The sequence below is a fragment of the Pseudomonas sp. NPDC087639 genome, assembly GCF_044743385.1.
Lineage (GTDB): Bacteria > Pseudomonadota > Gammaproteobacteria > Pseudomonadales > Pseudomonadaceae > Aquipseudomonas.
The window spans coordinates 29702-76722 of the sequence record NZ_JBIUWI010000023.1 but is presented as its reverse complement, the minus strand read 5'-3'; the positions used below and the strand labels follow the sequence as shown (position 1 = coordinate 76722).

At 56.2% G+C, this 47021-nt stretch carries 50 protein-coding genes and 2 pseudogenes; 31 read left to right on the top strand and 21 right to left on the bottom strand.

Annotated features, from left to right (window positions below; all coding sequences use genetic code 11):
* Positions 1-454, top strand: a 454-nt coding sequence (locus tag ACIOVB_RS12595) for a ribonucleotide-diphosphate reductase subunit beta (RefSeq protein WP_401268091.1), incomplete at its 5' end; no start/stop codon positions are given.
* Positions 455-506: 52 nt separating this feature from the next.
* On the opposite strand, the gene ACIOVB_RS12590 is transcribed toward ACIOVB_RS12595, so the two are convergent.
* The 3 genes from ACIOVB_RS12590 to ACIOVB_RS12580 all read right to left on the bottom strand — a co-directional run bounded on the left by ACIOVB_RS12590 (position 507) and on the right by ACIOVB_RS12580 (position 4847).
* Positions 507-1610, bottom strand: a complete 1104-nt coding sequence (locus ACIOVB_RS12590; protein WP_401268090.1) for a response regulator — start codon at positions 1608-1610, stop codon at positions 507-509.
* Positions 1611-1612: 2 nt separating this feature from the next.
* Positions 1613-3802, bottom strand: a complete 2190-nt coding sequence (locus ACIOVB_RS12585) for an ATP-binding protein (protein WP_401268087.1) — start codon at positions 3800-3802, stop codon at positions 1613-1615.
* A 61-nt stretch (positions 3803-3863) separates the two neighbouring features.
* Entirely contained in the window at positions 3864-4847 is a 984-nt protein-coding gene (locus ACIOVB_RS12580; RefSeq protein WP_401268084.1) for a DNA cytosine methyltransferase, read from the bottom strand.
* An 81-nt stretch (positions 4848-4928) separates the two neighbouring features.
* On the opposite strand from ACIOVB_RS12580, the gene ACIOVB_RS12575 reads away from it, so the two are divergent.
* The 6 genes from ACIOVB_RS12575 (at position 4929) to ACIOVB_RS12550 (ending at position 10409) form a co-directional block, all read left to right on the top strand.
* Positions 4929-6116 (top strand): restriction endonuclease, encoded by a 1188-nt coding sequence (locus tag ACIOVB_RS12575; protein ID WP_401268082.1) that lies wholly within the window; start codon positions 4929-4931, stop codon positions 6114-6116.
* On the top strand, positions 6117-6536 hold the full coding sequence (locus ACIOVB_RS12570; RefSeq protein WP_401268080.1) for a very short patch repair endonuclease: 420 nt from the start codon (positions 6117-6119) through the stop codon (positions 6534-6536).
* Positions 6537-6925: 389 nt separating this feature from the next.
* Entirely contained in the window at positions 6926-7432 is a 507-nt protein-coding gene (locus ACIOVB_RS12565) for a Bro-N domain-containing protein (protein WP_401268078.1), read from the top strand.
* 242 nt (positions 7433-7674) lie between these two features.
* Positions 7675-8868 carry an S-type pyocin domain-containing protein gene (locus tag ACIOVB_RS12560; protein WP_401268075.1) on the top strand — a complete coding sequence of 398 codons (1194 nt, stop codon included), beginning with the start codon at positions 7675-7677 and terminating at the stop codon, positions 8866-8868.
* The gene (locus ACIOVB_RS12555; protein WP_401268073.1) at positions 8865-9098 is read left to right on the top strand and encodes a hypothetical protein; all 234 of its coding nucleotides are present in this window, start codon (positions 8865-8867) and stop codon (positions 9096-9098) included. Before ACIOVB_RS12560 ends, ACIOVB_RS12555 begins: the two co-directional genes overlap by 4 nt.
* A 321-nt stretch (positions 9099-9419) precedes the next feature.
* Entirely contained in the window at positions 9420-10409 is a 990-nt protein-coding gene (locus tag ACIOVB_RS12550) for a hypothetical protein (RefSeq protein ID WP_401268070.1), read from the top strand.
* 3 nt (positions 10410-10412) lie between these two features.
* On the opposite strand, the gene ACIOVB_RS12545 is transcribed toward ACIOVB_RS12550, so the two are convergent.
* Entirely contained in the window at positions 10413-11603 is a 1191-nt protein-coding gene (locus tag ACIOVB_RS12545; RefSeq protein WP_401268068.1) for a hypothetical protein, read from the bottom strand.
* Positions 11604-11703: 100 nt separating this feature from the next.
* Entirely contained in the window at positions 11704-12519 is an 816-nt protein-coding gene (locus tag ACIOVB_RS12540) for a sulfite exporter TauE/SafE family protein (protein WP_401268065.1), read from the bottom strand.
* Positions 12520-12631: 112 nt separating this feature from the next.
* Here ACIOVB_RS12540 and ACIOVB_RS12535 point away from each other — a divergent pair, with 112 nt between their 5' ends.
* From ACIOVB_RS12535 to ACIOVB_RS12520, 4 genes are all read left to right on the top strand, one after another.
* Positions 12632-13399, top strand: coding sequence for an AraC family transcriptional regulator (locus tag ACIOVB_RS12535; protein ID WP_401268062.1), 768 nt, complete (start codon positions 12632-12634; stop codon positions 13397-13399).
* Between the two features lie 93 nt (positions 13400-13492).
* Positions 13493-13810, top strand: coding sequence for an XRE family transcriptional regulator (locus tag ACIOVB_RS12530; RefSeq protein ID WP_187679302.1), 318 nt, complete (start codon positions 13493-13495; stop codon positions 13808-13810).
* Positions 13811-13852: 42 nt separating this feature from the next.
* The gene (locus tag ACIOVB_RS12525) at positions 13853-14221 is read left to right on the top strand and encodes a type II toxin-antitoxin system RelE/ParE family toxin (protein WP_187679303.1); all 369 of its coding nucleotides are present in this window, start codon (positions 13853-13855) and stop codon (positions 14219-14221) included.
* Positions 14208-14528, top strand: a complete 321-nt coding sequence (locus ACIOVB_RS12520; protein ID WP_401268059.1) for a helix-turn-helix domain-containing protein — start codon at positions 14208-14210, stop codon at positions 14526-14528. The genes ACIOVB_RS12525 and ACIOVB_RS12520 overlap by 14 nt, the downstream gene beginning before the upstream one ends.
* An 11-nt stretch (positions 14529-14539) precedes the next feature.
* Here ACIOVB_RS12520 and ACIOVB_RS12515 read toward each other — a convergent pair whose 3' ends face one another.
* Positions 14540-15595, bottom strand: a complete 1056-nt coding sequence (locus tag ACIOVB_RS12515) for an MBL fold metallo-hydrolase (protein WP_401268057.1) — start codon at positions 15593-15595, stop codon at positions 14540-14542.
* 215 nt (positions 15596-15810) lie between these two features.
* Between ACIOVB_RS12515 and ACIOVB_RS12510 the strand changes: the two genes are divergently transcribed.
* From ACIOVB_RS12510 to ACIOVB_RS12495, 4 genes and pseudogenes are all read left to right on the top strand, one after another.
* On the top strand, positions 15811-16419 hold the full coding sequence (locus ACIOVB_RS12510; RefSeq protein ID WP_401268055.1) for a TetR/AcrR family transcriptional regulator: 609 nt from the start codon (positions 15811-15813) through the stop codon (positions 16417-16419).
* Positions 16420-16637: 218 nt separating this feature from the next.
* Positions 16638-17507 (top strand): annotated as a pseudogene (locus ACIOVB_RS12505) (PAS domain-containing protein); the annotation flags it as partial.
* The gene (locus ACIOVB_RS12500; protein WP_401268094.1) at positions 17481-18059 is read left to right on the top strand and encodes a methyl-accepting chemotaxis protein; all 579 of its coding nucleotides are present in this window, start codon (positions 17481-17483) and stop codon (positions 18057-18059) included. The pseudogene ACIOVB_RS12505 and the gene ACIOVB_RS12500, both read left to right, overlap by 27 nt.
* 149 nt (positions 18060-18208) lie before the next feature.
* Positions 18209-18739: a DUF1003 domain-containing protein gene (locus tag ACIOVB_RS12495; RefSeq protein WP_401268053.1), complete on the top strand. Its 531-nt coding sequence runs from the start codon at positions 18209-18211 to the stop codon at positions 18737-18739.
* Here ACIOVB_RS12495 and ACIOVB_RS12490 read toward each other — a convergent pair whose 3' ends face one another.
* Positions 18740-19681: a LysR family transcriptional regulator gene (locus ACIOVB_RS12490; protein ID WP_401268051.1), complete on the bottom strand. Its 942-nt coding sequence runs from the start codon at positions 19679-19681 to the stop codon at positions 18740-18742.
* A 140-nt stretch (positions 19682-19821) separates the two neighbouring features.
* Between ACIOVB_RS12490 and ACIOVB_RS12485 the strand changes: the two genes are divergently transcribed.
* Both ACIOVB_RS12485 and ACIOVB_RS12480 read left to right on the top strand, forming a co-directional pair.
* Entirely contained in the window at positions 19822-20523 is a 702-nt protein-coding gene (locus ACIOVB_RS12485) for a CTP synthase (protein WP_401268049.1), read from the top strand.
* Positions 20520-20828 (top strand): antibiotic biosynthesis monooxygenase family protein, encoded by a 309-nt coding sequence (locus ACIOVB_RS12480; RefSeq protein ID WP_401268046.1) that lies wholly within the window; start codon positions 20520-20522, stop codon positions 20826-20828. The genes ACIOVB_RS12485 and ACIOVB_RS12480 overlap by 4 nt, the downstream gene beginning before the upstream one ends.
* 125 nt (positions 20829-20953) lie before the next feature.
* Here the strand turns inward: ACIOVB_RS12480 and ACIOVB_RS12475 are convergent, their stop codons facing one another.
* Positions 20954-21280: a DUF2025 family protein gene (locus ACIOVB_RS12475; protein WP_401268043.1), complete on the bottom strand. Its 327-nt coding sequence runs from the start codon at positions 21278-21280 to the stop codon at positions 20954-20956.
* 223 nt (positions 21281-21503) lie between these two features.
* On the opposite strand from ACIOVB_RS12475, the gene ACIOVB_RS12470 reads away from it, so the two are divergent.
* Together ACIOVB_RS12470 and ACIOVB_RS12465 are read left to right on the top strand one after the other, a co-directional pair.
* A complete protein-coding gene (locus tag ACIOVB_RS12470) occupies positions 21504-22631 on the top strand; it encodes a glycerophosphodiester phosphodiesterase (protein ID WP_401268041.1) in 1128 nt (375 codons plus the stop codon).
* Positions 22632-22782: 151 nt separating this feature from the next.
* Positions 22783-23088, top strand: a complete 306-nt coding sequence (locus ACIOVB_RS12465) for a PepSY domain-containing protein (RefSeq protein ID WP_007917758.1) — start codon at positions 22783-22785, stop codon at positions 23086-23088.
* A 207-nt stretch (positions 23089-23295) separates the two neighbouring features.
* On the opposite strand, the gene ACIOVB_RS12460 is transcribed toward ACIOVB_RS12465, so the two are convergent.
* Positions 23296-23742, bottom strand: a complete 447-nt coding sequence (locus tag ACIOVB_RS12460; protein ID WP_401268039.1) for a hypothetical protein — start codon at positions 23740-23742, stop codon at positions 23296-23298.
* A 109-nt stretch (positions 23743-23851) separates the two neighbouring features.
* Entirely contained in the window at positions 23852-25474 is a 1623-nt protein-coding gene (locus ACIOVB_RS12455; RefSeq protein ID WP_401268036.1) for a methyl-accepting chemotaxis protein, read from the bottom strand.
* 275 nt (positions 25475-25749) lie between these two features.
* On the opposite strand from ACIOVB_RS12455, the gene ACIOVB_RS12450 reads away from it, so the two are divergent.
* The 4 genes from ACIOVB_RS12450 (at position 25750) to ACIOVB_RS12435 (ending at position 30447) form a co-directional block, all read left to right on the top strand.
* Positions 25750-26772 (top strand): transporter, encoded by a 1023-nt coding sequence (locus tag ACIOVB_RS12450; protein WP_401268033.1) that lies wholly within the window; start codon positions 25750-25752, stop codon positions 26770-26772.
* Between the two features lie 308 nt (positions 26773-27080).
* Positions 27081-28694, top strand: coding sequence for an inorganic phosphate transporter (locus ACIOVB_RS12445; RefSeq protein WP_187679317.1), 1614 nt, complete (start codon positions 27081-27083; stop codon positions 28692-28694).
* 167 nt (positions 28695-28861) lie between these two features.
* Positions 28862-29728 carry a hypothetical protein gene (locus ACIOVB_RS12440; protein WP_401268031.1) on the top strand — a complete coding sequence of 289 codons (867 nt, stop codon included), beginning with the start codon at positions 28862-28864 and terminating at the stop codon, positions 29726-29728.
* Positions 29725-30447: a TylF/MycF/NovP-related O-methyltransferase gene (locus tag ACIOVB_RS12435; protein ID WP_187679319.1), complete on the top strand. Its 723-nt coding sequence runs from the start codon at positions 29725-29727 to the stop codon at positions 30445-30447. The genes ACIOVB_RS12440 and ACIOVB_RS12435 overlap by 4 nt, the downstream gene beginning before the upstream one ends.
* Before the next feature lie 127 nt (positions 30448-30574).
* Here ACIOVB_RS12435 and ACIOVB_RS12430 read toward each other — a convergent pair whose 3' ends face one another.
* Positions 30575-31471 carry a LysR family transcriptional regulator gene (locus tag ACIOVB_RS12430; protein ID WP_401268029.1) on the bottom strand — a complete coding sequence of 299 codons (897 nt, stop codon included), beginning with the start codon at positions 31469-31471 and terminating at the stop codon, positions 30575-30577.
* A 121-nt stretch (positions 31472-31592) separates the two neighbouring features.
* Between ACIOVB_RS12430 and ACIOVB_RS12425 the strand changes: the two genes are divergently transcribed.
* Complete coding sequence (locus tag ACIOVB_RS12425) at positions 31593-32348, top strand: SDR family NAD(P)-dependent oxidoreductase (protein WP_401268027.1); 756 nt, start codon at positions 31593-31595, stop codon at positions 32346-32348.
* Between the two features lie 151 nt (positions 32349-32499).
* Here ACIOVB_RS12425 and ACIOVB_RS12420 read toward each other — a convergent pair whose 3' ends face one another.
* Positions 32500-32937, bottom strand: a complete 438-nt coding sequence (locus tag ACIOVB_RS12420; RefSeq protein ID WP_401268024.1) for a multidrug/biocide efflux PACE transporter — start codon at positions 32935-32937, stop codon at positions 32500-32502.
* Positions 32938-33026: 89 nt separating this feature from the next.
* On the opposite strand from ACIOVB_RS12420, the gene ACIOVB_RS12415 reads away from it, so the two are divergent.
* Positions 33027-33881 carry a LysR family transcriptional regulator gene (locus tag ACIOVB_RS12415; RefSeq protein ID WP_187679323.1) on the top strand — a complete coding sequence of 285 codons (855 nt, stop codon included), beginning with the start codon at positions 33027-33029 and terminating at the stop codon, positions 33879-33881.
* Positions 33882-33888: 7 nt separating this feature from the next.
* Here ACIOVB_RS12415 and ACIOVB_RS12410 read toward each other — a convergent pair whose 3' ends face one another.
* Positions 33889-34725 carry a LysR family transcriptional regulator gene (locus tag ACIOVB_RS12410; RefSeq protein ID WP_401268021.1) on the bottom strand — a complete coding sequence of 279 codons (837 nt, stop codon included), beginning with the start codon at positions 34723-34725 and terminating at the stop codon, positions 33889-33891.
* A 111-nt stretch (positions 34726-34836) separates the two neighbouring features.
* Between ACIOVB_RS12410 and ACIOVB_RS12405 the strand changes: the two genes are divergently transcribed.
* Positions 34837-35562 (top strand): SDR family oxidoreductase, encoded by a 726-nt coding sequence (locus ACIOVB_RS12405; protein ID WP_401268018.1) that lies wholly within the window; start codon positions 34837-34839, stop codon positions 35560-35562.
* A gap of 149 nt (positions 35563-35711) precedes the next feature.
* Here ACIOVB_RS12405 and ACIOVB_RS12400 read toward each other — a convergent pair whose 3' ends face one another.
* Genes ACIOVB_RS12400 through ACIOVB_RS12390 form a run of 3 tightly spaced genes read right to left on the bottom strand, consistent with a single transcriptional unit; the run spans position 35712 to position 37744 of the window.
* The gene (locus ACIOVB_RS12400; RefSeq protein WP_401268015.1) at positions 35712-36941 is read right to left on the bottom strand and encodes an RNA polymerase sigma factor; all 1230 of its coding nucleotides are present in this window, start codon (positions 36939-36941) and stop codon (positions 35712-35714) included.
* Positions 36934-37278, bottom strand: a complete 345-nt coding sequence (locus ACIOVB_RS12395; RefSeq protein ID WP_008081988.1) for a YciI family protein — start codon at positions 37276-37278, stop codon at positions 36934-36936. Before ACIOVB_RS12395 ends, ACIOVB_RS12400 begins: the two co-directional genes overlap by 8 nt.
* A gap of 40 nt (positions 37279-37318) precedes the next feature.
* A complete protein-coding gene (locus tag ACIOVB_RS12390) occupies positions 37319-37744 on the bottom strand; it encodes a YybH family protein (protein ID WP_401268012.1) in 426 nt (141 codons plus the stop codon).
* Positions 37745-37884: 140 nt separating this feature from the next.
* On the opposite strand from ACIOVB_RS12390, the gene ACIOVB_RS12385 reads away from it, so the two are divergent.
* From ACIOVB_RS12385 to ACIOVB_RS12370, 4 genes are all read left to right on the top strand, one after another.
* Positions 37885-38370 carry a GNAT family N-acetyltransferase gene (locus ACIOVB_RS12385; protein ID WP_401268009.1) on the top strand — a complete coding sequence of 162 codons (486 nt, stop codon included), beginning with the start codon at positions 37885-37887 and terminating at the stop codon, positions 38368-38370.
* An 18-nt stretch (positions 38371-38388) separates the two neighbouring features.
* Complete coding sequence (locus ACIOVB_RS12380) at positions 38389-38994, top strand: pyridoxamine 5'-phosphate oxidase family protein (RefSeq protein ID WP_401268007.1); 606 nt, start codon at positions 38389-38391, stop codon at positions 38992-38994.
* 274 nt (positions 38995-39268) lie between these two features.
* Entirely contained in the window at positions 39269-40330 is a 1062-nt protein-coding gene (locus ACIOVB_RS12375; RefSeq protein WP_401268004.1) for a hypothetical protein, read from the top strand.
* A 442-nt stretch (positions 40331-40772) separates the two neighbouring features.
* On the top strand, positions 40773-41459 hold the full coding sequence (locus ACIOVB_RS12370; protein WP_401268001.1) for a dTMP kinase: 687 nt from the start codon (positions 40773-40775) through the stop codon (positions 41457-41459).
* Between the two features lie 198 nt (positions 41460-41657).
* Here ACIOVB_RS12370 and ACIOVB_RS12365 read toward each other — a convergent pair whose 3' ends face one another.
* The 3 genes from ACIOVB_RS12365 to ACIOVB_RS12355 all read right to left on the bottom strand — a co-directional run bounded on the left by ACIOVB_RS12365 (position 41658) and on the right by ACIOVB_RS12355 (position 43683).
* Positions 41658-42146 (bottom strand): GNAT family N-acetyltransferase, encoded by a 489-nt coding sequence (locus ACIOVB_RS12365; RefSeq protein WP_401267998.1) that lies wholly within the window; start codon positions 42144-42146, stop codon positions 41658-41660.
* 311 nt (positions 42147-42457) lie between these two features.
* The gene (locus ACIOVB_RS12360; RefSeq protein WP_401267995.1) at positions 42458-42952 is read right to left on the bottom strand and encodes a GyrI-like domain-containing protein; all 495 of its coding nucleotides are present in this window, start codon (positions 42950-42952) and stop codon (positions 42458-42460) included.
* A gap of 68 nt (positions 42953-43020) precedes the next feature.
* Positions 43021-43683, bottom strand: a complete 663-nt coding sequence (locus ACIOVB_RS12355; RefSeq protein ID WP_311882642.1) for a LysE family translocator — start codon at positions 43681-43683, stop codon at positions 43021-43023.
* Between the two features lie 139 nt (positions 43684-43822).
* Here ACIOVB_RS12355 and alaC point away from each other — a divergent pair, with 139 nt between their 5' ends.
* Complete coding sequence (alaC, locus tag ACIOVB_RS12350; RefSeq protein WP_401267992.1) at positions 43823-45040, top strand: alanine transaminase; 1218 nt, start codon at positions 43823-43825, stop codon at positions 45038-45040.
* Positions 45041-45102: 62 nt separating this feature from the next.
* Here alaC and ACIOVB_RS12345 read toward each other — a convergent pair whose 3' ends face one another.
* Both ACIOVB_RS12345 and ACIOVB_RS12340 read right to left on the bottom strand, forming a co-directional pair.
* The gene (locus ACIOVB_RS12345) at positions 45103-46455 is read right to left on the bottom strand and encodes a GntP family permease (protein WP_187679335.1); all 1353 of its coding nucleotides are present in this window, start codon (positions 46453-46455) and stop codon (positions 45103-45105) included.
* 82 nt (positions 46456-46537) lie between these two features.
* Positions 46538-47011, bottom strand: a pseudogene (locus ACIOVB_RS12340) (gluconokinase); the annotation flags it as partial.
* Positions 47012-47021: the final 10 nt, after the last annotated feature.

Below are 47021 nucleotides of genomic sequence, written 5' to 3'. Positions count from 1 at the left end.
CTGCGGCCTCACCCAACTCCTCTCCCTGGGCCGCCGCAACCAAATGACCGGCGTCGCCGAGCAGTTCCAATACATCCTGCGCGACGAATCCATGCACCTGAACTTCGGCATCGACGTGATCAACCAGATCAAAATCGAAAACCCACACCTGTGGGATGCCGAAATGAAGGAAGAAGCGACCCAGATGATTCTGCAGGGTACGCAGCTGGAGATCGAATACGCCCGCGACACCATGCCTCGCGGCGTACTGGGCATGAACGCAGCGATGATGGAGGACTACCTGAAGTTCATCGCTAACCGTCGTCTGAGCCAGATCGGTTTGAAAGAAGAGTATCCAGGGACGACTAACCCGTTCCCTTGGATGAGCGAGATTATGGACTTGAAGAAAGAGAAGAATTTCTTTGAGACGCGGGTTATTGAGTATCAGACTGGTGGGGCGTTGAGCTGGGATTGATTAAGGTTAATAAAAGGTCGCCAATCGGCGACCTTTTTTTTATTTTCAAAACTTAAGGAACGCTAGAAATAATCGAACCAACCAACTCATCAACATTTAAATCTGGCGTGCCAATTCGACCATAGTATCTCGAAAACTTACTAAGTAACGACTCCACAAACGGAGTATCTAAGGTCGCAATCCTTTTAATTGCAGCCAATTGCTCATCTGAATTAGCAACAGACCTCAGAGCTTGAAAATCCACAACCGACGACCTCATAAAAACAGTCGCAGGCAAATACTTGTACCTTTCTTTCTGTACTTTTTTACCTTGTCGATTATCGCCAACAATGGCCTTTAAGGCAGCGAGCTGATTACCCGTATAGGGAGTTCCTGCCTGCTTCTGCTTAATCAAATCGAGAAATTCAGGACATTGCTCCAGCGCTATACATTCAGCCAGTACGATATGATTCACCTTACCCTGAGCAAAATCACAGGCAGGATTAAGAACCACGAACTGCCTACCTTCGAACTCAACTACATCACCTGTTTGCAAGCCATCCCCGATAGAAGGCCAAACATACATTTCTATAGGGTGAGCTATATCTTTATCCTCACCATCCAAGCCACGTCGAACAGAAACCCCTTTCAACGCACTACTCAATCGCTTGGAGAGTAAGTATGCTAGATCTTTCACATCGCAAATAGGCCCCGTACTCTTCCAAAACTCATCTACATGAGCCCACAGATACGCACGCTGCTGCTCTTGAATGAAGTGTATTAGCTTAGGAAGACCACTGGAGAAAACTTCTCGAACCGCGCCTCGTAACAATTCAACATCGTCGTCACCTTTCGCAACAACGCGTACAAATGGGGATTCTAGCGGAGTTACCTTGTGCGCATGTCCAGTATAGAATACAACAGGCACAAAGTGATTCTCCCGCAGAAGATCCAGAACTTCTTGACCTTTCATTTCTACTCGAGCGACATCATCCTGAAGATCTAAAACAATTAAATCATAGCGCGAACTCAAAACTTTGTTTTTTGCTAGCTCAAAGTTAGAACACACCTCACAAACAATCTCATCTCCAGGCAAAGTTCGCTTACTCTGCAGTATCTCAGAGGTTTGCGCCGCCATGCTCGGATCATCATCGACAATTAGAAAACTCCATTTCATAATCACACCCTCTTACGCAATCTAATCCGAAATGTCGCCCCAGGCAGAACACCACTATCAAGCAACTCAAAAGTACCGGCATAATAATTAGAAACCATCTCACCAACTATGGAGAGCCCTAATCCTGCACCATCTTTTCGATTTGAGTAATAAGCTTCAAAAATAGATTCTCTATTCTCCTCCGGTACTCCTGGCCCACTATCTGAGAAAGTAATATCTACGAACCCTTCGTCAGTACGCTCCACTTCCACCGCAATTCTTCGCTCACGCCCATCTACTAACTGTAGCCAATATATGCTGTTATCAATAAGATTTACAAAAACCTGCTGCATTTCGCTTGGATCGAGACGAACTAGCGTTTTAGTAGGCGAGATTGAATATAAAATTGAAGAGTCCTTTAACTGACCTTCAAAAATATCAAACGAGTCTTGAATAACCTTTTCAATGTACAGTTGAGGTGGCCGACCGACCTTACGACCTCCAAATGGCTCAATTCGTTTAAAAATCAAGCTCAACACCTTCGACTGATCTTTTATTTTTTGAAATCTTTGATAGGCGCTACTTATCCCAGGCTCATCTAGACCTCCAAAATCTTCAAGATCCTCACGCCCCAACGCTGCTTGACCAGATATATTAGCCAGAGGCTGACGCCCCTCATGTAAAACAGCATCGACCAACTTACCCAACGTAGCCAAACCGCTATATCTTGCTACAACCTGCTTGATATTCTCGATACGTGATGAATAATCCAGCTCAATATCATCAACGAGATTTTTCGCAACCGAATCCTGCGGGTGCTGTGCCGACAGATGTCCCCGTATCTTGCTGAAATCCAGTTTTTCGAAGAGGCCTTTCTTTTTGGAAACGCCATCTGAGCTCTGTTTTGAGGAGGGTACATTTCTGACTTTAAATCGAATATCTTCCATCGCAGCTAAAACGCAAATCATCAATTCTTTGAGATCAGTGTAAGCTTGACTTTCTCGAATACCCTCTCGATTTGACTGATCTTTTAGTTCGGGGTTGCCGTCCGCGGAGATTGATATATAACCGACAATTTGATTATTGGAAATCCTATAAGTCGGCTTTTGAACTCGCCTTATATCCAAGCGAAGCCAATCATTATTTGGCTCACCATAAGGCATTACCCGAAAATTATCCCTATAAATGTTGACACCAGCAAAGACATCCAGATCTTTACGCACACTTGATATGGTTCCACCCAGCATCTGGAGCACATTCCCGAGCTCATCTCGATCCCAGATCCTAAGCTGAATTTTTAACGCACCACACTCTGGAGGAATATAGTTTTTAAGAGAAGCCTCATCAGGAGCTCCCTCCTTCATCACCCACCCAGATTTCGGATGACGAACGAACAATCCTTCTCTAGGAGTAACTTCACCTGTGGCTAAAACCGTATACTCAAGAGAATACCTACCATCTGAACATACCTCACCTACAACAGTGTAATGGGGGTAGTTTATTATCTCCGGAGGCTGTATCTCAGTAGAATATTGCTCAAAGCCCACAGGAGCCTCGATATTAATCTTAAATCCAGGCAAATCCGCAAATGGAGAAACCAGTCGGGACAACCCCCTTCGAACATCATCAAAACTTGAGTTATTCCAAACTCTTTTCAGATTTGACATTCTTAAAATTGTACCGCGAAAAACATCAGTCGGAGAAAGTACAGAAACCGCGTTAATTTCACCCCCTTCGCAGATTTCAGAAGGAACCCTTGACTTAATTGTAACCTCTACTTCGTCTAGATACTTATTTTCATCGTCAAACTGCGTCCAGTCAAAACTCGCATATGTCTCAGTCGTTTCATCCTCCCTCTTACTTACAAGCTCTAGAAAAGAGGCCAAACGAGATGCCGCGAATCGACCTATACCTTTCTCACCCAAAACACGACGCCCACCAAGTGAATTTTTATTATTGACTTTTGAGCCGGTTGCGGGCTCCATCCATGCGCTCTGGACAGTTGAAAGTGTCATGCCGACACCGTTATCTAAGACTTCTATTTTTCCTGAACCAACGTCCAATGGCCCAGTAAAACGAATTAAAACATTAGATGCATCTGCATCATATGAATTTTTCACAAGTTCTATCAAGGCAACACTGTCGCTACTTATGAGTTCCTCGCCTAGTGTTTTCATAATTCTTGCTCTAGGCCGAAATATAGAACTAGTCATCGAAAACTCCTTTTAAAAATCACCTCACAATTAACCCACAAGCCAACTCACTAGATAAAACTCATGCGGCCTCTGGATTATTTATCGCGCCTGAAGAAAGTCTCAAGGAATGCACGATTGCTTCCATAACGGGCGAACAAACGGCATTCCCCATCAACTTTACTTTTTCTCGCCTTGTAACATTAGGAAACTCATAATTATCAGGAAACCCCATAGCTTTTCGCAATTCTTCCGGCTGAAGCATCCTCATCATATGCCCATTCCCTGTTGGTTCTACATAAGCAAAGCGATCAACTGTCGTTACAGTTCGAAGAGGCGAGTCCATTCGTTGCCATCCGCCTCCACCATCAGTTCCGTAATAAACAATAAGGAATGACTTGTTATCTCCCAACTCAGCAATGGCTCGCTCAGCTCGCGCCAATGTTTCCTTCGCTCTCTTAGGCGTTCGCAACGGAGTCATTTTATATTTTCCGGAACGATCTAAAATATCCCAAACGTTCTTAAACTTGGTATTAATCGGCAAAACCAACTGTGGCTCCTGCACTAAATCAGCGATCATGAAAAGTCTTCTACGGCGCTGAGCCACACCAAAGCCCGATGCATCTATGACTTGTTCGCGAACGCGATAATTCAAACCTTTCAACTCGTTCAAGAGTTCTTGATAACGCCCCCATGGTTTCATATGAACAACATTTTCCAAAGTAATCCAACGCGGCTTCATTACTTCCGCATACCGAATTACTTGAAAGGCAGTGTCTTTACTTTCTTCAGATCGCGGTTTACTACCACGAGCGCAAGTGTGATGTGTGCATTCAGGTGACGAAATTAACAAGTCTATAGGACCAGTTTTTGCGAGCACGTCTTCAGGCGTGAGTATTCGAAGATCCTCCTGAAATACATGCGCATCTGGAAAATTAAGCTTGAAAGACTCTACGGCTGGCCCCCACAGATCAACACCTCCAACGATTTTGGCACCGCCCTCTCGCGCTCCGAGGCTGCTGCCTCCCGCACCACAGAACATGTCAAACGTACGAATCTGATCCATTTCAAAGCCTTTAAATTAATCTTCTAGCCAGGTTACCAGGTTCCCGGCACCATTCAACACTGATGGCACTAGGACACCACCATGACAGACAACCTGGTTTACTCTGTTGACGAGCTGTCAAGCTCAGATTTGATGATTGACGCCCGCTACGCCGGTAGCCGCAATGGCAATTCCAGCGACGATCCGCTGACGAAGCTACTGAACCTTAGCAATCAAGGTGGCTTCAGGATCCGAGGAAAACGAAATGACCCACGCCTCATAGCCCTGTTATCGAGCATGGAGGATCTTGATTGGCCCGACGAATTGGACCTCTCGACGGGTGTATTCACCTACTACGGCGATAACAAGAAGCCCGGGCGTAAATTGGACGAAACCCATCGCTATGGCAACAATCTTTTAGAGCTAATTTTCGAGCGGCAGCACTCAGGCGACAGGGTAGATATCCCACCCATTTTCGTTTTCACCAAAGCAGGAATCTATCGAGATGTGATTTTCAGAGGGCTAGCCGTCCCTGGTCGGATAGGAAGCACTCACAATGATGATTTGGTAGCTGTATGGCATGCCAGTAAAGGTCAGCGCTTTCAAAACTACAGAGCGACTTTCACCATTCTCGACTTGCCGGAAATTTCACGGGATTGGCTGACGGACATCATCAATGGCATGCGAGCAAGCGATAGCGAACACGCACCACTTGAGTGGATGAAATGGGTTCGCTCCGGGCAATACACTCCTCTGATTGCCAAGCGATCTCAGCCTATCCGCTCAAAAAAGGAACAGCTGCCATCTTCGAAAGAAGACATGAAAATGCTTTCGATCCTACACAAGCACTTCGAGTCAGATCCGTATGCATTTGAGGCATGCGCAGCACATCTGGTGAGGGTTTGTTTGCCTGATACGGTTGAACTCGATCTGACGAGGCGGTATCGCGATGGTGGTCGAGACGGTACGGGAAAACTCAGAATTGGAAGGCCAGAAACGTCAGTTCTAGTAGATTTTGCAATCGAAGCTAAATGCTACGGGATTGCTAACTCGGTAGGCGTTCGCGAAGTATCCAGGCTGATTTCTCGCCTACGGCACCGACAATTTGGCGTGATCATCACCACCTCCTGGCTTCATGATCAAGCCTACAAGGAGATAGTAGAAGACGGCCATCCCGTGATGATCCTTGCAGGAAGAGACATTGTTGAGCTTCTTCGCGAAACTGGACTTCAGGACAGCAATGCAGTGATGTCATGGTTGAACATGAGCTTCCCTTTGACTGAGGTGTGAATGAGTGCAGACATAGTCACCCCCGAGCATCGCTCAAGGATCATGTCCAAGATTCGGGGAAAGAACACAAAACCAGAAATGGTCGTGCGTTCACTATGTCACCAGATGGGGCTCCGATTCCGCCTGCACAGAAGAGACCTGCCGGGAACACCTGATCTGGTGTTCCCGAAATATCGCCTATGCATGTTCGTTCACGGCTGTTTTTGGCACCGCCATCCCGAGTGTAAATATGCATATATGCCAAAAAGCAGGGTCGATTTTTGGCAAACCAAATTTACGAAAAATGTTCAAAGGGATCTCAATGCTCAACAGGCTCTGATCAGTCTGGGATGGCAGGTGGTAACGATCTGGGAGTGCCACACAAAAAACAGAGATCTCCTACGCGTTGAAATCCAAAAGGCATTCAACGTTGAAGCCTAAGGACTACATACCTCTTCACCTCAAAATAGTTGGCGTTTTTGAAGGCTTGACCATGCAGCGCTGAGCCCCTAGGCTCACAACTCGGCGCCTAAGAAACGCCTCAACCAGAGCGGTTCTCCGCACCCGACAGTCATGCGGCTTTTTTTCGTCTGCGGTTTCTCTACGCCTGCGAAAAATCCTGTTATGTCGGGAGTGGGCGAATACAAGACCCGAAAGGGGAATATGTCCGGCCCGTCTCTGGTGGGTTTCTTAGCTCCCGACACCCTAACGAATGCCCTAAGAAAGCAGCCAGAGGTAAATGGAAATGCCTGACTATCCAACCTTCATGATGAAGGTGAATTGCTGTACCCGCCGTTCGAATCCCGTGCTTCCTGGTCAGGAGGCATGCCATGTCTGAACCACTTCTCCCGACTCGTTTCACCCGCAATAAAACTCACCTGCACGCCCTTCTGGTTGAGAACCAGGCGTGGTTCTGCGTCCAGGAGCTGGGCCGGTTGATGGGGAAACATCTTGATGAACGCCAGTTGCGCAAACTCGATGCTGATCAGCGCCAGATGATGTGCGTGGAGACCTATGGCGAAGCTGAGGACCACATGATGGTGAGTGAGTCCGGCGTGTATGCGCTGTTGATCTATCACTACTGTCCTGAGTATCGGCAGCTTCGTGAGTGGCTGACGCATCAGGTTGTGCCTGCGCTGCGTGATGCGCGTGCGACGCGCTCGGTGGAGCGTCCGACGTTGAGTGTTTTAAGTTGGCCACAGATGTCGCTCAGCACGCTGCACTGGCAGGATGAGCCGTGGATTCGGTTGCGAGATATGCCTTGTTTGCTGGCGAATGATCCGTTCAATCATCATGAGTCTTGGTGGCGTAAGGCTTCACGATTGCTGCGTAGATAGTGATGTTTTCAGAGTCCGCTGTTTGATTTTTAAGCAGCGGATTTTTTGTGGTAACGAGTTGATGATGTCGACCAGACAGGCGAAGCCTGCCGCTCTCCCAGAGACCTGCGCTGCCCCCAAAATCAAACAGCGACAATTCCTAACCTGATCCAAGACCCGTCCTACAGCCTCAATGCATCACCTTCGTTAACGTCGCCCGGCTTCTTTCCGGTGCGACCGATAAATGAACGAAAGGATGATCAGTGGCTGGCAAAACGGATATTCCCCGGGTCAGGAACCCACCTTCAGGCGACGGGCATCACGTCACCTACCGGTTCATGAACACGACCGAACTGGCCGAGCGCGAAGCCAGGCAGAACGCTTACGAGGCCATGCTGGCCCGGCAGGATGCGTTTGAGCGCAGCCGGCAGGTCGCTGTCAAAAAAGACGAGGCGGTTCGGGCCGGATGCGTGTTCGCGAAGTCTTGCAAGCTGCCGGACGCGATCATTGATTACTCGAATCCCTCCGGGATGGTGCCGACCGACAGCCTGAGGGATTACGGCGAATTCGCTTTGCTCGGTACCCGTGAGGCCGATGATGCCGGGCTGCGGAACCTGCAGACCATCAGCGGCAGTACCGTTTCACTCGGCCTTGGGCGCCTTGCTCTTCGAAGCCCGACACTTGCCACGCCAGCAATAGGTCTAGGAGCAGCCATCGGCGCTACCGGTGCCGCACTCATGACCGGCATGGTTGCTTTGCTCTGGACGCCGAGCCTGGGTGACAGCGCTCTCTACACCGAGGAACAATTGCGCGCCCTCAAGCAGGCCCGCACCCGTGTTCGCCTGCGCATCGAGCAACAAACCGACGGCGCTCTCAAAGGTTATGCCTTCTACACCGGCAAGAATCGCGTCTGGGAAATGGTCGATGTCGTGAAGCTGGAAACCCGCGAAAGCCAGTACGTCGCGAATCTGGGTGAAGGCGTCGAGCTAATCTGGAAACCCGCCGTTGACGGCTCCGACATCCTCGGCATTCCTGCTCTGGAAGCTGCTCCGCAGGCCCCGCATATCTGGGTTTACCCGCCAACGAAAGCGGCGAACGACATCCTTGTAAATCCGGTTTACCCACCGGAGTACAAGGATTTCATTCTGGTGTTTCCGGAGAGTTCGGGGGTAAGGCCGGTTTATATTGTGGTGAGTGTTTCTGATCACAAATATCATCCGGCACCCAAAGGATTAAGTGCGTTTCCCGACGCAACACCAGCAAAACAGAAGACCAGGGTCAAAGGACGAGGTACTCGTATGCGTTGGAAAACCAAGGATGGGCTGATTCTGGAATGGGATTATCAACATGGAGCTGTAGAGATGTACGACAAACGCGGTCGGCATCTGGGCGAATTCGATACTGAAACTGGTGAGCAGAACAAACCGGCCGATTCAAAGAGAAGGATAGAACCATGACTCACGTAATTTATGCGTTTGATCGATCCACCGAAGCTCTGATTTTCGAAGTGCCTATCTCGGCAGAGGATATCGAGCAGCTGCGAGTCATCATGAAATGGAATGACGCAGAAGACGAACTCTACGGTTACGATCTTGATTTTCAGCAGCTGGCACAATTGGAAACGTTAACCGGAAAATCCTTCTACGATCCTCAATACGATTACCAACTCGCTAGCTACGGACATTAAAAGTTCAGGGCTACCCAGCGACGGCACGATGGTTCTGACGCCGGTAAATGCAGTCGCCAAACAAGTAACCTACAACGCTAAAAATTCGCGTTTGCCGGATTTGGGACAGCTGCGCTGCCCGTCGGGGATAAATCCCCTCACCACAATTGAGAGGAGTTGCTGCTGGGTGGATGGGTGTCTGGATTCGTTATTGAGTTGATCCCACCAATCGCCAGCAGGCTGGCTCCCACAGGTTTTGCATCATCCTGAAAACAATCAGTGCAACCCGCGCCACCTCCCGCTATTAATACCCCTCCCCCACTCAAGGATCCGAGCCCCACCATGAAATTCGATCTCGCCTATTGCCTCGGTCTCGACGACAAGTTGTCGATCTATGACGTTCGCGATCTCAATTTCGATGAGACGGTGGCGTTCGACTCTGCCAAGGAACAGTTCCAGTGCCCCAACGATGCCTGTCGTTCGGCGTTCGATGCGTCGAACGAGTTGGGGACGTTCAACGCCAAGAATGTGAATTACGTGCGCACGCCGCACTTCAAGAATCTGCCGGGCACGCAGCATGTGGCGGGTTGTCCGTATGTGAGTTTGAAGACATCGGCGTCGGGCGTTGAGGCGGCGGATGGCGAGGTGGATGACGGGCGGGAGGAGCATTTTCCGTCGGAGTTGTTGCTGACGCGGCGTGAGTATGTGCGTAAGCCTGCCGCGCCTGCGGTGGCGGCGGATGTGTTGCGCGATGATCCGGTGCGGGTGGCGGCGGTGAGTGGTAAAGAGTCCGTGAGTCGTGAGACGGCGCCGGACAAGACCAGTGTGTTTGCGCATCCGGTGGAGTGTTTTGTGTCGAACTTCGCCGACAAGGAGTTGCTCAAGCGTATGCCGTTGAAGATCGGCGAGCATACGGCGCCGTACAGTTCGTTCTTCAAGCCGATCAAGTTCTTGATGGACAACAAGGGGCTCATTTACTGGGGCCGGATCAAGAAGATCGAGGACTTCCACGGGGGGGTCAGCTTTCGTATCGACTTCGAGGACAGGGTCTGGTGGAAGAAGCCTGAAGACAGCAAGAAGAAGCCGTATCCGGTGAGCGTCTATCTGAACAAGAAGCTGATCGACAACTACCGCAAGCGCAAGGCGTTTCTGGAAGAGATCAAGCAGGCGGTCGACAGTGATAAGGCGTTGTTCTGTTTCTTCTATGGCGTGACGCCGGAGTTGAAGCAGGTGCCGGGCAAGAAGAACCCCGAAAAGCCTTTCGAGGTCTTCAATGCCGATATCGAGAACCTGGATCACTTCATTATTCGTGAAGCGCCGGGTTTGGCGTGACGGTCAGCCTTGGGGCAGTTGCAGTTTGACGGCGCCGGGGTGTTGTTTGACTAGCGAGTACGGCAAGACCGACCAGTCTGGTCTGTCGCAAGAGCGTTGTACGCGAGCGAAGTAGGCACCCAGGTACAAGCCTTTCTCGGTGAAGTACCACGGCGAAGAACCCCAGATGCTTTCATCCGTGAAGTCGCAGTCGTCTTCTTGCGTCGGTTTCTTCATTTCTGTGGGGTACAGGGCGGTGAGTTGCTTGATGATCCATGGCACCAACTCTTTGCTTTCATACTGATAACGCGCGTCACTTTCGGCCTCGCTCAGAGGTTTGTCACCCAGGCTGTCACGCTCGGCATGCAGAAGTGGCTTGCCCTCACCGACCCACAGCACATCTTCGAGCGACAATGGGTGGCCGGTTTTAACGTCGATGTTGAGCGGGGAATCACCGAAGTCCGGATGCGCGCCGCCGCAGTAATAGCTGGTCGAGATGTTCAGGCTGACCACGGCTGGCGAGATCATTTTCGGTTCTGCCTGTTGCATGAACTCGACGTTTTCTCCGCCCTGAAGTTGGCAGCCGTGATAGCTGATGACTTCAAGCCAGAGTCTGCCCAGTAGTTGCTGGTTAACCCGCTGTTGATCATCTTTCGGCAGGCCGGATTCCACGCTGAACAGAGAGATCTTCGTTTCAGGCTCGGTCCACCATTGCAGGGTGTAGCCCATGAAGTTTTCTTTCTTGGTGGGTTTGAGCTTCAGCCCTTGCAGGCGCAAGTATTCATACGCCTCGCCATTGGGCAGTGAGGCAATGACGGGCACGGCATTGGCAGGCAGCGCCGGAAGTTTGGCCTCGGTCAGGTTCACCTGCAGTTTTTTACCCTTCGGACTTTGCCACTCGCCCTGCCAGCCGTTGCCGGTTTCTTGCAGTTTCAAGGTCGGCAGCGGTTTGTCGTCGCCGTAGCGATTGTTGCCTTCGGTCAGGGTCAGTGTGTTGCCTTGCAACGCACCGCTGAGGGGCAGGTCGCGATGGTATTTTTCGTAGAAATAACGGCCGGTCACTTCGCCCGGCTGTTCGGTGTTCAACTCCACCACGATTGGGGTTTTGCCCAAAGTACCGGTGAATACCTGCCGGCCATCTTCGGCGTGGGCGGTGGAAATCAGTGTGAACAGCGCAGCGGCGTAAGGCGCCAGGCGCAACAGTCCCTTGAGCATGGATCAATCCTTGAAAGAGGCGTTGGCAGCGCCGAAGTGAGATCGGCGCCGGTAAATTCGGGAGTGGATTATGGCGGTGTTGCCTGTAGGAATCGAGACACTACTTGATAGCCATTCCCAGCAGAACGATGACCAACAACCCGATGTACACCCAAGCATGCACCCGATCCGGAATCCGTCCGATCCACGGCGTAGCAATTCGAATCCCTATCAGTGACCCAACCGTCAGCACCGCAAACGCCAGCGGGTCCACATAGCCGACAAACCATGCGCCCAGATCTGTCTCGCTGAACCCGGCCAGCGCCATGTACGTCAGCGTTCCCGCCAATGCCACCGGCACGCTGAGTGGGTTAGCCATGGAGGTCGCCTGCGACATGCTCAACCCGCAACGGCGCAGGAGCGGCACGGTCATGACGCTTCCTCCTACGCCGAGAAACGTCGCGATGGCGCCGATGCCTACACCGCCGCCGGATGTTTCCGCCCTGCCCAGTCGGCGTGGGATGAAAGTGGCCGATTGCGTGATAAATCCGCGCCGTAGCAGGCAGTCGATGATGGTCACCCCGAGGTAGGTGATGAAGGCGTAGCGGATGACTTCGCCACTGACCCACACCGCCGCGATTGCACCGACGATTGCACCCAAACCGATGAAGCCGCCGAGCGGCCACAGATAATGACGAACGAGATTCCCGGCGCGGCGGTGTTTGTCGGTGGCGATCAGGGCGCTGACGATCATCACGCAGGTCGAGGTCGCGACGGCGATGTGCATGGCCGATTGGCTGATGGGGTCGTCGGCGCCGTGGCTGGCGGTGAGCATGCGATAGAGCAATGGCACGACGACGAAGCCGCCGCCGAAGCCGAAGAGCACGGCTGTTATGCCGGTGAGGCAGCCGAAAAGGGTCAGGAGGAGATAGAACATGAGGCGTCGTCCGTTCGGGTGGAGCGGTCGACGATAGTGAGACTTGGCTTGGCCTGCTTCAGCAAGTTAGCCAATAATGTTTGCGTTTACGCCAACCACTCGGTGCCGCTCAATGCGCAATGTTTCGATCAATCTGCTGGATGACACACCACGACCGGTGGTGGCGATCGGTACGGATTATTCCCACGGTCACCTGTTGCCGTTTCATACACATCGGCGCGCGCAGTTGTTGTACGGCGCGACCGGGGTGATGCAGGTCAGCACCCATGACGGCAATTGGGTGGTGCCGCCGCAGCGGGCGGTGTGGATTCCGCCGGGGGTGGCGCATGAGGTGTTGATGCTGGGCGTAAGCACTCGCAGTGTGTACATCGAGCCGGGCGCGGTGGATTTGGGTGAGCGCTGCCAGGTGATCAATGTCTCGCCGTTGATGCGGCACTTGCTGATGGAAGCGGTGGAGGTGCCATTGGAATATGACCTGAGCGGTCGCGACGGCGCGTTGGTCGATCTGTTGCTGCATGAAGTTGTGCGTAGTGCTCCGCTGCCGCTGCACATTCCGTTGCCGTCTGACGGAAAGCTCCTCGCGTTGTGTCAGAACTTTCTGCATCAGCCGAACGCCCACCAGTCGCCGCAGCACTGGGCTGACCAGTTACACATAAGCTTGCGTACATTCAACAGAATGTTTCGGCAGCAGACCGGATTGAGCTTCAGCCAATGGCGCCAGCAGGCTTGTGTGGTGCTGGCACTGGCACGGTTGGCGGCGGGTGAAGCGGTGACGCGGATTGCCCTGGATTTCGGTTACGAGAGCCCGGCAGCGTTCTCGACGATGTTCCGGCGCATCCTCGGTCAGGCACCGTCCGTCTGGTTGGAGGCGGCGAATTAGGGCAAATCAAAAAATGCGTTTGATCCCGGCCGAAAACAACTGTACAAAAACACAGTACATTTTCAATCAGCACTCTTGAGCCCGGAGCACACCATGGCCTCTCTTGCGATGAACCACATCCTCGAACGCATTGCCCTTTTCCAGTTCACCCCGACCCACTGCGTCCAGGCCCGAGCGATGCTGGGCTGGAGCGTGGAACAGCTGTCGCGGGAAGCTGAAGTTTCGGTAGCCGACATTCAACGGTTCGAGGCGCAGCAAGAGGTGGCGGATGCGGCGCGTCTGGCGCTGGCGTATCGGTTTGAGTCACGGGGGTTGGTGTTCTTTCCGGGGTTTGCGCCGGGGCGATCAGTGAGTGTTACGAACTCAGCATCGGAGTCTGTGGGGCATGGGGACTACGCCATGGCTGATTGAAAAGGCAAGTTGATCTTTATCCCTAAATAGGTATATTTTCGCATGAGTGCAAGGAAGCCGCTCTTTTGGGTCTGCAGTAGCAAGAAAGATCTCAAGCAGATGCCCACAGACGTACAGGATGTTTTTGGTTATGCACTGGACTTGGCTCAAAGTGGCTTGAAGCACCCAGATGCAAAACCCCTGAAAGGGTTTGGAGGCGCAGGTGTACTGGAGCTGATCGAAGACTTCGACACCAACACCTACCGTGCCATTTATACGGTTCGTTTCGGCAGTGCCATTTATGTATTGCACTGCTTTCAGAAGAAGTCGACTGCTGGAATCAAAACGGCTCAGTCCGACATTGATCTGATCCGAAACAGACTTCGAGCCGCTCAGGATCACGCGAAAGGATCACAACATGATAGAAATTGAAAAAGGTATCGGGAACGTCTACCAAGACCTCGAACTGCCCAATGCCAGTGAAATGCAGGTTAAGTCGCAGCTCGCGGCAAAGATCGGCGAGATCATCAAAGCTCGCCATCTTACTCAGATTCAGGCGTCTGAAATTCTTGGATTATCCCAGCCAAAACTTTCCGAAATGCTGCGCGGGAAATTTCGAGGGATCAGTGAAGCCAAAATGATGGAATGTCTTTCACATCTTGGGCGAGACGTGCAAATCGTAGTGAAATCGGCCCCCCGATCACGGAAAGAGGGCCGAATTGAAGTGGTGTTTGCTTAACCTAAAACTCGTTAAGCGTTCTGAACCACCCCCTCACTCTCCCCTTCAACCCCCAGCCACCACGCATTCCCACGCTGGGGCTGAGCGATGTTAAACGCCTCACCCATCTGCGGCGTAGTGATCGAAACACTGCGCTCCCAGGCCAGCGCCAAGATCCGGTCAAACGGTTCATGCCAGGCATGCATCGCCAGGTCGAAGGTGCCGTTGTGGATTGGAAACAGCCAGCGGCCCTTGAGGTCGATGTGGGCTTGCAGGGTTTGTTCGGGCTGCATGTGCACGTGCGGCCATTCGACGTTGTAAGCGCCGGTTTCCATCAGGGTCAGGTCGAAGGGGCCGTACTGTTCGCCGATGCGTTTGAAACCGTCGAAGTAGCCGCTGTCGCCGCTGAAGAAGATGCGGGTGTCGCCGTCGATCATTACCCATGACGCCCACAGGGTGCTGTTGCTGTCGAACAGGCCACGACCGGAGAAGTGTTGCGACGGCGTGGCGATGAAACGGATGCCGGCGATTTCCGTGCCTTGCCACCAGTCGAACTGGCGAACCTTGCTGGCGTCGATGCCCCATTTGATCAGGGTGTCGCCGACGCCCAGCGGGGTCAGGAACAGATTGGTTTTGACCGCCAGCCGCAGCACGGCATCGTAATCGAGGTGGTCGTAGTGGTTGTGGGACAGGATCACCGCTTCGATCGGCGGCAACTGGTCGAGGCTGATCGGCGGCTGGTGGAAGCGTTTAGGGCCGGCCCATTGCACCGGCGAGGCGCGTTCGGCGAACACCGGGTCGGTGATCCAGAACTTGTCCTGCATCTTCAGCAACAGGGTCGAGTGACCGAGGCGCCAGACGCTGTGGTCAGGCGCTGCCAGCAGGTCTTCGCGGGTCAGCGGTTGTACCGGGATCGCTGCGGCCGGCCGGGTGTTGCGCGGTTTGTGGAAGATCATGTTCCACATGATGCGCAGCATTTTGCGCACGCCTTCGCGTTGAACTGGCGCATGATTGCGGAACAGGCCTTGATCCTGTCGAGAGGCTTCAGGCGTGGAGGTGTTGTCCGTAACAGAAACTGGATTGGCCATGACTGAATGACTCCAGAAAACCGCGCAATTTACGGTTTTCCAAGATGGGACGATAAATGGCCAAGGCACGCACGCATTAGCCGAACTGTCTGTTTTTTAGGTTGCGAGGATTAACGCAACATTACACTCATCGGTGTAGTTTCTAGGTTGCATCAAACGAGATGACAAGTAAACTGCCAAGTGTAATTTCACCCTCTTCCTGCCGAAGCGTACTTATGACAGCTCCACAGCGCCTCACCGACCGTAAACGCGAAGCCATTATTCAAGCGGCGATTGCCGAATTCCGTGCCAACGGTTTCGAGATCACGAGCATGGACAAAATCGCGGCCACCGCCGGTGTGTCCAAGCGCACCGTGTACAACCATTTCCCTAGCAAAGAAGAGCTGTTCGCCGAAATTCTCAACCAGTTATGGGCGCGGATCAGCGCCGAGCAGTCGGTCGCGTACAGCCCTGATCAGCCGTTATCTGATCAGTTGCGACAGATGTTGTTGGCCAAACTGCAACTGATGGCCGATGACAACTTCCTCAGCCTGGCGCGCGTGGCGATTGCCGCGACCATCCACTCACCGGAGCGTGCGCAGAACATGGTCGCGCGCATGGGCGAGCGGGAAGAAGGCCTGACCGTTTGGATCCGTGCCGCTCAGGCTGATGGCCGGATAAAAGCGGTGGACGCGGTTTTCGCCGCGCAACAGGTGCAGGGCCTGCTGAAGTCGTTCGGTTTCTGGCCGCAGATTTCCATGGGTCAGCCACCGCTCGACACCGCGACGCAGAACACCGTGGCCGAATCGGCACTGGAGATGTTTCTGGCGCGTTATCAGCTCTGAATCACCACTCTCCTGCCCGCTCCTTCGATTGAATGCCTCGGCAGCGATTCCGTTGGAATAAATGACAATGTCCGACGCAAGATCCGTCCGAAAAAAATACGGCAAAGTATTTCAGGATGAATCTGGCGCTTGGCATATGAGCACTTTCGTACAATTTCGAAACAGCAGTTTCTTGTACAGAACCAATAAGTCTGTATAAGATTCAGCCGTCAGCCTGGATGCTGGCACTTTGCGGTCAATGCCTACATCCATCGGCTTGGCCTGCCCCCGCGGAAACAGGGACACAACCCCAGTCTTTCCCTACTTCCAGGTACTGCGACATGTTCTTTAATCGCCACAAAGCCGCCCTCGATGACCTTCAACACACCCTCACTCAACAAAGTGGCCTGCTCGATGCCATCAACCGCTCCATGGCGGTGATTGAATTCGATCTCGACGGTGTGGTTTTAAGTGCGAACGACAACTTCCTCAAAACCATGGGTTACCGCGCCGAACAAGCGATCGGCCAGCCCCATCGGTTGTTCTGCACCCCTGAGTTTGGTCGCAGCGCTCGGTACGCCGAGTTGTGGTCGCGTCTGAAAAACGGTGAGTTTCAGTCAGGGACGTTTGAACGGGTCGACAGTAAAGGCCAATCGGTCTGGCTCGAAGCCAGTTACAACCCGATCAAGGATGCCTCCGGACGTGTGGTGAAAGTGGTCAAGTACGCCATGGACGTGACGACCAAGGTGCAGCAGGAAAGCGAGGTCAACGCCAAGTTGGAAGCCATCGACCGGGCGATGGCGGTGATTGAATTCAACCTCGACGGCAGCGTAATCACCGCCAACCAGAATTTTCTGACGCGCATGGGTTACACGCTGACCGAGCTCAAAGGTAAACATCACCGTTTGTTCTGCACCGCAGAATTGGTCAACAGCAGCGCCTATCAGGATTTCTGGCGACGGCTGAATCAGGGTGAGTTCTTTCAAGGCCAGTTCGAACGCGTCGACAAGCGCGGGCAGACTGTTTGGCTGGAGGCCAATTACAACCCGGTTTACGATGCCTCAGGACGTCTGTGCAAAGTGGTGAAATTCGCCTCGGACGTCACCGCTCGGGTCGAACAACACGCGCAAGACGCGCGCAGTGCCAGCGCCGCCTATCACATCTCGGTCGAGACCCGAAAAGTCGCCGAACAAGGCACTCAGGTCATTCAGCAAGCGGCCAGCGAGATGCGTGAAATTGCCCAGGACATTGCCGAGTCTTCGACACTGATCGCACAACTGGGTGAGCGCTCAGAGCAGATCACGGCCATCGTCAACACCATCCGTGGGATCGCCGATCAAACCAACTTGCTGGCGCTCAACGCGGCGATCGAAGCCGCCCGCGCCGGTGAACAGGGCCGCGGTTTTGCCGTGGTGGCCGATGAAGTACGGCAGTTGGCGGCACGCACCAGCGGCTCGACAGCGGAGATTTCCAACATGATCGGGTTGATCCAGACCGAAACTCGCCAGGCGATCAAGAGCATGGACGGCACCCGCGATCGCGCGGCACAGGGCGTGGAACTGGCGGATCAGGCCGGCACGGTAATCCTGCAGATTCGTGATGGCGCCAGTGAGGCGGTGCAGGCGGTGAGTATGTTTGCCAATGAGCGGGCGCCTGGCTGAGGCTGGAAACCGAGTCGCGGCCATCGCGAGCAGGCTCGCTCCCACAGTGGATTGTATTTCAATGTAGGAGCGAGCCTGCTCGCGAAGGCGGTGTCAGCGGCAATGCAGGACTATAGTGGCCTTCAGTCCCAAGCCCTGCCGAGCACACCATGAACAACGAAAAACCCGGACCATCCGCGCCCCCCGTCGATCACCTGCGCTTCCACCGCCCCCACGCCCACCTGAACACAACCTTCGGCAACGACACCTTCGCCCTGCGCGCCGAAGCCTTTGCGCGGTTCTTCGGCACGCCAACCTTTCTTGGCGCGCAAACCCTGATCGTGGTGTTGTGGATCAGTCTCAACGCGTTTGGCGTGACCACGTTCGACGTTTACCCATTCATCCTCTTAAACCTGGCGTTCAGCCTGCAATCGGCCTACGCCGCGCCACTGATCCTGCTCGCACAAACCCGCCAGGCCGCGCGCGACAAAGCACAAGCCGACGCCGACGCCCTGCACCGCGAAGCCCTGGCGCAAGCCAACACCGAACGCCAGGCACAGGCAGCGCAGAACACCGCGCAACTGCTGGAGCTGTTGGAACAGAACACGCGCCTCACCGAGATGACCAAAAGCCTGACCGAACGCATCGAAGGCCTGACCAGCGAGTTGCACGCGCACGTGTGCCAGAACCCACAGCGCTGATCACGGCAAACGCAGCGCCCGCCCGAGTTCATCGAACAACGTGACCACCGAACGCAATGCCCGGCAATCCGGACGGGTCAGCAACCACAGCGCCGTATCGTAACCGTGCAGCGGTTCGCTTAACGCCTGCAAGCCATCGTTGATCAAAAAGTCCGGCAACGCCGCCACGCCGAGGCCGGCGCGCACCAGTTCTGTCACCGAAAGCATGCTGTTGCAGCGATAACCCGGGGTCACACCGGGCAGGTGCTGGCGGCGCCAGGCGATGGTCGGGTGATCGGGCAGGAAATCGTCCGGGGCGATCCAGGTCAGTGCGGCCAGATCCGATGCATCCACGTTCTGCAAGTAGCGCGCACTGGCACAGACGCGGTAGGAAATCTTCGCCAATTGCCGTCCGACCAAATGCTCCGGCGGTGTGCGTGTCAGGCGCAGGGCAATGTCAGCATCGCGGCGGCTGAGGTTGGCGAAATCGTTGGAAGTGCTTAATTCGATGGTCAGCGCCGGATAGTTGGGCATGAACTGCGCCAGCGCCGGCAGCAGCAAGCCCTGCAACACCGAGTCGGTGCAGGTCAGCCGCACCGTGCCGCTGACGACTTCACCGCCCTGCTCCACGCCGATCCGCGCGGCGTCCAGTGCCTGCTCGGCGCGTTCGGCCTGCTCGGCCAGTGTCTGCGAAAGCGACGTTGGCAAATAACCGGCGCGGCTTTTTTCGAACAGTTGCTGGCCGAGCGCAGCCTCAAGGCGTCGAACGGCACGGAACACCGTCGAGACATCGACCTTCAACAGCTGTGAAGCCCGGGCCAGAGAGCCGCCACGTACCAAAGCGAGAATCAGCGCCAGATCCGGGTAGTCGAGCCGATAGTGCGTCGGTGCATTGATCACTTGGGGAAACGCCAATATTGAGTGCGTGAACGCCAATCTATAGTGAGCTCCAGTGATCGACAACTGCACACATTTACTGTGGCGAGGGGATTTATCCCCGATGGACTGCGCAGCAGGCCTTGTTTGAGGGTCGTTTCGCGCCCCATCGGGGATAAATCCCCTCACCACAAAGATTGATCACTGCTTTCAAATAAAGGAAATCCATGGACGCCATTTCCATCGCCCTGATCGGCGACTACGACCCGCAAGTCACCGCCCACCAGGCGATCCCTGTTGCGCTCGGCATGATCGCCGAGCAGACCGGCCGCGATGTGCAATACCAATGGCTACCCACCGATCAAATCCTCGCTGACACTTCGCTGGATCACTTCGATGGCTTCTGGTGCGTGCCGGCCAGCCCTTACAAAAGTGAAGCCGGCGCATTGCGAGCGATCCGTTTTGCCCGCGAGCAACAGCGCCCCTTCCTCGGCACCTGTGGCGGTTTTCAGCATGCGGTGCTGGAATTTTCCCGCAATGTGTTGGGCTGGGCTGATGCTGAACATGGCGAGACTTCGCCCGAATCCGAAAGAGCCGTGCTCACCCCGCTCACCTGTTCGCTGGTGGAAACCGTGGACAGCATTGATCTGGTGCCGGGTTCGTTGATCGCCAAGGCGTACGAAACGCCTGAAATTCGTGAAGGCTATCGCTGCCGCTACGGTGTGAATCCGCAGTTCGAACGGGAGCTTTTCAAACATCGGCTACAGGCGGTGGGTCATGACTCAGCGGGCGACTTGAGGGCAATCGAGCTCAGGGATCATCGGTTTTTTGTCGCCACGTTGTTTCAACCGGAACGTGCGGCGCTCATAGGGCAGATGCCACCGCTGGTGCGCGCGTTTGTCGAAGCCTGCGTGGTGCCACGTCGATGAAGCCAGATTGTTTTGCAGTGATCTTCACCTCGACCCGCACCGAGGGCGACAACGGCTATGCCGAGGCGGCTGAGCGCATGATGGAACTGGTTGCCAAACAACCGGGTTTTCTGGGCATTGACTCGATTCGCGGGGCGGACGGCATCGGCATCACTGTTTCTTATTGGGAAAGTGAGGCGGCGATTCTGGCGTGGCGGGAGCATCCCGAACATAAGGTGATTCAGCAGCGTGGGCGGTCGATCTGGTATTCGGCGTTTCAAACGCGGGTGTGCAAGGTTGAGCGCGAGTATCGGTTTGGGCAGTGAGTGCGGCGGCGCACTCACTGGCCTCATCGCCAGCAGGCTGGCTCCCACAGGGGATGTGTGAGCGCCACAGATCCAATGTGGGAGCCAGCCTGCTGGCGATGGCGGCAATAGGGTCACTGCAAATTTCAGCCGCGCACCAGACTGCGCACCGCCACAATCTCCGGCACGTCCTGCTTGTGCATATACACCCGCAACGGCTCGGTGATGTTGATCCGGTCATCGATGTTCTGATCCAGCAGCAACTGAATCAACTCGCGCTTCAACGTCATGGTCGTGTCTGAAACCCGGGCCCAGACGAATTCGCTGGTGGGAATGATGCCGTCATCCGCCACGTCCATGCCGAAGGAATCTTCGCTGAAACGCACGATGTACTGACCGGTCTTGCGGTTGAGGCCGACAAAGCCCTTGAGGTCGTCGGCGGCCTGGCAGATGAGTTGGGAGGTGATGCGCATGGTAAACCTCACGAAATGTTGATCGATGGTTTACACGCAGGGCGCAACAGTGGGCGCGTCCTCTGCCGGGACGTCTGCCGTGGGCAAGCGTACTGCAAACAGCGCCACAAAAGTGCAGGAAAAATCGCTTTTAATACGTTTATGTCGGTCTCGCGATAGCACCCGATCGATTCAGTTGTTAAAAGGTACGTCTTTGAAAATGCCCTGCGAAAGGAATTCGAACATGCCCGCCACTTTCACCAAAAGCGCCCTCATGCTGAGCCTGTTGCTCGGTTTCGGTCAGGCGCATGCCGCCAGCCAGACAACGCCCGACGCCGTGGCTGCGACGCATGGCATCCCGCACCCGGCGGTAATCGCCCACCGTGGCGCGTCCTTTGATGCACCGGAATCCACCGCTGCGGCCTACAAACTGGCCCGCGATCTGGGCGCCGATTACCTGGAAATGGACCTGCAACGCAGCAAGGATGGCGTGCTGTTCGCCCTGCACGACAACAACCTGCAACGCACCACCGACGTCGCCACCAAGTTCCCGGAGCGCAAGGACAGCCCGGCCACGGCTTTCACCATGGCCGAACTGAAAACCCTCGACGCCGGCAGTTGGTACAACAAGGCCTACCCGGATCGCGCCCGCCCTTCCTACGCGGGCCTGAAAATTCTGACGCTGGATGAAATCATCGACATCGCCCAGGCCAACCCGCAGCACAAGCCGGGCCTGTACATCGAAACCAAGGAGCCGCAACTGTTTCCGGGGATCGAGAAAGACCTGAAAGACAAACTGCAGGATCGCGGCTGGCTGAGCCCGGCGGGTTCTAAACTGGCGAAAAGCCCACTGGGCGTCGGTCAGGGCAAAGGCAAGGTGATTTTGCAGACCTTCGAGAAGAACAGCCTCGAACTGCTGCAAAAGGAAATGCCGCAAGTGCCGAAGATTCTGCTGTTGTGGGTCGGCGAAGGCAGTATCGAGCCGAAATCCAAAGTGACGTTTGCCGAGTCGGGCGAGAAGGACAAGAACGCTTTCTACGGCAAGCAGGAGCCGAAGTCCGAAGCTGAGTTCAAACAGTGGGTCGATTACGCCAAGGCTCAGGGCGCCATCGGTACCGGCCCTTCGGCGAAGCTGACCAAGGGTGGCGATCAGAGCTATTCCGATCTGGTGCAACCGTGGATGAACAAGTACACCCACGACCAAGGCATGCTGGTGCATGTCTATACCGTCGATGAGCCGGTGGACTTCGAAAAAGTAATGGCTGCTGGTGTCGACGGTATCTTCACCAACCGCGCCAGCGAACTGTTGAAGTTCTATAAACGCCCGGCCGCTGCCAGCGTTGATCAGGTGTTGAAGAACAACGGGTTCTGATCTGTAACCGAAGTGTCCGCATCGCGAGCAGGCTCGCTCCCACAAGAGCATCCTGCGGACGATGCGAGTTTTAAGGGTGAATTAAGTTGCGCTGGTTAATCTGAACCCACTCCAACAGAACACGCACTTAAGCAACCCAAGGAACGAACCGATGAAAACTTTGACTGCCCTGTTTACCGCCGCTGCCCTGACGCTGACTGCTGGCCTGGCCCAGGCTGATGTTCGCGTCGACCAGATCCCTGAGCTGGTCAAGTCCGGCAAGATCAAGTCGCTGGAATCGATGAACGCCGAAGCCCTGAAGCTGCACCCGGGTGCGACGATCACCGACACCGACCTGGATAATCACTTCAACGGTTATGAGTATGAAGTTGAGCTGAAAACCGCTGATGGCAAAGAGTTCGACGTGGACTTCGACGCCACCACCGGCAAGGTACTGAGCAACAAGCAAGACACCTGATACACCGCGTACCCAAAGCCGCGCGATCTAATGATCGCGCGGCTTTTTCATGCCCGGCATAAATCCCTGTAGGAGCTGTCGAGTGAAACGAGGCTGCGATCTTTTGATCTTTAAAAACAAAATCAAAAGATCGCAGCGTGCCGCAGCTCCTACAGGATCGGGTGAACGACGCTAAAGCCTGCCCCCACACAGAAAATGCGCTGACGATCAGACCGAGGTACTGACTAGTGAGCCGGAGGTGCTGCTGTCGGAATCCTGCAACGCCTGCAACAGCGCCGCCGTGGCGGTTTGCAACGAGGCTGAGGTGCTGGAGATTTGCGCCTGTGCCGCCGCAACATCCGCAGCCTTCGCCTCAGCACTTTCCTGCTTCGCCTGCGCCGCTTGCAGCGCCTGTTGCTGTTCCTGCAATTGCTTTTGCAACTCGGCAATCTGCTTGCGCAGCTCTTTCACCGAGTCCGATTCTTCACTGCTGCTGGAACTGCTGTCGCCCGCCGGCGCCGCGCCGCCACCTGCGGCGACTTTGCTGGTATCGGCCGCTACACCGCTGCTCGTCGTTGCGCTGGTCGAGGTGTCTTCGCCAACGTCTTTGATCGAGGTTTTGCTGGTCGACGGGGTGAGGGTCTGGTTGATCGAAACAGAGGTGATGCTGACCATGGGAATGCTCCAATGCCGGTTATGGATAACCGGTCATCGACCATGGCCGCATTGAATTGAGATCGACTGTGTACCGACTCGGTATCCGAATCGGTACACAGTCAACGGTTCAGGCGCTCAGGCGCGCGGTGACTTCGTTCAGTTGCCCCGACAGCCCATGCAGGTTCTGGCTGGCACTTTCGGTGCGCTGGACGCTTTCGAGGTTGGTGCTGGCGATGGAGGTGATCTCGGTCAGATTGCGTGAGATGTCCTCGGCTACCGACGTCTGCTCTTCGGCGGCGGTGGCGATCTGGCGGTTCATGTCGCGAATCGCTTCCACCGCGTGGGTGATGCGCTCCAGCATCGCGCCGGCCTGGGTGACCTGCTCGACGCTTTCATCGCTGCGGGTCTGGCCGCTATCGATGGCTTGCGCGGCGTCCACCGCGCCGGTCTGCACGCTCTGGATGATCTGGTTGATCTCGATGATCGACTCCGCCGTACGCTGCGCCAGGTTGCGCACTTCGTCGGCGACCACAGCAAAACCACGCCCGGCCTCACCGGCCCGCGCCGCTTCGATGGCGGCGTTCAACGCCAGCAGGTTGGTCTGCTCGGCAATGCCGCGAATCACTTCCAGCACCTTGCCGATACGGCCGCTGTCGGCTTCCAGACGACGGATCACCGTGGCGGTGTTGGCGATTTCGCCGCGCATCTGCGTGATGGTGTGAATAGTGCTTTGCATGACCTTTTCACCCTGCTGGGCGGACTGGTCGGCATCGTCGGCAGCGCGCGCCGCATCGGCGGCGTGACGCGCCACTTCCTGGGCGGTGGCAGACATTTCGTTCATTGCCGTGGCCACCTGATCGGTGCGGTTGAATTGCTCGTTGGTGCCGCCGGCCATGGTGGTGGCGATGGCGTTCAACTCGCCGCTGGCGCTGTCCAGGTCACTGGCACTGCGCTGCAAACGGGTGAAGGTTTCAGCGAGGAAATCGCGCAGCGTATTGGCGGCAGCGGCGAGGTTGCCCAATTCATCCTGACGGTCGCTGGAGACGCGCTCAGCCAATTTGCCTCGGCTCAACTGGGTCACGTAATCAATCAGCTTACGGATCGGATCGACCAGATTGCGGTTGACCAGCCACAAGCTGAGCAGACCAATCAACAAACTTGAAGCAAGCATCACCAGGGTGCCTAGCAATACCGTGCGATCAGCCTCGGCACTGATCAGCGCCGACTGCTCGGTGCCCTGTTTGCGCAACTCGGTCACCAGTTCGCTCATCTGCTCGCTGGTCGCGCGGTCGACGCCTTTGACAGCGACGTCTCCCGCCGTTGGATCGCCGCCCGCCGCTACATAGGCGTCGCGACCCTTCTGGTAAGCAACGCCCAACTGACGGTGCTCGTCGCGCAAACGATCGATACGGTTTTTCAGACTTGGCTCGATACCTTTCTGGCTGGCCAGTTCACCGAGGATGTTCTGCACATCGCGCTGACGGTCTTCGAACTGGCCCCAGTACTTGGCCAGGTCTGCCGGTTGCTTGCCGCGCAGCAGGACGTTTTTCCATTCCTGCACCTGCACCTTGAATTGCAGGTTGGCTTCGTCGATCAGTTGCGAAGTGTGCAAGGGGCCTGCGATCAACTGGCTGTAGCTTTGCACGCCGTTGGACAGGAAATGGAAACAGGCCAGCGCGATCAACAGCATCGCCAACAGGCTGCCACTCAGCAGGGCGAGAATTTGCGCTCTCAGGGATTTTTGCAGCATCGCAGGTACTCAAGACAGGGATGAGGCACGCCCGAAACGAGCGTGAAATGGTGCGGACTTCCCTGTCAGCGAACCTTGGCCCGTGGCCAATGGCGCGCAACCTAATGCACCTGTGATCGGCGTTCCAGAGCGCTTCTTGAGAAAAATCCGACCGCCGGTAAGTTGCTGATTTGACGTCATTTTGCCGTCACACAAACGTCATGTGACATTGCGATGATGCGGCTCAGGTGAATCTGTGAATTCCCTGTCTCACGCCAACCTCGCAGCGAGCCTTCATGAACCACAGCCTCGATATCAGTCATCGCGATCCTGACCTGTTTGGCTTGCTCTACGGCTTTCGTTTTCTGCCCGGTGAGCGTGGCCGCGAGGTCGATTCGGCGACGGCACTGCGCTGCCTGCAGGACGACAGCGACAGCGGCGAATTCCTCTGGCTGCACCTGAACCTGGCGCACGCGGCGTGCGAGCGCTGGATGAAAAGCCATCTGCAATTGCCCGACGAGTTTTTTGAGGCGCTGCACGAAGGCTCGCGTTCGACGCGCATCGAACATGTCGACTCGGCATTGCTGGCGGTGGTCAACGACGTGGTGTTCAACCTAAGCAGCATGGTCTCTTCTGATGTGTCGACGCTGTGGGTGTGCGTGCGCAGCAAACTGATCGTCAGTGCGCGCCTGCAACCGCTGCATTCGGTGGATAAATTGCGTTCGTCGGTGAAGGCCGGCGAGCGCTTTCGCTCGCCCTCGGAATTGCTCGTGCACCTGCTGCGCGATCAGGGCGAAGTGCTGACGCAGATCGTGCGCAAGACCAGCCTCAGCGTCGATCAGGTCGAGGACGAATTGCTCTCATCGCGGCTGTCGACCAACCGTGCCGAACTCGGCGCCCACCGGCGGGTGCTGGTACGTCTGCAACGGCTGTTGGCGCTGGAGCCGGGTTCGTTGCTGCGCCTGCTCAATCGCCCGCCGCCGTGGTTGCAGAAGGAGGACGTCAAGGAGTTGCGCAAATCCACCGAGGAATTTGCGCTGATCATCAACGACCTCACTGCCCTCGGCGAGCGGATCAAACTGCTTCAGGAAGAAATCGCCGCCAACCTCAACGAACAGAGCAACCGCACACTGTTCACCCTGACCGTGGTGACGGTGCTGGCGCTGCCGATCAACATCATTGCCGGTTTCTTCGGGATGAATGTGGGTGGGGTACCGTTGTCGCAAGACCCGGAGGGGTTCTGGATATTGGTCGCGCTGGTGGCGACGTTTACCGTGATTGCCGGGCGCTGGGCGTTTCGTAAACGCGGGGATTATTAAGAGCAAAAGATCGCAGCCTGCGGCAACTTCTACAGGGCGACATCAGCTTTTGTGGTGAGGGGATTTATCCCCGATGGGTTGCGAAGCAGCCCCAAAACCCGACACCTTGGTTTATCAGTTAAACAGTGGTCACCGTATTTACGACTGCTGCGCAGCCGATCGGGGATAAATCCCCTCGCCACCGGGAACTTCATCAGTTGTCGTGATCAATCGGCTGACAGACCAAACACTGACCTGAAGCAGTCTCTCTGTAACATTCTGCAACGATCATGGGCGACATTCCTTCCCTCGCTCAGGATTGTCCGCTCATGGCTACTCCCTCCCTGACCGCCCGCCAAACGTCTGCCCCCAGCGGCAGGCCCGCCCTCGACAAGAAAACCGGCCCGTTCACCTACGTGATCTTTTTCGCAGTGCTGGCCATGGGGATGCTGTTCACGGCCTATAGCCTGATGCACGACATGCACGAACTCGGCACCGTGGTCACCACGTGGACGCCGTTCCTGCTGCTCGGCGTGGCACTGCTGATTGCGCTCGGCTTTGAGTTCGTCAACGGTTTCCACGACACCGCCAACGCCGTGGCCACAGTGATCTACACCCACTCGCTGCCGCCGAATGTGGCGGTGGTCTGGTCGGGGTTCTTCAATTTCCTCGGTGTGCTGCTGTCCAGTGGCGCGGTGGCGTTCGGCATCATCGCGTTGCTGCCGGTGGAGCTGATCCTGCAGGTCGGCTCGTCCGCCGGGTTCGCGATGATCTTCGCACTGCTGATTGCGGCGATCCTGTGGAACCTCGGCACCTGGTGGCTGGGCTTGCCGGCCTCGTCGTCGCACACGTTGATCGGCTCGATCATCGGCGTCGGCGTGGCCAATGCGTTGATGCACGGGCGCGACGGCACCTCTGGTGTGGACTGGGCGCAGGCAACGAAGATTGGTTACGCATTGCTGCTGTCGCCGCTGGTGGGTTTCGGTTTTGCGGCGTTGTTGCTGCTGGCGCTGCGCGCGTTCGTGAAGAACCGTTCGCTGTACAAGGCGCCTGAAGGCAACACCCCGCCACCGTGGTGGATTCGCGGTTTGCTGATCCTGACCTGCACCGGTGTATCGTTCGCCCACGGCTCCAACGACGGGCAGAAAGGCATGGGCCTGATCATGCTGATTCTGGTCGGCACCTTGCCGATGGCCTACGCCTTGAATCGCACCATGCCGGAAGAACAATCACTGCAGTTCGCCGCCGTGGCGCAAGTCACCCAGCAAGCGCTGGTCAAAAGTTCACCGCTGCCGGCGCCGGCCGATCCGCGCCCGATCCTCTCGGATTACATGCGCAGCAAGGAAGCCTCGCCGCAATTGGTCCCCGCCCTCGCCGCCCTCACCGGGCACATCGGTGAAGAAGTCAAAGGCTACGGCTCGCTGGCGAAAGTCCCGGCCGAAGCCATGGGCAACGTGCGTAACGACATGTACCTGGCCAGCGAAACCATTCGCCTGATGGACAAGAACAAGGTCGGCAACTTCGACGCCGACACCAGCGGCAAACTGCAACTGTTCAAGCAGCAGATCGACAACGCGACGCGATTTATTCCGCTGTGGGTGAAGATCGCCGTGGCCATCGCGCTCGGGCTAGGCACCATGGTTGGCTGGAAGCGGATTGTGGTGACGGTCGGCGAGAAAATCGGCAAGACCCACCTGACTTACGCACAAGGCGCGTCGGCGGAAACCGTGGCAATGCTGACCATTGGCGCAGCCGACATGTTCGGTTTGCCAGTGTCGACGACGCACGTGTTGTCTTCGGGCGTGGCCGGGACCATGGTTGCCAATGGCGGCGGATTACAGATGAAGACCATCCGCAATTTGTTGATGGCGTGGGTGCTGACGTTGCCGGCGGCGATTTTGTTGTCGGGCAGCCTGTACTGGTTGTTCACCCAATTGTTCTAAGCTCACATTCGCTCGAAAGATCCCGGCTGGCCCCGCGCAAACCGGGATTTCTTTTGTCGGTTTGAAACTTGCCAGCCTCGCCGCAAAGCGCCAGTGGTCAAAAAACGCTTCAGTTTGTCGGTCGGGTGCCGACTATTAAGTCACTCGACGTCTCCAGGAGGGCAACAGTGAATTTGTACATCAATCAGCTTCAACAACGAGCTGACTTCAAGGAAGCCATCTACGCCGGCGATATCTTTCTGAACACGCAACTGCGCGCTGCCCAACAACTGTGTGCCTTTGCTCAAGAGAGCATCACGGCTGCATTCAACGGTGAAACCCAACACCAGGCGCTGCACACGCTGATGCCGGTGGAAGAGTTCGTCGTGCTGGTGACTCGCCTCAAGGGCCAGTTCACCAACAGCCTGCGCGTCAAAGAACTGATTTTGAGTTTTATCGAAGAGATCGGCGCCGATCCGCGTGAATACATCTTCGACGTGCCGCGCATCCGCGTCGTACCCAATTACGACTACCTGCACGCCGGGGTCAGCTACGCCTACAAGCCGCATCGCGACACCTGGTATGGCAGCGTCGATTGCCAGATCAACACTTGGATGCCGGTGCACACCATTTCCCCGGATCAAACGATGATGATCAACACCGGCTACTTCGATGTGCCGGTGAAAAACACCTCCAGTCAGTGGAGCCTGTCGGACTGGATCAGCAACCAGCGGCACAAGGCCAAGGACAACCTCAAGGACGAAGTCCGCGTGCATCCGGTGCCGCAGGAAGAGATCAATACCGCGTCCGAACTGCGTATCGCCGGCAATACCGGCGAAATGCTGATTTTCTCCGGCTCACACCTGCACGGCACCGTGGCCAATCACACTCAGCAAACCCGCTTCAGCGTGGATTTCCGCCTGATGCACCTGGATGACCTCAAACATCAGCGCGGCGCGATCAATGTCGACAGCGCCTGTCCGGATGTCGGTGCCGGTTTCAAAGATTATTTCCACGCCCACGATTTTTCGAATTTCCAAGGAATCCAGCAATGACCAAGCGTCGCATCACCCCAGCCGAGGCTCAGTACAACGAAACCCGCGCCAATGTCCTCAAGCGCGTGGATGCCGAGTACGTAGCGGACGCACCGTTTGTATTCGCCAACCGCATCGGTGTGACCGCTGCCCTGTCGCGCATGGAGCTGTTCAAGAAAGTCGCAGAGATTCCGGGCGCGATCATCGAGTGCGGCGTGTACAAGGGCAACTCGCTGATGCTCTACATGCACCTGTCGATGATTCTGGAGCCCTACGCGATCAACCGTTCGATCGTGGGTTTCGATACCTTCGAAGGCTTCCAGAGCATCAGCAAGACCGACGATCCGGCCGACGTCAACGAAACCATGTTCGCCGATACCGACCAGTCGCTGATCCAGGACATGATCGACGCTAATGACTTGCTGCGTCCGGTCAACCGTATTCCGCGTTGCGAACTGGTCAAGGGCGACATCGTCAAGACCGTGCCGGAGTGGGTCAAGACGCGTCCGGACCTGGTCGTGGCCATGTTGATTCTCGACACTGACCTGTACGAGTCGACCAAGGTCGCGCTGGAAACTTTCCTGCCCTACATGCCTAAAGGCGCGATCGTGGTACTGGACGAAGTGGCTTATCGCAACTTCCCGGGTGAAACCAAAGCGCTGCGTGAAGTGCTGGACCTGAACAAAATCGAACTCAAGCGCCTTCCGTTTGATTCGTGCGTGGGTTACTTCCACGTTTGATCATGCCGTGAGCAAACGTGTGGGAGCGAGCCTGCTTGCGATGAAGCAGCGTCAGTCGGTGCAGATCTAGACTGATGAACCGCTATCGCGAGCAGCCTTACTCCTGCATTTTGATTGGTGTAGTGGGCTAGAGAGTGGAACGGATCACCTCCCCCAACCAATCCATAAACGCCCGCACCCGCAACGGCAAATGCCGCTGCCGCGCGTACAACAGCGAAACCCCCATCGCCGGCGCGTTGTATTGCGGCAGCACCGCCACCAATTCGCCGGTTTGCAGATGCGAGCGCAGGCCGGTATTGGGCACCTGCACAATCCCGAAGCCGCCCAGACACGCCGACTCGTAAGCATCGGTGCTGTTGACCGTGACACTGCCGGCCATTGGCACACGCCGTATCTGCCCCTCCTCCTCATACACAAACCCTTCCGAACGCGAACCGAGCACGCCGACGTAATGCACCAGTCGATGCTGCGCCAGATCTTCCAGGGTCTGTGGCACGCCATAGCGTTCAAGGTAAGCAGGGCTGGCGCAGTTGATCATGCTGACGTCGCACAGGTGCCGCGCCACCACCGACTGATCCGGTTGCGCGCCGACGCGCAGCACGCAATCAAAACCTTCGCTGAGCAGATCGACGCGGCGGTCAGTGCTGCTGATTTCCAGTTCCAGGTTCGGGTGGCGATCCATGAACTGCGGCAGCCGTGGCATCACTACACGCCGAGCGAGAATGTTCGGCATGTCGACGCGAATCCGCCCGGTCAGCGACGCTTCGTCCTGACGGAACAAGCCTTCGATCTCGTCCATGTGCGAGAGCAGATCCTTGCTGCGCTCATACAAAACCAGGCCGTCCTGCGTCGCTTGCACCTTGCGTGTGGTGCGTTGCAACAGACGCGTACCGAGCAGCGCTTCCAGCGCTTGCACATGCTCGGACACCGTTGAACGTGGCAGGCCGAGGTTTTCTCCGGCGAGGGTGAAACTTGATAACTCGCTGACCCGGACGAAAGTGCGCAGCAGTTCCAGTTTGTTCATGGGGCCACTCTCTGATTGTTCGAATCATCCGAACAGTGATTCCGATTTCAGTCTGTTTATCACCTGGCGGCGGATAAATAAACTTTGATCCATCACCACTCACCGCAACCGAGGACGTCCCATGAACCGCAAAATTGCATTGATCACCGGCGCCAGTCGTGGCCTGGGCAAAAACGCCGCCCTGCATCTCGCAGCCCTCGGCATCGACATCATCGGCACCTACAACAGCCGCGCCGATGAAGCTCAGGCGCTGGTAAGCGAAATCAAAGCACTCGGCGCGAAAGCCGTGATGCTGCAACTGGATGTCGGCCGCAGCGAAGGCTTTGCCGACTTCGCCGCGCGGGTCGAGCAGGCGTTGCAGCACTTTGATCGGCCGCGATTTGATTTCCTGATCAACAATGCCGGGGTCGGTTTGCATGTCAGTTTCGCCGAAACGACCGTGGAGCAATTCGACCTGCTGATGAACGTGCATTTCAAAGGGCCGTTCTTCCTGACTCAGCAACTCCTGCCACTGATTAACGATGGCGGGCGGATCATCAACGTCTCCAGCGGGCTTGCTCGCTTCACCATCCCGGGCGCCAGTGCTTATGCGGCGATGAAAGGCGCGATTGAAGTACTGACCCGCTATCAGGCCAAGGAACTGGGCTCACGGCAGATCACCGTAAATACGCTGGCGCCGGGTGCGATTGAAACCGACTTTGGCGGCGGCACTGTGCGCGACAACCCGGCGGTGAATGCGATGGTTGCCAGCAATACGGCGCTGGGTCGTGCGGGGCAGCCGGATGATATTGGCGGAGCGCTGGCACTGCTGCTGTCGCCGGGTGCGCAGTGGATCAATGGGCAGCGGGTTGAGGCGTCGGGCGGGATGTTTCTCTAAACCTCACTAAAAACTTTTTTGGAAATAGCCATTGTGGTGAGGGGATTTATCCCCGATGGACTGCGCAGCAGGCCCATTTTTTGGGGCTGCTTCGCAACCCATCGGGGATAAATCCCCTCGCCACAGGTTTTTATTTGCCGCAGTTTTTGTGTTATCCCTCACAGACACGGCGGGTAAGGAAGCGCTCGCGCATTACGTCATAGCCCCAGTGATACACGTAGGTGTACGGCAGAAAGAACAGCAACACGCCGATGTCGAGCAACAACGCTTGCCACAGACTGACCGACAACCACCAGGCAATCAGCGGCACACCCATCACGATCAAGCCACCCTCGAACAGCAACGCATGCACCACCCGCACCCAGGCGTTGTGCGCGACGTTCATGCGCGCCAGCATGCGGTCGAAGAAACGGTTGAAAACCACGTTCCAGCCCAGCGCCAGCATCGCGATCAGTACCGTCACCGCGCCCATGTCGAGCAGCGGTTTTTGCATGATCCACGCCAGCAATGGTGTGCAAATCAGGATCGCCAGCAGTTCGAAACCGATGGCCTGGAAAATACGTTCAGTGATGGATTTAGGGGCAGTCATGGCCTGACTCCTTGAGTGAAGATGGTTGCCATGATCCACCCCCGCACCGATACTTAATAACCAATAACCATCGATCAAGGCGATAGTTCATGGCTTCGCAAGAAGTGCTGTTGGCGTTTGTCCAGGCGGCAACCCAGGGTTCGTTTTCGGCGGCGGCGCGCAAACTCGGGCGCAGTCAGTCGACCATCAGTGCGGCGGTGGCGAGTCTGGAGATTGATCTGGATCTGATCCTGTTTGATCGCAGCAGCCGCAAACCGACCCTCACCCCCGCTGGCCACGTGATGCTGCAACGGGCCGAGGCGATTCTGGCAGCCAACAGCCGTCTGGAAATGACCGCACGACAATTGTCCCAAGGTGTCGAACCAAAGCTGACCGTGGCGATTTCCGACACCTACCAATCGGCGCGTTTCGAAGCGGCGTTGATGGGCTTCGAGCAGCGTTATCCGGATCTGGAGCTGGAATGCCTGATCGCCGAATGCGATGACTTGATCGAACTGGTGCAACGCGGTCGAGCGCATCTGGCCTTTGCCGAGATGCAGGACACCTACCCACCGGATCTGGTGACCTCGACCGTCGCCGAGCGCACGGATATCGCCTTGTTCGTCAGCCGCGAACATCCGCTGGCGACGCTGAAAAATGTCGATCAAGCCATCCTCGAACAGCATCGCGAACTGCGCCTGGCAACGATCATCAATCCCTACGAGAGTCGCGCCAAGGGACGCGTGTGGTCGGCACCGAGTTATCTGATGTTGATGGAAATGGCCGAAATGGGCTTCGGCTGGGCGCCACTGCCGCGCTGGCTAGTGGGACGTTTCGGCAATGGCACGCTAGTGGAACTGAACGTGCGCGGCTGGCCGAAACCGGTGTTTGTCGATGCCCTGTGGTCGCGGCTGTATCCGCCGGGGCCGGCGGGGAGTTGGCTATTGAGCAAGATGCTGGAATAGCGGCCGATCAGGCGGCAGCAATATCCGCCGGCCGATTCACCTGAAAATACTCATGCAACCCACGCATCGCCGGCAACTCCAGCGCCTGCGCCGCGTAACACAACCCCACCCGCCGCGTCGGCGCCGGCAGATGCAACGCGCGCACCACCACCCGTCCATGTCCGTTCACCAGTGACTGCGGCAACATCGCCACGCCGACACCCGCCGCGACCATATGCAACGCCTGCTGCAACGAGCCGGCATGCCCGGCCACCGCGTCTGGCGAGCGCCCGTACAGCGCCATCAAACGCTGATGCGACGGATGCTGCGGGCAAGTGATCCAGTCTTCAATCGGTGCCCAACCGGCCTGCGCGGCCGCCATCGGATGATCCAGCGGTAGCGCCATCACATAGGGTTCTTCCCACAGCGGCAGGAACAACTCGTCTTCGCAGCACATCTCCTCGACCGCCAAACGACCCTCACCGCTGCAACCTTCCTCCAGCGTCAGCAACAGATTCGGCAATGCCAGATGGGCCATGCGCACGAACGCTTCGATATGGCTGGCGGCAATATCGCCCTCGATACCCAGGGTCAACGGCAGGCGGTTTTCGCCACCGCGAAACATCCGGCTCAAGGCCTCGGCTTCCGCCACCATGCGCCGCGCTTGCGGGTACAACAACCGCGCCTCATCGCTGACCTCGACCCCGCGTGGCTGGCGGACAAACAGCGGCGCGCCGAGTTCTTCTTCAAGCTGCTTGATGGTCACCGACAGCGTCGGCTGACTGATGAACAGTCGCTGCGCGGCGGCGGTGATGTTGCGCTCCTCAAACACCGCGAGGAAGGCTTTGAGATGGCGGATATCCATAGGCAATTCCGATGACAGACAGAGGAATAAGGCATTTTTCAGCCTCGGCAGGGCAAAATATACTGCGCCCATTCTTCAGTCATTTGAAATTCTTATTTCAGGAGCGCATCCATGAGCAAGCCATTGATCATCATTACCGGGGCCAGTTCGGGCATCGGCGAAGCCACCGCCCGCCGCTTGAGTGCTGCCGGCCATCCGCTGCTGTTGCTGGCGCGGCGGGTTGAGCGTCTTGAAGCGCTGGAGCTGCCGAACACCCTCAGCCGTAAAGTCGACATCACCGATCGCGCCGCTTTGCTCGCAGCGGTGGCAGAAGCCGAGGCCCAATTCGGGCCGGCCGATGCGCTAATCAACAACGCCGGGGTGATGCTGCTGGGCGCGATGACAGAGCAGGACCCGGCGCAGTGGGACCAGATGCTCGACGTCAATGTGAAGGGTTTGCTCAACGGTGTGCACGCGGTGGTGGCCGGGATGGTCGAGCGTAAACACGGGACGATCATCAACGTCAGCTCAGTGGCCGGGCGCAAGACCTTCCCGAATCACGTGGCATATGTCGGCACCAAGTTTGCCGTGCATGGCCTGTCGGAAAACCTGCGTGAAGAGTTGGCGCCGCATAACGTGCGCGTGACCACGATTGCGCCGGGGGCGGTGGAGACCGAGTTGTTGAGCCACACCACGGATGAGGCGATCAAGACCGGGTATCAGGCCTGGAAGCAGGAAATGGGCGGGACGGTGTTGAGTGCCGAGGATGTGGCGACGGCGATTGCTTATGCGTATGAGCAGCCGCAAAACGTTTGCATCCGCGAAATCGTTATGGCTGCGACCCGCCAACAAGCCTGACAAAACGCCGAAGGTCCTTCGGACCTTAATCGCTAGCAGGCTAGCTCCCACAGTGATTGATGTCGGTCACAAATGCAGTGTTCAACCCCGAACCCTGTGGGAGCTAGCCTGCTAGCGATGAGGCCGGCGCTGCCATTGAAGATTTCAGATCAATCGAGTTCGCTCAACCGCCCCTCGATAAACCGCCGCTCCGGCTCCTGCCGCGTCAACTCCAGCGCCCGCAAATAACTCGCCCGCGCCTCCTCAACCCGGCCCAACTGCCGACAAAACTCCGCCCGCGCCGAATGCGCCAAGTGGTAATCCTGCAACTCCCCTCGCGCCAATATCCCCTCGATCAACGTCAACCCGGCCAACGCCCCGTCACGCTTGGCCACCGCCACTGCCCGGTTCAACTCGATCACCGGCGACGGCACCGCCCGCGACAGCACGTCATACAGCCCAACGATCTGCTCCCAATCGGTGTCCTCGGCGGTCGGCGCTTCGGCATGCACCGCCGCAATCGCCGCTTGCAGACAGTACGGCCCGAACCGCCGCGTGGTCAGCGCCCTTTCCACCAGCGCACAACCTTCAGCAATCAAACCGGCATCCCACTGCGAGCGATCCTGATCATCCAGCAGCACCAGCTCCCCTGTCGGCGAGGTGCGCGCCGGCCGTCGCGACTCGTGCAGCAGCATCAGCGCCAACAGCCCCATCACCTCCGGTTCCGGCAGCAACTCCATCAACAACCGCCCTAGCCGGATTGCTTCACGGGTCAGATCTTCCCGCGTTAACTCAGCGCCCATCGACGCCGAATAGCCCTCGTTGAACACCAGATAAATCACCCGCAACACACTGTCCAGGCGTTCGGGCAGTTCGCTCAGGCTCGGCACTTGATAAGGGATTTTCGCGTCACGGATCTTGGCTTTCGCCCGTACGATGCGCTGGGCAATCGCCGCCGGCGCCGAGAGAAAGGCGCGGGCGATTTCTTCGGTGGTCAGATCGCAGACTTCGCGCAAGGTCAGCGGCACTTGCGCATCTGCCGCCAGCGCCGGGTGACAGCAGGTGAAGATCAGCCGCAGGCGATCGTCTTCCACGTCTTCGTCACTCCAGTCGGCCTGCTCCAGCTCTTCCAGCTGCGCCAACAACAATGGCTGCGAGGCCTTGAACCGTGCACGACGACGCAACACATCAATGGCCTTGAAGCGCCCGGTCGACACCAGCCAGGTGCGCGGATTGTCCGGCACGCCGTCGCGCTGCCAGCGTTCGACCGCGACGAAAAAAGCCTCGTGCAAGGCCTCTTCGGCGAGATCGAAATCACCGAGCAGACGAATCAGCGTCGCCAGAATCCGCCGCGAGTCTTCGCGATAGACCTGCTCGACCCGCGCCCTGACTTCAGACATTCAACTGGCGCACGGGACGCACTTCAACGCTGCCAACCCGGGCCGCCGGGATGTTGCCGGCGACCTGGATCGCCTCGTTGAGATCCTTGGCATCGATCAGGTAGAAGCCGGCCAGTTGCTCCTTGGTTTCAGCGAACGGGCCGTCGGTGATCGACAGTTTGCCGTTGCGCATGCGCACCGTGGTGGCGGTCTGCACCGACTCCAGCGCTTCGGCGGCGACCATCCGCCCGCTGCCCTGAATCGACTCGGCGTAGGCCCAGCACTCGGCGTCCTCGGGGCTGTCGGGCGACGAGTGCAGCAAGCGCTCATCGCTGTAGACCAGGCAAAGATATTTCATGGCGTTCTCCTGAAACGAACGGATCAACTATGGCTGAAGATCAGGGCTGCACTTCGAACAGCGTCGCGCCGCTCATCGGATCGAACGGTGCCGACCAGTGCTCGTGGACAATGCGCCACGCCCCGCCAACCTGCCGATAGCACGCGGTGACGCGCATCCAGCAGCTCTGGGTTTCGCCCTTCTCGTTGGTGCCGCCGCAATTGGCCACCCAATGGGCGAAGGCAATGTTGTCGGCGCTTTCGATGACGATCTCGTGGAATTCGAAGATGTGCGGGCCGGGGCACATTTCCATGCATTCCACCCAGTGCGCGCGGTAGGCCGGTTTGCCCTTGAATTGCAGGGCCTTGATTGCATCGAACGAGACGATGTCGTCGGCGTACAACGCCATGACTTTCTCCACGTCCTTGGCCATGACGGCCTGTCGATAGGTGTCGATCAGGGTCTGGATTTCAGTCTGTGCGCTCATGGTGTTCTCCGTGATTGTTGTTGTGAAGACACCTTTAGTCGTTCGGCCAATCGGCAGATCGACAGACGAAACAAAAAATTTCCGCAGGAAGCAAAGTCGCTAGAATCCGGACTCATCTTTGTAGGAAAAAGGAAATTCCCGTGTCAGCCCAACTCGTGCCGTACGACAGCCTGAACGCATTGCAGCGTCAGCAAGTCGAGGCGATTGAAATCCATCCCGAGCAGATCAAGTTTTCCGGCGACATTCATGGCGCGTTGCACACCTTGCTGTCGAAACCCGGCCCCGGCGTGAAGGGTTTTGCGCTGCTGGCGGATGAAATGCCAGTGGCGTTCCTGCTGCTCAAGCGCCCGCCGGTGTTACCGGCCTGGGCCGATGAACACAGCGCCACGTTGCATGCGTTGCAGGTGGATCGCCGGGCGCAGGGCAAGGGTTACGGCAAGGCGTGTCTGCAAGCACTGCCCAAAGTCGCACGCCAGGCATGGCCGGAGATCAAAGGGCTGGAATTGTCGGTGGACGCCGACAATGACGCCGCCATCGCCCTGTACGCCAAACATGGCTACGTCGACAGCGGCGAAGCCTACAAGGGCCGAATCGGGTACGAGCGACGCATGGGCCTGTTTTTCTAAGTCATCGAGGGAAGCACGATGATCGACTCAATTGAAGCACTGGAAGCTATTTACGGATTGCCCCACGAGCGTGCGGTGCGCAAGCAGATCACCTTTCTCAACGAGGACTATCAGGCGATGGTGCGCGTGTCGCCGTTGGTGATTGTCAGCTCGGTGGGCGCTGATGGCCTCGACAATTCGCCACGCGGTGATGCGCCGGGGTTTGTGCGGATCATCGACGAACGCACCCTGGCCCTGCCGGATCGTCCGGGCAACAACCGCATCGATACCTTGCGCAATGTGCTGCACGATCCGCGGGTGTCGCTGCTGTTCATCATTCCGGGGATTGGCGAGACGTTGCGGGTCAACGGCACGGCGTCGATCAGCGCCGAGCCGGTGTTGCTGGAGAGTTTTGCAGTGAACGGCAAACCGGCGAAAACCGTGTTGCTGGTAAAAGTGGAAGCGGCGTATTTCCATTGTTCGAAAGCGTTTGTGCGCTCGGATGCGTGGAACCCTGAAACGCATCTGCCGCGCTCGGCGCTGCCTACGGCCGGAGCCTTTCACAAGCGTTTGAACGACGGCCAGTTCGATGCCGACAGCTACGACCGCGAGGCGCCGACCAGAGTGCGTGACAGCCTCTATTGAAAAACCAGATCTGATGTTCTCTTACAGGATTTTGTAATCACCCTGTAAGAGTTATCCCACGCAAAAAACCTCAACTCACCAAAACTTATAAAACCCTGTAAGTAAATTCTGATTTTTATTCTAGAGATTGACGACCCACTGTCAAACACTCTAGGTTTTAGCCATGAGTCAATTTATTAATTACTCAATAGATTACCATTTTCGAAAAACGGACTCCGACATGGAGACCGACACTTAAAGCACAGCAGCACTCGACATCCCCGGGGAGCACCGTGTGACAAACACTCTAATTAAGACTTCAAAATCAGAAATCACCAATAATGAAATAATCATACTGGATGGAAAAATTTCCATACCGAAAAACTATCTTCTAGAGAAAGCTTTTTTAGAACCGACAAGCATTCTAATTGTTTCTGGCTCTCTAATAGAGGGCATAGGAACTATTCACTCTGACATCGACTGCATCATTCTCTGCGAGCAACGCCCTACAGCGAGAAGCATTAAAGATATCGAACACGCGTTTGTCACAGACGAAGATTATCGCCATATCACGAAAAACGAAGAAGTCCACAACACAACCGACTTCTATGGAGACACCAGCATCCACATTGACGCTGACTACATCACCTTCTCGGAAATTGAAGATATATACAAAAAAATCGACAAGGCGTTTACCGAGGTAATTTCTGATCAGCGCTTCCTATATAACCCGATACTAACAAATACAGAAAACAACATCATTCATCGCTCTATTATCGGACATGCCATTACAAACGAAGAAAGATTCAAATCTATAAAATCAAGAATCCCTTTAGACAAGCATATCTACATTGCACATCGTGAGAAACTCCCCGTCTTTTACGCGTTTCAGGACATTCAAGGCTGTTGGCAGTCGGGAAATCTATGGATGGGTTGTGAGATAGCCAGAGACATGATGCTAAAGACGTCCATGAGTTTCACCTACCTCACTGGTACTTCGAACAAGCACTATAAGTGGGTATACTCAAATATGTATCGAGTTGAAGGATTCGAAACCATCAAAAACAAGTTTTTTGTTTTGGCCAGGCAAGGAGCAACTACAGAGACGGAATGCAGATCCTACATCCAAGAGATATTGGACTACATGGACTTGGTATTCCTAGCAATTGAGGACCTGCTAAAAACAAAAGACATCTATCCAACGACAAAAACTTCTCTTGCCGCACTAGACAATGAGTTCAACGAGCGCAAACAAACCATACATAAAATATCAATGTGCGAGTACTACTTCAGAAAAAAATACTTTGCTGCATCCCAGACCCCACGCCTAACAACCTTACTCAAAGAATGGGATTAAACACTCACAGTTAGCTCCCCTTGGAATGCCACAAGCGGTCCATCGTATGGAAATATTAAAACTATCTGCACCGCTAATATTTTCCAGATTGGGAGATATGATTGGATCACTGATTTTCTTCTCCTTTATTGGTCATTACATTGTCGACTCGCTGAGTGCCGCATCATTTGCCTTACGCGGGTTTTGTAGCTGGCATGGAACCTTTAGAGTCAATAATTTAAGGAATCGAGTATTTCGGAAACATGGGAGTGGTGCCTGCGGTTGCAGTATTCCACCCCGACGCCGGCTCACACTACTCCACAAAAGCGCGTCCTTCCGTCGACTTTCTAAATACACTCGGTAAAAAAATGTCAGAAATTTATCAAAGAGAAGGCTTTAGACCGCTAATAGAAGGAAGTGGAAGAAACTCTTTAGATACTGAAGCTTACCTAGGAGGTTTTTCATGAATTATTCTTTGGATAAGGGAGTATTTATTGCATTCGAAGGTACCGATGGCGCTGGAAAATCAACGGTTGCGCGAGCAACATATGACAGAATTTTTCAGTCCCATTCTGCATTGCACTATATAGACAAAAATCGTCCTCCAGTGCCTACAGGCTATACAGAGTTTCATATGTCTCGGCTACGTGAAGTCTTATGGGATTATCCGGACAACGCTCCCCTTGAACAATTAGGTGACAAACACTGGATGAGCCTCATCACTGCGTGGTTTCAGGCCACAGATCATGCGGCTATAACACCTTTGATCAATTCTGGCGCAAGCTGCATCTCCGATGGTTGGCACTATAAATACCTAGCGCGCTTCCTGCTTAAGAGTACTGATTTGGCTGAGAATGCGTTGGCAATGTTCTCAACGATTAGAAAACCTGACTTCGTAATTTTTTTAGATGTTGATCCGGCACTGGCAGCACAGAGAAAAGGATCATTTCGCCTTAGCGAGAGTGGAGCCTATGACGGCGCCAATGCAGATCCCCAGAAGGGCTTCATTGACTATCAGAATCGAGTTAGATCCAGTTATGAGCGATGCGGTCTGGTGAACTGGATAAGAATCGATACAACCGATCTAAGTGAGGAAGCCGTACTCGATAAGGCGGTGACTGCAGTCCAGAGCATTCTTTGTAGGGAGTAGAAACCAACGAACGTATCCAACGACGGCCAGTTCGATGCCGACACGTACGACCGCGAGGCGCCGAAGCGGGTGCAAGACACCCTCTACTGACACACCATCCCCTGTAGGAGCTGCCGAAGGCTGCGATCTTTTGATCTAGATCTTAAAACCCAAAATCAAAAGATCGCAGCCTTCGGCAGCTCCTACAGGGGGACGTGTTTACAGGGTCAGAATCATCTCGTGCCACGCCATGCCGCCATGGTCCGACTCAGACGGTTTGATGTAGGCAAAGCCAAACCCGGCATACAGCGGGATGTGCTTTTCCTTGCACATCAAGTGAATCGTCGCTTTATCCATCCCTCGCATACGCTCGATGAACTCGGCCATCAAGCGCTTGGCCAGGCCTTGGCCCTGATAGTCTGGATGCACCACCACTGACATGATCACCACGTTCGGCCCGGCCGGGTCGTGGCCGATCAGTTCCTTGAACGCCTCGTCCGACATCTGCACGTCAAACGCCGCGCCCGAGTTGATGAAACCCGCGACCTCGCCGCCCACCTCGGCAACGATGAAACCCTCCGGCCAGGTCCCAATGCGCGTGGCGATCTTCTCGCGAGTGGCAGCTTCGTCGCCTTCATAGGCAACGGTTTCGATGGCGTAGCAGCGGTCCAGGTCGGCGGCGGTGACGTTGCGAATGACGGTGTTCATGGCAGCTCGAAAATCAGCGGGGAAAAGTGCGCAAAGCATAAAGGAATAAGGTGTGCATATCGATCCGCGCGGGCGGCGTAAAGCCTGCGTATAAGCGCTTTTCTTCGGGTTCGCGGGGGGCTATTTCTGTGGGGTGTCTCTGACTACCCTTGGGGGAAACCGCTTATGAGCAGCGTTGAGATTGGCCTGTTGATGGTGTTGGGCATCAGTACATTCGGCTTTATCACCCTGGGCATCGACCTGATGCGGGCGCGCCGTAAACAGCGTTGAAAACAAGAGGCGGATCAGTGATCCGCCTCAGCGTTGTCGGCTCAGGATTTGCTGTCGACCGGTACGCAGATTTCCAGCTTGCCGGTATGCAGTTTCGGATTGAAGTCCGCACTGTAGCGCTCCAGCTCCGGGGCGTTCAGCTCCACATAGTGAGAGCTCGGCAGCCAGGTTTTGTAGATGTACTGCAGGGTCTGCGGCAACTGGTCGAGTGGCCCTGTATGTTCGAACACCGCGTACTGGCGGGGTAACACTTCGACCCATTGATACAACTTCTGATCCAGATCATCGAGCTTGCTTATTTCCACCCCGGCGATGTAATCGAAGCCACCCTTGCCGTCGAAATTGCAGCAGACCCCGTAGGTCACTTCGCCTTTTTGGCCAGGAATGCGCCCCAGGTGCGGCAGGAATTTTTCCCACAGCGCCGGGATATCCTTGGCGGTCTCTTGGGTAAATCGACCGCGAAAACCTGCTATCAGCAGAAAGTGTCCATGTTCGAAGCGAGGTTCAGCCACTTCGACGCGTGTTTGCTCATCCATGACTCGACTCCTGGAACAAAAAAGGGGTTCGGCTGGTGAGTATAGAAAGCCCATGCCGATTCGCACGATTACAGTGCGTGCAGCTGCTCGACGGCACCGGAGCCGACAAACTCGTTGTAGCCGGATACGATCACGTAAACCGCGAAATAGCAGAAGATCGCCGCAGATGCCATATAGGAGTAGCGCAACAGCTTGTCGCCCAGCAGCTTGCCTCCGTGGCTGGCGGCGAAGCACAAACCGGCTGACCACAGCAGCCCGGCGCAGAGAAAACCACCGAGGAACAGCGCCGAACTGACTGGGCCACCGCCACCGGAACGGGCGATCAGCGTGCCACCGACTGCGGCGAACCACAGAATTGCACTGGGCGAGGACATGGCCAGGAAGATCCCGCGAAAGAACTCCTTGCGATGGGAGTTGTGCCCCACTTCGGCGGTTTCAGCCAGCAGCGCTTCGTGGTGAATCGCCGAATAAATCATCTTCGCGGCAAAGTAGATCAGCAGCGCCGAACCGCCGATCCACAGCACCCAGCGCACGGTTTCGTATTGCAGCAGAACGGTCATCCCGGCCAGCGCCAGCACGGCGTAAATCAAGTCGCCGACACAAGTGCCAAGGCCCAGCGCGAAGCCTTGAAAGTAACCGCGCTGCATCGCCAAAGTGATCATTGCGATGTTGGCGACGCCGATGTCCAGGCACAGCGAAAGGCTCAGCAAGAAGCCGCTGGTGAATTCCATCTACCGATTTCCTTGGGAAAAATTTGTTTACGCACAGACTGGACAGTCTGCCATCACTGCCCTTATCTTCGCCAACAGGTCACCGCAGTGACCAGCGTCGCTCGGACGGTTCCGGGCGCTTACGTTATCCGAGGCAACAATGGCCGAACAAGGTTCGCCGCGCCGCTTTGCGCGCATAGATCGACTCCCCCCTTACGTTTTCAACATCACCGCCGAGCTGAAGATGGCCGCCAGGCGTCGCGGTGAAGACATCATCGACTTGAGCATGGGCAACCCCGACGGCGCTACGCCGCCGCACATTGTCGAAAAACTCGTACAAGTTGCTCAACGCGAAGACACCCATGGTTATTCCACGTCCAAGGGCATTCCGCGCCTGCGCCGGGCGATTTCCAACTGGTACAAGCAACGCTACGAGGTCGATATCGACCCGGAAAGCGAGGCCATCGTCACCATCGGTTCCAAGGAAGGCCTGGCGCATTTGATGCTGGCCACGCTGGATCAGGGCGACACCGTACTGGTGCCGAACCCGAGCTACCCGATTCATATCTACGGCGCGGTGATTGCTGGCGCCCAGGTGCGTTCGGTGCCGCTGGTGCCCGGTGTGGACTTCTTCGCCGAGCTTGAGCGGGCGATTCGCGGTTCGATCCCCAAGCCGAAAATGATGATCCTCGGCTTCCCGTCCAACCCGACCGCGCAGTGCGTGGAGCTGGATTTCTTCGAACGGGTGATCGCCCTCGCCAAGCAATACGACGTGCTGGTGATCCACGACCTGGCGTACGCCGACATCGTCTACGACGGCTGGAAAGCCCCGTCGATCATGCAGGTGCCGGGCGCCAAGGACATCGCGGTGGAGTTTTTCACCCTGTCGAAAAGTTACAACATGGCCGGTTGGCGTATCGGCTTCATGGTCGGCAATCCAGAACTGGTCAACGCTCTGGCGCGGATCAAGAGTTACCACGACTACGGCACGTTCACCCCGCTGCAAGTGGCAGCGATTGCTGCGCTGGAAGGCGATCAGCAGTGCGTGCGCGACATCGCCGAGCAGTACCGCCAGCGGCGTAATGTGCTGGTCAAAGGCCTGCATGAGCTGGGCTGGATGGTCGAGAATCCGAAAGCGTCGATGTATGTCTGGGCAAAGATTCCCGAGGCATACGCGCACTTGGGCTCGCTGGAGTTCGCCAAGAAGCTGCTGGCCGAAGCCAAGGTCTGCGTCTCGCCGGGCGTGGGTTTTGGTGAGTATGGCGACGATCATGTGCGCTTCGCGCTGATCGAAAACCAGGACCGGATTCGTCAGGCTGTACGCGGCATTCGCGGGATGTTCCGGGCGGATGGGTTGACGCCGAAAACGACTAACTGACGACCGATCCAGGCACAAAAAAACCGCATCGCTGCGGTTTTTTTGTGTCTGCAAAAAGTCGCTTATACGAACAGCGACAGCAGCAGGATAAAGCCCAGCGCGACGATGGAGAGGATGGTTTCCATCGCGGTCCAGGTCTTGAACGTCTCGGCCACGGTCATGTTGAAGTATTGCTTCACCAGCCAGAAACCGGCGTCGTTGACGTGGGACAGGATCAACGAACCGGCGCCGGTGGCCAGCACCAGCAACTCACGATTGACGCCCGGGATCATCCCCACCACCGGCACCACAATGCCTGCGCCAGTGATGGTCGCCACAGTCGCCGATCCGGTGGCGATACGAATCACCGCCGCCACCAGCCACGCCAGCAGGATCGGCGAGATCTGCGCGCTGACCGCCATGTGGCCGATCACGTCGCCCACGCCGCTGGTCACCAGCATCTGCTTGAAGCCGCCGCCAGCACCGATGATCAGAATGATCGCCGCGGTTGGCGCCAGGCTCGCATCAAGCCACTTGAGCATTTGGTTGGAGCCAATGCCCTGTTTGTAGCCAAAGGTGTACAGCGACAGCAGCAACGCCAGCAGCAGTGCCGAGATCGGGTGACCGATCATGTCCATCCAGGTACGGAAGAAGTTACCGTCCGGCAGCGCCACGTCAGCAAAGGTTTTCAGCAGCATCAGGAACACCGGCAGCAGCACAGTGATCAGGGTGATGCTGAAGCTCGGCAGGACGGCGGAATCGTTTTCGCGGGCCAGTTGATCGACCAGTTCCTGATTCGGGTGACCCGGAATGTGCTTGGCGATGAACGTACCGAAGATCGGACCGGCAATGATGGCGGTCGGCAGCGCAACGATCAGACCGTACAGGATGGTCTTGCCGATATCAGCGCCGAACACGCCGATGGCCAGCAGCGGACCCGGGTGCGGTGGCACCAGACCGTGCACGGCGGACAGGCCGGCGAGCAGCGGGATACCGATCTTGATGATCGACACGCCGGTGCGGCGGGCAACGATGAACACCAGCGGAATCAGCAGCACGAAGCCGATTTCGAAGAACAGCGGAATGCCCACCAGGAACGCGGCGAACATCATTGCCCACTGGACTTTGTCTTTACCAAACGCGCGGATCAGGGTTTGGGCAATCTGGTCTGCCCCGCCCGACTCGGCCATCATTTTGCCGAGCATGGTGCCCAGCGCGAGGATGATGCCGACGAAACCGAGCACGCCACCAAAGCCGTCCTGGAACGCCTTGATGATGGTGCCGATCGGCATGCCGGACGTCAGGCCGAGGAACGCGGCGGCGATGGTCAGGGCAATGAACGGGTGAATCTTGAACTTGGTGATCAGGATGATGAGTCCGATCACCGTGACCACTGCATCAAGCAGCAGGTAGGCGTCGTGGGACATGCCAAACATTGGGGGTGTCTCCTGGTTTGTTGTTGTTATTAAAGCGGGTTAATCAGAAGTCGTGAGGACAGCGCTATCTGCATGGACACACTCATACCGCCTGTTTCAGGCCGTTGGCCCGCCACCAGACGTGAGCTTGTTCAGCCAGTTCTTCAACGCTGTGGATCGATGCATTCAACGCCAGAGTCAACGGCTCGCCCTTGGGCGATTCGAGGGTGGCGAACTGGCTTTCGATCAACGTGGCCGGCATGAAATGGCCCGGGCGGTGGGATACACGCTCGGCGGCCACTTCAGGCGTCAGTTCCAGGAACACGAAGCCCAGGCCCGGCAAGGCACTGCGCAGCACTTCGCGGTAACTGTGTTTGAGGGCCGAGCAGGTCAGCACCGGGCGCTGGCCCGAGGCATCGACGCGACGCAATTCATCGCACAGGCTGTCGAGCCAGCCGGCGCGGTCGTCGTCGTTCAGGGGGATCCCCGCGCTCATCTTTTCGATGTTCGCGGCCGGATGAAAAGTATCGCCTTCAATGGCAGTGGCGCAGCTCAATAGGCACAGGGCCTCGCTGACTCACGACTTG

What these genes read in the sequence shown, in the direction of transcription:
- ACIOVB_RS12590 (WP_401268090.1), bottom strand. Translation starts at nt 1,610, where the DNA reads ATGAAATGGAGTTTTCTAATTGTCGATGATGATCCGAGCATGGCGGCG.
- ACIOVB_RS12585 (WP_401268087.1), bottom strand. Translation starts at nt 3,802, where the DNA reads ATGACTAGTTCTATATTTCGGCCTAGAGCAAGAATTATGAAAACACTA.
- ACIOVB_RS12580 (WP_401268084.1), bottom strand. Translation starts at nt 4,847, where the DNA reads ATGGATCAGATTCGTACGTTTGACATGTTCTGTGGTGCGGGAGGCAGC.
- ACIOVB_RS12575 (WP_401268082.1), top strand. Translation starts at nt 4,929, where the DNA reads ATGACAGACAACCTGGTTTACTCTGTTGACGAGCTGTCAAGCTCAGAT.
- ACIOVB_RS12570 (WP_401268080.1), top strand. Translation starts at nt 6,117, where the DNA reads ATGAGTGCAGACATAGTCACCCCCGAGCATCGCTCAAGGATCATGTCC.
- ACIOVB_RS12565 (WP_401268078.1), top strand. Translation starts at nt 6,926, where the DNA reads ATGTCTGAACCACTTCTCCCGACTCGTTTCACCCGCAATAAAACTCAC.
- ACIOVB_RS12555 (WP_401268073.1), top strand. Translation starts at nt 8,865, where the DNA reads ATGACTCACGTAATTTATGCGTTTGATCGATCCACCGAAGCTCTGATT.
- ACIOVB_RS12550 (WP_401268070.1), top strand. Translation starts at nt 9,420, where the DNA reads ATGAAATTCGATCTCGCCTATTGCCTCGGTCTCGACGACAAGTTGTCG.
- ACIOVB_RS12545 (WP_401268068.1), bottom strand. Translation starts at nt 11,603, where the DNA reads ATGCTCAAGGGACTGTTGCGCCTGGCGCCTTACGCCGCTGCGCTGTTC.
- ACIOVB_RS12540 (WP_401268065.1), bottom strand. Translation starts at nt 12,519, where the DNA reads ATGTTCTATCTCCTCCTGACCCTTTTCGGCTGCCTCACCGGCATAACA.
- ACIOVB_RS12535 (WP_401268062.1), top strand. Translation starts at nt 12,632, where the DNA reads ATGCGCAATGTTTCGATCAATCTGCTGGATGACACACCACGACCGGTG.
- ACIOVB_RS12530 (WP_187679302.1), top strand. Translation starts at nt 13,493, where the DNA reads ATGGCCTCTCTTGCGATGAACCACATCCTCGAACGCATTGCCCTTTTC.
- ACIOVB_RS12525 (WP_187679303.1), top strand. Translation starts at nt 13,853, where the DNA reads ATGAGTGCAAGGAAGCCGCTCTTTTGGGTCTGCAGTAGCAAGAAAGAT.
- ACIOVB_RS12520 (WP_401268059.1), top strand. Translation starts at nt 14,208, where the DNA reads ATGATAGAAATTGAAAAAGGTATCGGGAACGTCTACCAAGACCTCGAA.
- ACIOVB_RS12515 (WP_401268057.1), bottom strand. Translation starts at nt 15,595, where the DNA reads ATGGCCAATCCAGTTTCTGTTACGGACAACACCTCCACGCCTGAAGCC.
- ACIOVB_RS12510 (WP_401268055.1), top strand. Translation starts at nt 15,811, where the DNA reads ATGACAGCTCCACAGCGCCTCACCGACCGTAAACGCGAAGCCATTATT.
- ACIOVB_RS12495 (WP_401268053.1), top strand. Translation starts at nt 18,209, where the DNA reads ATGAACAACGAAAAACCCGGACCATCCGCGCCCCCCGTCGATCACCTG.
- ACIOVB_RS12485 (WP_401268049.1), top strand. Translation starts at nt 19,822, where the DNA reads ATGGACGCCATTTCCATCGCCCTGATCGGCGACTACGACCCGCAAGTC.
- ACIOVB_RS12480 (WP_401268046.1), top strand. Translation starts at nt 20,520, where the DNA reads ATGAAGCCAGATTGTTTTGCAGTGATCTTCACCTCGACCCGCACCGAG.
- ACIOVB_RS12475 (WP_401268043.1), bottom strand. Translation starts at nt 21,280, where the DNA reads ATGCGCATCACCTCCCAACTCATCTGCCAGGCCGCCGACGACCTCAAG.
- ACIOVB_RS12470 (WP_401268041.1), top strand. Translation starts at nt 21,504, where the DNA reads ATGCCCGCCACTTTCACCAAAAGCGCCCTCATGCTGAGCCTGTTGCTC.
- ACIOVB_RS12465 (WP_007917758.1), top strand. Translation starts at nt 22,783, where the DNA reads ATGAAAACTTTGACTGCCCTGTTTACCGCCGCTGCCCTGACGCTGACT.
- ACIOVB_RS12460 (WP_401268039.1), bottom strand. Translation starts at nt 23,742, where the DNA reads ATGGTCAGCATCACCTCTGTTTCGATCAACCAGACCCTCACCCCGTCG.
- ACIOVB_RS12455 (WP_401268036.1), bottom strand. Translation starts at nt 25,474, where the DNA reads ATGCTGCAAAAATCCCTGAGAGCGCAAATTCTCGCCCTGCTGAGTGGC.
- ACIOVB_RS12450 (WP_401268033.1), top strand. Translation starts at nt 25,750, where the DNA reads ATGAACCACAGCCTCGATATCAGTCATCGCGATCCTGACCTGTTTGGC.
- ACIOVB_RS12445 (WP_187679317.1), top strand. Translation starts at nt 27,081, where the DNA reads ATGGCTACTCCCTCCCTGACCGCCCGCCAAACGTCTGCCCCCAGCGGC.
- ACIOVB_RS12435 (WP_187679319.1), top strand. Translation starts at nt 29,725, where the DNA reads ATGACCAAGCGTCGCATCACCCCAGCCGAGGCTCAGTACAACGAAACC.
- ACIOVB_RS12430 (WP_401268029.1), bottom strand. Translation starts at nt 31,471, where the DNA reads ATGAACAAACTGGAACTGCTGCGCACTTTCGTCCGGGTCAGCGAGTTA.
- ACIOVB_RS12425 (WP_401268027.1), top strand. Translation starts at nt 31,593, where the DNA reads ATGAACCGCAAAATTGCATTGATCACCGGCGCCAGTCGTGGCCTGGGC.
- ACIOVB_RS12420 (WP_401268024.1), bottom strand. Translation starts at nt 32,937, where the DNA reads ATGACTGCCCCTAAATCCATCACTGAACGTATTTTCCAGGCCATCGGT.
- ACIOVB_RS12415 (WP_187679323.1), top strand. Translation starts at nt 33,027, where the DNA reads ATGGCTTCGCAAGAAGTGCTGTTGGCGTTTGTCCAGGCGGCAACCCAG.
- ACIOVB_RS12410 (WP_401268021.1), bottom strand. Translation starts at nt 34,725, where the DNA reads ATGGATATCCGCCATCTCAAAGCCTTCCTCGCGGTGTTTGAGGAGCGC.
- ACIOVB_RS12405 (WP_401268018.1), top strand. Translation starts at nt 34,837, where the DNA reads ATGAGCAAGCCATTGATCATCATTACCGGGGCCAGTTCGGGCATCGGC.
- ACIOVB_RS12400 (WP_401268015.1), bottom strand. Translation starts at nt 36,941, where the DNA reads ATGTCTGAAGTCAGGGCGCGGGTCGAGCAGGTCTATCGCGAAGACTCG.
- ACIOVB_RS12395 (WP_008081988.1), bottom strand. Translation starts at nt 37,278, where the DNA reads ATGAAATATCTTTGCCTGGTCTACAGCGATGAGCGCTTGCTGCACTCG.
- ACIOVB_RS12390 (WP_401268012.1), bottom strand. Translation starts at nt 37,744, where the DNA reads ATGAGCGCACAGACTGAAATCCAGACCCTGATCGACACCTATCGACAG.
- ACIOVB_RS12380 (WP_401268007.1), top strand. Translation starts at nt 38,389, where the DNA reads ATGATCGACTCAATTGAAGCACTGGAAGCTATTTACGGATTGCCCCAC.
- ACIOVB_RS12370 (WP_401268001.1), top strand. Translation starts at nt 40,773, where the DNA reads ATGAATTATTCTTTGGATAAGGGAGTATTTATTGCATTCGAAGGTACC.
- ACIOVB_RS12365 (WP_401267998.1), bottom strand. Translation starts at nt 42,146, where the DNA reads ATGAACACCGTCATTCGCAACGTCACCGCCGCCGACCTGGACCGCTGC.
- ACIOVB_RS12360 (WP_401267995.1), bottom strand. Translation starts at nt 42,952, where the DNA reads ATGGATGAGCAAACACGCGTCGAAGTGGCTGAACCTCGCTTCGAACAT.
- ACIOVB_RS12355 (WP_311882642.1), bottom strand. Translation starts at nt 43,683, where the DNA reads ATGGAATTCACCAGCGGCTTCTTGCTGAGCCTTTCGCTGTGCCTGGAC.
- alaC (WP_401267992.1), top strand. Translation starts at nt 43,823, where the DNA reads ATGGCCGAACAAGGTTCGCCGCGCCGCTTTGCGCGCATAGATCGACTC.
- ACIOVB_RS12345 (WP_187679335.1), bottom strand. Translation starts at nt 46,455, where the DNA reads ATGTTTGGCATGTCCCACGACGCCTACCTGCTGCTTGATGCAGTGGTC.